Consider the following 41,749-nt stretch of genomic DNA (forward strand, 5'->3'; position numbering starts at 1 on the left):
AACCGCACTAAATCGATGAAATTCGGGCTCGATTTCCCGCATCACGAAACGCACTCAACTCAGACTTTAAGTCGGGCGCCAAAGCTGCATGATCAAGGCGGTTTTTCAGCAGCCTGCTAGCTCTGCGGGAGACTCCGCACGCACAGCCGGGTTCGCAGCCTCTGCCCGCTTGGCCCCTGGCGAAACGGGGCCAAGAACCTCACCGGGTGTATTGCCGGGTTTGGGTGTACCCATCTTTCAGCTCGCGTTCATCTCAAAGCCATCGCCGTGACGCACGAGATAGCACTTCTCAACACGCACCGTGGTGCTGGCCTCAGAGGGGTAGCACTTACCCCCAACCGTACCACTTTTGACCCCTTTGGCCAGTCCCGCCTGATCGCCTTGGGTGCTGGGAATCTCACTGCGACTCATGACCAGCACGGGGTGTCCATTGCTGCGCACCGAGAGCGCCACATCAGCTGCGGCACTGAGCTGGGCCGTCACGGGGTAGGGCACGGGAGGTGTGCTGGAGCCCATAGGTGTCTTGCAGACATCAGGGCTGGTGCAGACCACCAGCCAGCCACTTTGCTGCCGTGCCATGAAGTCTTTAGCCATGGGCAGCCTCTCCAGCGTCCCGCGCACGCTCTGCTTTCAGGCCTTCAGGTGTGGGGCCTTGGTAATCAGCCGAAGGCTCCAGCGTCAACAAGTCCCGGGTTGGGTCCACCTCGAAGCGAGCCTCCAACACACGCACACCCGCCTGCTTCAGCACCGCGCATCGAAAGCTGAGCAAGAGACGGACGTCCTCTTGGTTCTCGTTATCCAACTCAATGTGATCCACCTGCATGGGGCAAGGCAAAACCAGGCCATCGTCCATCCGCATCAAGGCATACGCGCGATGCTTGGGCAAGGCCACGGTCGCCCACCCCCCACCTGGCGTGAGGTTCTCGGTTTGCAGCACATAGCCCCGCAGCAAATCAGGGAAGTCGATCTGCTGATCGGCTGGCGCCGCGTTGTAGTACGCAAAGTCAAAGTCTTTGGGTAACTTCGGATGACGGGTGTCGCGCCAGGCTTGGTCATAGGTACCGGCCAGTGCCAAGCGAGGTGCCCAAGCACGCCCTAAGGCAGCCAATCCAACAGGCTTTGCCTTATAGCTGGCGGCGACCTCTTTCATCCGCTCGGCAGACACCTCGCCTTCCGGATTCGAGGCCCACACAGGCGCCTCTAGGGGCGGTAGATCAGACGCTTCGATTTGAGGCGCAGGCAAGCTGCTCGGCAGGCGTCCAGTGGACTGTTTGACAGCGGCTTCCCAGCGCGCCTCCATCCATCCACAACCCACTGGATTGCTGAAGCAGACTTCGTTCAGCAAGGGCGGTGACACCTCGCCCGCAGAGCCAAGGCTCTTGGCCGCGGCAGGGACAATGCTGGCTCCTCCGAAGCTCTGCTCCCAGCGCAAGGGCACACTGAGGACGGCGGCGCTGCTACTGCGCTTCCAACCCAACAGGGGCGTTCGAAAGAACTCGCTCGGCCCACGCAAGGCAATGGTCTTATCGAGCACAACCCTGGAGCCTCGCGCCCGCACCGCCTCCAATCGCCGAGCGTAATCTCGCTGCGCATCCTCCCATTGCTGTTTCTGTCCCAGCGTCAAGCCCATCAAGGGATTCAATGCCACTGGCTTGCTGGGAGCAGGCACATGCTCCTTGAAGGTTTCGACCACTCTCAAGCGCGCTGTCCAGTGAGACGCGGGCTTGCCCTGCGGCGCAAAGCTCTGCCCGCGGACCAGCACATCGCATTTGGGCTTGTAAGGCGCCAAATCGCTTTCTTGCTTGATGCTGCTGTACCCCGGGGCGCCCCAATGCTCGTCGGCCAGACAGAGGCGGCAAGGGTCTTCGTCCATCAGGACGGCCGACCACTGCCCACCGTCTTGCACCAGGCGCAAGCCCACCTTGAGCACCACAACATGGTAGGCACGGTCCCGCGTATCAAGCGCGCTAAAGGCCAGCGCATCAAAGGGGGTCAGGTTGCGAAACTCCATGACAGTACCGAAGCTCAGTTCAAGTCAATGTCTTTGCCATTAATCTGCACCGGGCCACTCGCGTCAAAGAGGAACTCCGTGCCCTGAATCGTGACTTTGCCACTGCTGTCCATGCGTAGCACGCTGGCCCCACAACGCAGCTCGATCACGTCGCCTGCCGACAAGGTAAAACTCTGGCCCACGGTAACGCCGTGGTTGAGGGCTGTCGCATCTGAGCGCTGCGCACCTACCACTGTGGCCATCAGCCCACCGACATTGAGGTTGTACGCCGCGCCGACATTGACCATTTTGCCCAGCCCCACGTTCTGCATCGACGCCAGAGCAATCGTTTCCGTCTTGAACTTGCCCACATTGATGGACCAGTTCTTACCAATCTTGTCTCTCTCGTTTTTTTCAATGGTCTTGCTGCGGCTCGCCCCCACCGTGATCGTCTCATTCGCCCCGACCGTCTCCGTTCGGTTGATGCCAATGCTGATGGTCTCGTTCGCGCCCACATCCTCTTTGCGGTCGGCCCCGATGCTGATGGTTTCGTTGGTGCCCACCGTCTCGCTGCGGTTGTTGCCCACACTCACCGTCTCGTCATGGCCGATGGTCTTGCTGCGGTCCACGCCCACGCTGTGGCTTTCGCAGTTCTCCACCTCGATGCGCTGGTCTTTCTCGGCGTGCAGCCAGACTTCTTCTTGGCCTTTCTTGTCTTCAAAGCGCAGCGCGTTGGCGTTGTCATAGCCGCCGCCGGTGGTGGAGCGGCTGAGCATGCCGGTTTGGGTTTTGTTGGCCGGCAGCTCCCACGGCGGCATATTGTCTTGGTTGAAGACACGGCCGGTGACAAGAGGGCGGTCGGGGTTGCCGTCCAGCCATTGCACGATCACCTCTTGGCCGATGCGAGGCACCGCCATGAAGCCGAAGTTGCTACCCGCCCAGGTGCTGGCCACGCGCACCCAGGCGCTGGATTTTTCGTCGTACTGGCCTTCGCGGTCCCAGTGGAACTGCACCCGCACGCGGCCGTATTCGTCGGTGTGGATCTCCTCACCGGGTGGCCCGACCACGATGGCGGTTTGTAGGCCGTAGATCTTGGGCTCAGTGCTGTGGTGGCCGCGGCCGGGCCGCCAAGGGATTTTCTTGCGCAGGCTGTTGAAGCGGCAACGGTAGTCGGCCTCGGTGGTTTGTTGGGCTTCGTAGTTGTTGCTGGCTTCGTGGTGGATGTCGATGATCAAGAACTCCACGTCCTCGGGCTCGTCCATGCGCTTGAGCAGGTCTTGGTGGCCTTGCAACACAAAGCTTCGGCCACACTGGCCGTGGTCCTCGTCACCGGTCGCCTCAAAGTGTTTGGCGGCCGCCTCCATCTCTTCCATGCGGCGCAGCGCCAGGTCATCGCCTTCGGCTTGGCTGCCAAAGGCGTAGGCGCCGGCATAGTCGTAGACCTCCATGCGGGTGAGTTGGCCCTGCTGGTTCATGGAGGGCGCGCTGGCCTGCATGGGACGCGGCTGTTTGAAGTCGAACGACGATGCTGCATAGACCGTAGACGCCACGCTGCGCGCCCCACCGAAGGTCCACAGGCCACAACGGCGCACGCCGGTAGTGCCCTCCCAGCTCATGGCACCGCTGCCCTCGCAGGGCTCAGCCTGCGTGCTGTCGCCACACAGCACCAAGGTATGGCCGTCGGCACGGTGTTCGTACCAGTAGTGCCAGCCCAGGGCCTCCCAGCGGCGGTGCAGGTAGTTGTGGTCGGTTTCGTTGAACTGGCAGGCGTCTGTCATCTGCGGGTCTGGCCCTAGATGCCGGGGAGCCCAATCGGCCAGGTCGTAGTCAGCAAAGATCAGCTCGGTTTGCTCGCGAACGGTCTTGCGATGGAAGAGGTAGTTGTCTCGGCGGCGGCGCAGAAAGGCCATCCAAGGCAGGAGCAACATCTGGTAGTAGGCGAAGCCAGCGTCGTTTTTGACAAAGCGAAAGTCAAAGACATGGCCGTTGAAGTAGCGCAGGCTGCCGTCGTCGCGCACCAATTCGATGGTGACCAGCTTGCCCATCATGGACTTGAGGGGCACGTCCGGGTCGTCTGACAAGACTTCCACATGGAACTCGAAGTCGCGCGACAAGGACTCTTTGGCATCTAGCCGGTTGGCGACCAACAACGCCTCGGCAGGGCCGTCGTCATGCGGGAATTTCAATCGCAACAAGCGATTGGTTTGGCGCGGGGCGTTGAGTCGCGCGCGCAGCAGCGCAGCATCAGGCAGGGATCTCATGAGGTCTTCCACTCCAGCACCCCAGCCCAACACGCCCCAAACAGCAAGTGTGGCCGGCCCCAGGGGCGCATCAGCGGTGCACAAACGCACCGTTCTTATGACTGTGGCCAGCATGCGCCAGCGTTTTTCATGCTAGCACGGCTACTGCGTGGAAGAAGTCCCTAGTACAGCAGGACTGAGGAACTATGCCCTGCTATCCGGGTTCTGTGCACGCACTATGCGGCATACGCCTCGGGGTCTAGTCGCCGCATTTCGGCTTCGATCCACGTTTCGACTTCCCGCATCAACTCGTCAGGCTGACGGCCTTCCGACGAGATGGGGCGACCAATGGAGACATCGATGGTGCCAGGCTTCAGCAAAAAGCTCTTGCGGGGCCAGCAGACGGCGGAGGTCACGGCAATGGGCACGATGGGCTTGCCCGCCGCAATGGCCAAGCGCGAGGCGCCGGACTTATAGACGCCTTGCTCACCGCGCGCCGCACGCGTACCTTCTGGGAACATGATGACCCAGTTGCCTTCGGCCATGTAGCGCTTACCTTGCTCGGCCACTTTGCTCCAAGCCTCTGCGCGCTTGCTGCGGTCGATGTGGATCATGTCCATGCGGGCCATGGCCCAGCCAAAAAACGGAATCCATAGCAACTCGCGCTTAAACACGTAGCACAGCGGGTGCGGCATCAGGGCCGGAAAGGCAAAGGTCTCCCAGGTGCTTTGGTGTTTGGAGGCCAAGATCACGGCGTCGCGGGTATGGGCCGCATCGGGCACGTTCTCCATGCCGTGGATGCGGTAGTTCACACCGCAAATGGCACGTGCACCCCAGATCGAGAGCTTGAGCCAACCCGCACACATCCAGTAGATGCGAGTGCCATTCAGCACTGCTGAGGCCAAGACCACGACAGTAGCCCAAGGAATGACCGTGGCCGTTAAAAAAGCAATGTAGAACGCTGAACGCAGCGCCGAAAACAAACGTTGCATGGTCTTGTTATTGTCAATGTCCGGTGCGCGGGTTCGCGTCACGCTCAAGCAGGTGATGGGCAAAGGCCATCAAATCATCGTGCACCAAGGCGCCCGGCGCGGCAGCCAACCATTGGGCCACTTCCTCGGGCTGAACCCGGCCCGCACGGCCAGTGCGCACCAGGTGCGGCGGGCAGCCCGCAGCCAGGGCCGCCTCTAAGTCGCGCGGGGTGTCGCCCACCATGGGCACGTTCTTCAGGTCCACCCCATAGCGGCTGGCAATCTCGTGCATCAAGCCCGGGGCAGTCTTGCGGCACTCGCAATGCTCGTGCGCCGGATGCGGGCAGAAGAACACCGCATCAATGCGCCCACCTTTAGCCGCCAGCAGCTTCATCATGTGGACGTGCACGGCATTGAGCGCGCTCATGTCCACCAAGCCGCGGCCGATACCGCCTTGGTTGGTGGCGATGACCACGTGCCAGCCGGCATGGTTGAGCTTGGCCACGGCCTCCAGCGCGCCCGGCAGCGGCTCCCACTCAGACGGCTCTTTGACATGGTCCTCGCGAAAGCGATTGAGGATGCCGTCGCGGCCGATGATGATGAGCTTGGGGGCTTGCATGGTGAGGGCTCAGGCGCGGCGCTTCAGCTGGCCAAAGCAGCCAGGTCGGCCACGCGGTTCATGGCTTGGTGCAACTGGTTGAGCAAGGCCTGGCGGTTGGCGCGCAAGGCGGCGTCATCAGCATTGACCATCACGCCGTCAAAGAAGGCATCGACCGGCGCCTTGAGTGCCGCCAGCGCCGTCAGCGAACCGGCATAGTCATGCTGCTCGAACAGGCGGTCTGCTACCGGGCCGACTTGCACCAGCGCGGCTTGCAGGGCAGCTTCGGCGGGTTCTTTCAGCAGTTCAGTCGACACCGTCGTGGGCAGCGCGCCTTCAACCTTCTTCAGGATGTTGCCCACACGCTTGTTGGCGGCCGCCAGTGAGGCGGCCTCGGGCAGGGCCGCAAAGCTGCGCACCGCCGCCAAGCGCTTGGGCACATCGCCCAGGCGCGCTGGCTTGAGCGCCAGCACAGCTTCGACCTCTTGCGCGGTGTAGCCCTGGTCGCGCAGGGAGACGGCCAGGCGGTCGCTCATGAAGCTGGTTAAAGCCTCGCTGGGGTTGCTGATCAGCTCACCAAAGGCGGGCACCGCACCTGCCAACAACTCAGGCAGGTTCAGCGGCAGGTTCTTTTCGACCAAGATGCGGATCACGCCCAAGGCGTGGCGGCGCAGCGCGAAGGGGTCTTTGTCGCCGGTGGGCAGCTGGCCAATGCCAAACAAACCCACCAGGGTTTCGAGCTTGTCGGCCAGCGCCAGCACGGTGCCGGTGTGGTTGCGCGGCAGGGCGTCGCCGGCAAAGCGCGGCTTGTAGTGGTCTTCAATGGCGATGGCCACACCGTCGCGCAGGCCTTCGTGCCGAGCGTAGTAGCCGCCCATGATGCCTTGCAGCTCAGGGAACTCGCCCACCATGTCGGTCAGCAGGTCGGTCTTGGCCAGCAGCGCCGCTTGCTGCGCCTTGCTGTCCAGCACATCGAATTCGTCTTTGGCCTCGGCCGTGTAAGGCACGGTGGCCATGCGCAACTGCTTGACGATCTCATGCGCAATGGCGCGCACGCGCTCGGCGCGGTCACCCTGCGTGCCCAGCTTGCCGTGGTAAACCACCCGGGCCAGGCCAGGAACGCGGCTCTCCAGCGTCTTCTTGCGGTCTTGGTCGAAGAAGAACTTGGCATCAGCCAAGCGCGGGCGCACCACGCGCTCATTGCCTTGGATCACGGCGCTGGCATCGGCTGGTGCAATGTTGCTGACGATCAGGAACTTGTTCGTCAGCTTGCCTTGGGCGTCCAGCAGCGGGAAGTACTTTTGGTTGGCCTTCATGGTCAGGATCAGGCACTCTTGGGGCACGCCCAAGAATTCCTTCTCGAACTGACAGGTCAGCACATTGGGGCGCTCCACCAAGCCGGTGACTTCGTCCAGCAAGGCCTCGTCGTCAATCGGCGTGAGGCCTTCTTTGGCGGCGGCGGCGGCCAACTGGCGCACGATCTCGGCGCGGCGCTCATCAAAGCTGGCGATCACCGCGCCTTGTTCACGCAAAGCTTGCGCGTAGTGGTCGGCGTGCGTGATCTCAACCACGGCTTGTGCGGCTTCAAAGCGATGGCCTATGGTGCTGCGGCCAGCCTGTAGGCCCAGGGTCTGCAGCGGCACCACGTCGGCGCCATGCAGGGCCAGCAGCTTGTGGGCGGGGCGCACAAACTTCACGTCGCTCCAGCCATCGGCCAATTGGTAGGTCATGACCTTAGGGATAGGCAGCTTGGCCAGGGCTTCGTCCAGCGCCTTTTGCAGGCCCTCGGCCAAGCTGGCGCCGGGCACCACGCTGTCCAAGAACAGGGCTTCGGCCTTGCCATCGGGCAGACGCTTGAGTTGCGGGACCACAGCCGCATCGGCGCCCACCGAGGCCAGCTTCTTCAGCAAGGCGGGGGTCGCTTGGCCGTCAGCCGTCAAGGCCACAGCCACAGGCATGAGCTTGAGCTGCTGGGCTTTGTCGGCGGCCTTGGGTGCAACCGCCGCCACATGCACGCCCAGGCGGCGCGGTGAAGCAAACGAGGTCACGGCGGCGCCTGCAGCCGCCAGGCCTTGGGCCTTCAGGCTGGCCGCCAGCGTGGCCGCGAAGGACTCGCCCAGCTTTTTGAGGGCCTTGGGGGGCAGCTCTTCGACAAACAGTTCAAGGAGGAGGTTTTGCGTGCTCATGATGGGTCTCAGGCCTGCGCTTTGGTGCTGTCTTTTTGGGCGGCCTTCTCAGCCTTGGCGGCGAGTTGGGCGATGACTTCTTCACCCCAGGCCTTGGGCGCCATGGGGAAGCCCAGACGGGCACGGCTGTCGAGGTAGCTTTGGGCCACGGCGCGGGCCAAGTTGCGGATGCGGCCGATGTAGGCAGCGCGCTCGGTGACGCTGATGGCACCACGAGCGTCCAGCAGGTTGAAGGTGTGGGCTGCCTTCAGCACTTGCTCATAGGCAGGCAGCGCCAGTTGCTGGGCCATCAGGTGCTGGGCATTGCCCTCGTGCGCGCCGAAGGCCTGCAACAAGAACTCAACATTGCTGTGCTCGAAGTTGTAGGTCGACTGCTCAACCTCGTTCTGCAAAAACACATCGCCGTAGCTGATACCGGGTGCATAGACCAGGTCGTAGACGTTTTCCACGCCTTGCAGATACATGGCCAGACGCTCCAGGCCATAGGTGATCTCGCCGGTGATGGGCTTGCAGTCGATGCCGCCGACCTGCTGGAAGTAGGTGAACTGGGTCACCTCCATGCCGTTGAGCCAGACCTCCCAGCCCAGGCCCCAGGCGCCCAGCGTGGGGTTCTCCCAGTCGTCCTCCACAAAGCGCACATCGTTCTTCTTGAGGTCGAAGCCCAGGGCTTCCAGCGAGCCCAGATACAGCTCCAAGATATTGGCCGGCGCGGGCTTGAGCACCACCTGGTATTGGTAGTAGTGCTGCAAGCGGTTGGGGTTTTGGCCATAACGGCCGTCTTTGGGGCGGCGGCTGGGCTGCACATAAGCGGCCTTCCAAGGCTCCGGGCCCAAGGCGCGCAAGAAGGTGGCGGTGTGGCTGGTGCCCGCACCCACCTCCATGTCATAGGGCTGCAGCAGGGCGCAACCCTGGGCATCCCAATAGGCTTGGAGCTTCAGAATGATTTGCTGGAAGGTGAGCATCGTGCGGCCAGGGTTCTTGTTTGGCAGGGGCGAAGGGGCTGGCAGCCCCCGTCGCGCAGGGAGGGTCGATTCTAAGTTCAGCGGACTCGGCGCTGCCTCGACCAAGCAGGGAGTATGAGCATCAATGCCAAGGCCCACAGCGGCCACAGCCCCGCCTGGGCCAGCCACCGAGCATAAGGCGTCTCGCCCAAGCGGCCTTCGACCTGGGCCTCTAGGATGCCGGTGGTCCAGGCCGGGAGGCTGGCCGTCACTTCGCCACGGTGGTTGATGACGCCGGTGGCGCCCGTGTTGGTGGCGCGGATGAACGGGCGTTGGAACTCCAAGGCCCGCATGCGGGAAAACTGCTGGTGCTGCTCTTGCACCATGTGGCGGCCAAACCAGGCCAGGTTGGTGGCATTGGCAAACACCGTGGCGGCATCTGGCCCCAACACGCTGGCGGCAAAGTCCTCGCCAAACAAATCTTCATAGCAGATCAAGGGCCGCACGCGCTGGCCTGCGATGGCAAACGCCGCCTCTTGCTGGCCACTGGCTTGGTCCCCCAGCGGGATGCGCATCAAGTCGACAAACCAGCGAAAGCCCGGCGGCACAAACTCACCAAAGGGCAGCAAGTGGCGTTTTCCGTAGGCATAGTCTTCGGCCGAGCCGGGGGTGACGCCCACCATGGAATTGACCCAGCCTTGTTCGTCGCTGCCCAAGAAGGTGCCCAGCAGTGCGCCACGGCCTTCTGAGCGACGAATGGGCGCCGTCAACTCGGCCCAATAACTGGGGTCGAGCAGGTCACGAGGCACGGGCAAGACAGACTCTGGTGTCACGACCAACTGCCCTCTGGCGGCCCGCACTTGGTCTGCCAGCGCCTGCATATTGCCTGCCAGGCGGTCGGGGTCGAACTTGAGGTTCTGCGGCACATTGGGCTGCAGCAGGCTGACGCTCATCACCCCGCTAGACGTGGTGAACTCGGACACCCCCGCCCAGCGCGGCACCGCAGCCAACAGCAGGGGCAATAGCAGCCCCGCGAACACCCCGGCCGAGCGGTGGCGCAGCAGTTGCGCCAAGCAGGCCGCACTCAGCGCCGCCAGCGCCCCCATGGCATAGACGCCCACCCAGGGGGCCCAGCCCGCCAGCGGGCCGTCGGTATGCACATAGCCGGAGGCGATCCAGGGAAAACCGGTGAACCACTGTGCGCGGGCCAACTCGGCCGCGAGCCAGGCACCCGCAAAGAGCAAGGCGTCCGCCACCGGCGAGCCACTGCGCCAGCGCGCCACCGCCGCCATGGCCAAGGCCAGATACAGCGAGAGCGCGGCGGCCAGCAGCAGCACCGCTGTGATGGACAGGGCCGAGGGCATGCCGCCGAACTCGTGCATGCTGATGTGCAGCCACCACAGCCCGGCCGACAGCCAGCCCACGCCAAAGCACCAGCCCCACCACGCCGCACGCTGTGGGGTGGCGCGCAGCACCAGCGCGGCCAGCAGCGCCAGCAAAGGCCATTGCAAGGCCCACCAACCCCAAGGCGCAAAGGCGAGGTTGTGCGCTGCACCTGCGGCCCACAGGGCCAAGCCGCCCCCCCAGAAGGTGGCGCGCGAGGTGGGCGCCACCATCATGAAGCGGTGGACGAGCCAGCGTCCAAGCGGCGCACGCGGAACCAGCGCACGGCACCACCCCGGGTCAGCATCACCGTGAAGGACAGGCCGCCGCACTCCACCGTCTCGCCACGGCGGGGCACATGGCCCAGCTCATGGGCAATCAGCCCGCCAATGGTGTCAAAGTCATCGCTCGAAAACGCCAGGCCAAACGTCGAGGCCACGACCGCAATGTCGGCATCACCGGCCACCCGATGGCTGCCATCGGCCAGGGTGTAGATGCCGCTTTCTGCGTCGGCGTCGTCAAACTCGTCTTCGATCTCGCCGACGATTTCTTCGAGCACGTCTTCAATGGTGATCAGGCCCGCCGTGGTGCCAAACTCGTCGATCACGATGGCCAGGTGGTTGCGGTTGGAGCGGAAGTCGCGCAGCAGCTCGTTCAAGCCCTTGGACTCCGGCACAAAGACGGCCGGGCGCAAGAGCGTGCGCAGGTTCAGCTCCGGCGCGCGCTGCAACTTGAGCAAATCCTTGGCCATCAAGATGCCAATGATGTTGTCGCGGCCGTCTTCGGTCACCGGGAAACGGGAGTGGCCGGTCTCAATGACGGTGGCCAGCAACTCGTCGTACGGGGCGTCAATGTCCAGCACGTCCATACGGGGTGCGGCCACCATCACATCGCCCGCCACCATGTCGGCCATGCGCAGCACGCCTTCCAACATGGCTCGGCTTTGGGGCTCGATCAGGTCTCGCTGCTCGGCCTCGGCCAAGGTTTCGATGAGCTCGTCCTTGGAGTCCGGGCCTGGCGAGATGAACTCAACCAGACGCTCAAAGAAGGTGCGTTTATCGGAATGAGGCCCCTCACCTTGGCGGTGCTGCGGGCTGTGGCCGCCTCGTGGCGGCCTAGAAGACTGAGGTTCGGACACAAACGGGTGCCGGGAGTTGAGTTCCAGCAAGAATACTCCATCTGCTTGACAATCACGCCCTTGGCCGCCCGGCGTGGCCCGCCGCCAACGCAGCGACCGGCCCCCCTTGATTCCTCTAGAGAACCCACCATGCCCCTCATTCCAGCCACCATCCTCACCGGCTTTCTAGGTGCCGGCAAAACCACGCTGCTCAAGCGCGTGCTGTCGGAGAGCCACGGGCAAAAGATCGCCGTGATCGAGAACGAGTTCGGTGAAGAGAACATCGACACCGACATCTTGGTCACCGAAACCCAAGAGCAGATCATCCAGATGAGCAATGGCTGCGTCTGCTGCACCATCCGCGAAGACCTGCGCACCACTCTGGCTGAGTTGGCCGCCAAGCGCCGCAAGGGCGAGCTGGACTTTGAGCGCGTGGTGATCGAGACCACCGGCTTGGCCGACCCCGGCCCCGTGGCCCAGACCTTCTTCATGGACGATGAAGTGGCCGAGAGCTATGTGCTGGACTCCATCTTGACCCTGGTGGACGCCAAGCACGCCCAAACCCAGTTGGACGAGCGCCAAGAGGCGCGCCGCCAAGTGGGCTTTGCCGATCAAATCTTCATCAGCAAAACAGATTTGGTGGACGCCGCCAGCGTGGACGCCCTGAAGCACCGCCTTAAGCACATGAACCCGCGTGCGCCCCAGCACCAGGTTCATTTTGGTGAAGTGCCGATTGCCAGCGTGTTTGACCTGCGCGGCTTCAACCTGAATGCCAAGCTGGACATCGACCCCGATTTCCTGACAGAAGGCCACGGGCACGGCCACCATGATCATCATGATCATGAGCACGATGAGCACTGCGACCACCCGCACCACCATCATCATGATGACGATGTGAAGTCCTTTGTGTTCCGCTCGGACAAAGCGCTCTCGCCCACCAAGCTCGAAGACTTCTTGGGCGCCATCGTGCAGGTCTACGGCCCCAAGATGCTGCGCTACAAGGGCGTGTTGTGGCTCAAAGGCTCCGAGCGCAAGGTCATCTTCCAGGGTGTGCACCAGCTGATGGGCAGCGACTTGGGCCCCAAGTGGGCGCCTGGCGAAGCCAAAGTGAGCAAGATGGTGTTTATTGGCATCGATTTGCCCAAAGATATTCTTTTGCAGGGCTTGGAGGGTTGTTTGGCATGACAAATGCCAGGGTCTGTGCGCAGAATGTCCGCTCCCGGCTGGTGCTGGCGGGGCAAATGGTCGCCCGCTGCATCGGACTGGTGGCTACAATCCGCGCGCCCATCGTGGTGTCTTAACCACAGTCACCCGGGGGTGCGGGGGTATAACCACCGCTTCACGTGCGACCTGGGTGAGGAGACGGACTGTGAGCAAGACCCCGGCTAAAGCTGACGCCACGGCAAAAGGTGCTGAGAAAAAGCCTGCCGCTGCGGCGAAAACGCCTGCCAAGAAAGCTGCCCCGGCAGCCAGCAAAACATCGACTGCAGCGCCCGCTGCGGCCAAAGCCCCGGCTGCTTCTGCGGCCAAAACCAAACCTGCGGCCGCGCCAAAGGCGGCCGCTAAGCCCTCCCCTGTGGCTGCAGCGCCTGTACGCGCAGCAGCCCCCACCGGCTCGACGTCGAGTTTCAATGACCGATTCTCGCCCGCTAAGCCACAGACCAAGACCTATCCGGAACCCATGACAGCAGTTAAGCCCACCGCCAAGGTGGACCCCAAGTTGGCCAACGCCTGGAAGACCAAGGCCGGCAAAGAATTGACCCAGGATGAGCTGCTGGCCATGCCTGAGTCGGAGTACATGAACGACAAGCAGTTGGAGTACTTCCGCAACGAATTGCAGTCGCAAAAAGACGCCCTGCTGTCGAACGCGGGGGAGACCACCGAGCATTTGCGTGAAGACACCTCCATCGTGCCCGACCCAGCAGACCGGGCCACGATTGAAGAAGAGCATGCGTTGGAGCTGCGCACGCGCGACCGCGAGCGCAAGCTGCTGAAGAAGATCTCGCAAGCCATTGCCAGCATCGACTCCGGTGACTATGGCTACTGCGATGAGACGGGCGAGCCCATCGGCCTGCGCCGCTTGCTGGCCCGCCCGACCGCGACGCTGTCGCTGGAAGCCCAGCAGCGCCGCGAAATGAAGCAGAAGATGTTTGGGGACTGATCTAAGGGGCCTCAAAGCGGCCTAGCGCCACTTTCTAGACCTGGACTCGCGCTCGATGCAGACCTGATGCAGGGCCAGAGAAACGGGCGCCACCCTACCTGCGCGAGACAAGATGAAACTCAGCGGCGAATCCTCAGCGCGCGATGCGGCGGCCGAGGCCGAAAAGGCCGAACTCAAGGCCATGATCGAGCGCAAGCGGCGCAACGACTTCGTGCGCAAGCGCGAACTCGACATGCTGCGCCGCATTCGCCGAGAAGGCCTGTCGCCCGAACAGGCGGCCGCCCTGGATGCCACCTCGCGCATTGACGAGTCCGAAGTCCGGCTCACCCAGCCGCCAGGCAGCACGGCTGTCAAAGACAAAATCGACGCCATCGAAAAGCAGATGGTGGGCAGTGCCTCTTCGCTGGCACGTACCGCCGTGGCCCCCAGGCCTGGCGTGCGTCCGCCCATCAGCAACCTGCCCACCTTAACGGCGCAAATTGACGCCGAGCCCACCGTGCCCATGGGCTTGGTGGCCTCCGGGTTTGACACCCCCACCGAGCCCATGACGCTGGGTTCGGCGCCGCCCGCTGCAGCAGCGGCCCCCAACCCCATCGCGGCCAACCCTTTGGGGGCCCTGGCCGCGCCGGTGGCTGCGGCTCCCAAGGCGCCGCAGGCCCCTGCAGGGGGCTTGCTCTTGGCTCAGCGGGCACTGCACGACCTCGAAGTCAGCGACATTGCGCACGACCCCGAGTTGGACGAGGCCGTCATCGCCTTTGCCAATGCTGACTTTGCCCATGCCGAAAAACTGCTGCTCAACCTGATCAGTCACAAGGGCAGTCGGCGTACGCACTTGGACACTTGGCTGACCGTGTTCGACCTGTTCCGCGCCACGGGTCAACACAACCCCTTTGACAATCTGTCATTGGATTTCGCCCAGCACTTCCAGCGCTCGGCGCCGCAATGGTTCTCCTTGCCCCGCTTGGTGGCGGATACCACGACCTCCACTGCGGCGCGCCAACGTGATGGCGGCCCGGTGGCCGTGGGCTGGGTCTGCCCCAGCACCTTGGACGCGGAAGCGGTGGTGCAGCTCAGCTCGCAGACCATGCAATTGCCCAAGCCCTGGGTGCTCGATTGGTCGGTGCTGCAGGTCATTGATGCCGATGGCGCCTCGCGCCTGCGCGCCCTGTTCCGCCAGTGGGCCGGCATGGACGTGGAGATGCGCTGGATTGGCGGCGACCACCTCTTTGCCATCTTGCAAGACTCGGCCCCGGTGGGCGTTCGCGACGCCGACCCTGCCATTTGGCTGGCCCGCTTAGAGGCCATGCGCTTGGTCAACCGGCCGGATCAGTTTGACGATGTCGCCATCGACTATTGCGTGACCTACGAGGTCTCGCCGCCGAGTTGGGAGCCCGCCGAGTGCGTGGCTCGCCTCAGCGGCAGCACCACGGGTGCCGTCAGCACACGGTCGGCCTCCATGTCCTTGGTGGGCGAGCCCGTCACCACTTTGCTGGATGAGCAGTCGGGGGGGCGCTCGCAGCCCGTCACCACCTTGGAGTTGTCGGGCCAACTCTCGGGTGACATCAACCCCACTCTAGAGAGCCTGAACGCCAAGCTGGGCGCGGCCGAGATTGTGCGCATTTCCTGCGCGCTGCTGATTCGGGTGGATTTTGTCGCTGCCGGTGATCTGCTGAACTGGGTGGTGGCCAAGCGCTCAGAAGGCCGCCACATCAGCTTCGTCGATGTGCATCGCTTGGTGGCCTTGATGTTCAGCGCCATGGGTGTGGGCGAGCACGCCCAAGTGCAGTTGCGCCACGCCTGAAGCCGCAGCGGCGGTTCCGCACTGCGGGGCCGCTCATTCCATTTCCAAATCATTCGTGTCTAGAAGACAGTGCTGTCGCACGGCGAGGCGAAGCAACAACGACACGGATGATTTAGAAATGGAATCACTCCCCTTGAACCCGGGCCGCTTGGCCCCAGATTGATCCGTCATGGAACCCTATCACGGCACCACCATTCTCAGCGTGCGTCGTCGCACCCCCACCGGTTGGCAAGTGGCCTTGGGCGGCGACGGCCAGGTCACGCTGGGCCATATCGTCATCAAGGCCAGCGCCCGCAAGGTCCGCCGCCTGCACCACGACAAGGTGCTGGCCGGTTTTGCCGGGGCCACGGCCGATGCCTTCACCCTGTTTGAGCGATTTGAGGCCAAGCTCGACAAGCACCAGGGCCACCTTGTGCGCGCTGCCATTGAGCTGACCCGTGACTGGCGCACAGACAAAGTGCTGCGCAATCTAGAGGCCATGCTGGCCGTGGCCGACCTCGAGAACTCGCTGATCATCACCGGCAATGGCGATGTGCTGGAGCCTGAGCACGGCATCGTCGCCATCGGCTCGGGCGGCGCCTATGCCCAGGCTGCTGCTCGCGCCCTGCTGGCCCACACCGAGATGCCCGCCCAGGACATCGTCAAGCGCTCGCTGGAGATTGCGGGCGACTTGTGCATCTACACCAACCAGAACCACACGATCGAGGTGTTGGAATCATGAGCATGACCCCGCAAGAGATCGTCTCTGAGCTGGACAGCCACATCGTGGGCCAGAAGGCTGCCAAGCGCGCGGTGGCCATTGCCCTGCGTAACCGCTGGCGCCGCCAGCAGGTGGATGAGAAGCTGCGCCCCGAGATCACGCCCAAGAACATCCTGATGATCGGCCCCACGGGCGTGGGCAAGACCGAGATCGCGCGCCGCCTGGCCAAGCTGGCTGATGCGCCCTTCATCAAGGTGGAGGCCACCAAGTTCACCGAAGTGGGCTATGTGGGCAAAGACGTAGACACCATCGTGCGCGACCTGATCGAAGTCTCGGTCAAGCAAGAGCGCGAAGCGGCGCTGAAGCGCGCCCGACTCAAGGCCGAAGACGCCGCCGAAGACCGCATCTTGGACATCTTGGTGCCCCCACCGCGCCACGGTGCTGCAGAGGCCGACAACACCGCCCGCCAAGTCATGCGCAAGCGCCTGCGCGAGGGCAGCCTGAATGACCGCGAGATCGAGCTGGAGCTGGCCGAGCCGCGCGCCAATGTCGACATCATGACGCCGCCGGGCATGGAAGAAATGGCCGAGCAGCTCAAGGGCCTGTTCAGCCAAATGGGCTCAGGCAAAACCAGCACCCGCAAGCTGCGCATCGACCAAGCCCTGCGCCAACTGGCCGATGAAGAAGCGGCCAAGCTGGTCAACGAGGACGAGATCAAGAGCCGGGCAGTGCACAACGCAGAGCAAAACGGCATCGTCTTCATCGACGAGATCGATAAGGTCGCGGCCCGCAGCAACACCCAGGGAGCAGAGGTCTCGCGCCAGGGCGTGCAGCGCGACCTGCTGCCGCTGGTGGAAGGCACCACCGTGCAAACCAAGTACGGCATGGTGCGCACCGACCATGTGCTGTTCATTGCCTCAGGCGCCTTCCATCTGGCCAAGCCCAGCGACTTGATCCCCGAGCTGCAAGGCCGCTTCCCGATTCGGGTTGAATTGCAGGCCTTGAGCGTGGATGACTTTGAAGCCATCCTCAGCAGCACCCACGCCAATTTGATCCGCCAGTACCAAGCGCTGCTGGCCACCGAAGGCGTGACGCTGGTGATCGCGCCAGACGCCATCCGCCGCTTGGCTGAGATCGCTTGTGAGGTGAACGAGCGCACCGAGAACATCGGTGCACGGCGCCTCTCTACGGTGATGGAGCGCTTGCTGGAGGAGATCAGCTTTGACGCACCCAAGTTCTCGGGCCAGACCATCACCTTGGATGCCGCTGCCGTGACCGCGCGCTTGGGCGAGTTGGCCCGCAACGAAGATCTGTCGCGCTACATCCTCTGAGCCCACGCTCAGCGGCTCAGTGGCGCTAAGGGGCGCAGCACACGCGGTTGCGGCCTTCGTGCTTGGCCTGATACATGGCCTCGTCGGCCTGGCGCAGGCGCTGGTCCATGGTGGCCGCGTCGGTCACCAGGGCCAGGCCGATGCTGACGGTGATGGCCCGTGCGTGGCCGCCATAGGTGAAGGGGTCGTTCACCAAAGCCTGGCGGATGCGCTCTACCACCTGGCTGGCCTCGGCCAGGCCGGCGTGAGGCAACAGCAGCACAAACTCTTCGCCGCCCGTGCGCGCCACCAGGTCGTAGGCCCGCAGTTGGCCTTGCACCACATGGCCGACGTGAACCAAGGCTTGGTCACCCGCGTCATGGCCCCATTCGTCGTTGACGCGCTTGAAGTGGTCCAGGTCAAACACGCCCAGCACAAAGCTGCCGCCCTCACGCGCCATGCGGCTGCCTTCAGCCTCCAAGGCCTGACGAAACTGGCGCCGATTGGCCAGACCCGTCAGCGGGTCGGTTTCAGCCAGACGGATCAAGCGGTTCTCGTTATCGGCCGCCGCGATCTCGGTGAGCATGGTCATCAAGATCAAGATCAGCACACATGACACCACCATGGACTGAATCATTTGCTCGCGCGTCTGGGCGTCCAGCAAAGCAAATGACGGATGCGAGGGCCAATAGCCAAACTGAAAGACCAAGAAAATGAGCAAATTGGCCGTGACCAAGGCCATGGTGGAGGGCCACTCCTCCACCGTGAAAAAGGTGGGGGTCATCACGGCCAAGAGCAAGAAGTAAACGTGAACACTGGACGCCGTGCCTTGGCCTCCCACAATCGCCACGACGCAATCCGTCATGGCCATCAAGATCATCAGCCAGCGGCCCGTGCGCAAATGGCGCCGTGCATTGAGCCACCATACCGCAGGCACCAGCAGCATCAGGGGCAACTGCCACAGACCAGATCGAATCAATGCCTCATTGCCCACCAACCAGAACAAGGCGTTGAACACCAATATGGTCCCAATCATGAGCCAAGCACCGGCATTGACCTGCACAATTTTGCGCACCTGCGTGGCGGTGTCTTCGGCACGCACACCGAAGGACAGCCACCGCCAACGGGCGGTGAGCTGAGCGGTGCGATGCGGTGCCTTCTTCATGCGGTCAATAGTATCGAGTTTCAAGCATACGCCCGCTCACTGACGTCGGCAGCCCCAAAGTACCAGCCTGTCACGTGCCAAACTCTGGCTTCAGCCAGCTCCACTCATCTTCCATGAGCGCTGCTTCACATCATTCCCAGCCCAAAAGCACCAAACGCTGGGGCTTGGCCCCGCCACGCCCCAGCGAGACCCGTGCCTTGCGAGTCCAATCCCGTTGGCGTGTGCCGGTGATGTTGGCGCTGCTGGCCACCGTCCCGGCCTTCTATGTCGATTTGCTGCCGGCCCGTTGGAGCGGGGTTGACGTGGCCGTGTATGGCATGGCGGCATTGGTGTTGGCGGGCGCCTTGCTGCATGTCAGCTTGCGCAGCGCCCATCCTTGGCTGCATGTGTTTGCCAACCCCACGGAGTTGGTCCTGATCGTCGGCCTGGTGCTGGCCGCACTCTTGCCACCTAGCCATGCGTCCACCGAAGCATTGGGTTTGCGCCTGTTGGTGGCTTTCATCAGCTTGGCGCGCATGGTGTGGTCGGTCCAGCATCTGATCTCGCGCGGCAGCGTCACCTATTTGCTACTAGTGGCCGTGGTGGTGCTGGCCGGTTGCGGCCTGGGTTATTGGTGGATAGACCCCAGCATTCATAGCTTTGGTGAAGGCATATGGCTGGCCTTCACCACCGCAGCCACGGTGGGCTATGGCGACGTGGTGCCAACCACCCCAGCGGCCAAAGTGTTCTCGGTGTTTGTGGTGCTGCTGGGCTATGGCGTGCTCACCCTGGTGACGGCCGCCATAGCCACGCGCTGGGTTGAAACCGAAGAGCGCCGCATCGAGCACGACATCCTGCGCGACCTGCACCGCGAGCTGGGCAAGGTCAATGGTGAACTGTCGCAGTTGCGCAGCGAGGTGGCTGCGCTGCGCCAAGCCTCATCCCTGTCAACGCCCCCGGTGGGCCTGGATGTGGATCAGCCCGTCAAAGATCAGTGACTCGATCAACTCGTGCGGCATGTCCAGATAGGGCGCTACCTTCCAGCCCGCGCCGCCCGTCATGATGACTCGGGGCACCTCGCCGCCGCTCAGCTCGGCCAAATGCCGCCCCATGCGCTCAATGGCGCCGGTGATGGCATAGGTGCCGCCGCTGGTCAGGGCGTCGGAGGTGTTGGACGGAAAGCGCACCACCTCGCCCGTGGGCACGCGCAAGCCGGCTGTGCCGCTTTCCAGGGCGCGCAGCATGATGCCGTGGCCGGGCAGGATCAAGCCGCCCACAAACTTGCCTTCGCGGTCTATCGCATCCACCGTCACCGCCGTGCCGATCATCACCACCAAGGCCGGGCGCGGCGGGCCACCGGCCAGAACATGGCCGCGCGCGCCGATCAGCGCCACCCAACGGTCTGCGCCCAAGCGCATGGGGTGGTCGTAGCCGTTGCTGACCCCCGCCTCTTGCGCGGCGGGCACCACCCAGCGCGGCTGCAAATCCCACAGCTCCAACTGCTCTTCCACCCGGCGGCGCACCGCCTCGCCCGCCACCACGCAGCCCAGCATGCTGGTGGGTGCCGGCAGGTGCTTCCAGGCCTTTTCAGCCAACTCGTCAATGGTTTCCAGAAACACCGCCCCCTGGGCCTGAATCACCGCCCCAGGGCGGGGCGAGTCATACAGCGCCCACTTCAGGCGGGTGTTCCCAATATCGATGGCCAGAAAACTCAAACGTTCACCTTCAACAGGCAGGGCACGCCCCAACGCGGCATTCTTCCTCAGGGGGCCGCGCACAGCCGCCACTCAAGGCTCTTGGGCGCACAGCCTACCAGCGCCAAGGGCCTTTCCGAGGGCTTAGGGGAAAACACCCACCTCCAAGCGGCTTGAGCGTCAGGCAAGGCGAAGCGCTTGGTGGCATCATTCCGAGTTGACGTTTACGTTAACGTCAACTCCAACTTGCCTAGTCCCTGCCTTTGCCTGCGAGACCCGCGCCATGACCGATCTCTCCGCCGAATTCAAAGCCCTGGCCAACTACCGCCCCACGAACAAGGTGCGCTTTGTCACCGCCGCCAGCCTGTTCGACGGCCATGACGCCGCCATCAACATCATGCGGCGCATCCTGCAAGGCATGGGCGCGGAGGTCATTCACCTGGGCCACAACCGCTCGGTGGACGAAGTGGTCACCGCAGCCCTGCAAGAAGATGTGCAAGGCATTGCGGTCAGCAGCTACCAAGGCGGCCACAACGAGTATTTCACCTACATGGTTGAGTTGCTCAAGGCCCGTGGCGGTGAACACATCCAGGTCTTTGGCGGCGGCGGCGGTGTGATCGTGCCCGACGAGATCAGCATGCTGGCCGGCCACGGCGTGCGCATCTTCAGCCCCGAAGATGGCCAGCGCATGGGCCTGGCCGGCATGATCGGCGAGATGGTGATGCGGGCCGACAAAGACTTGTCGCCTTACGCCCCCAAGACGGTGGAGGCCATCCAAGGCCAAACGCCCGAGGCGTGGCGCGCCTTGGCCCAACTGATCACGGCGCTAGAGAACGGCAAAGCCGACACGGCGCTGGTGGCACAGGTGCAAGCCGCAGCAGCCAGCAGCAGCACGCCGGTCATCGGCATCACCGGCACGGGCGGCGCAGGCAAGTCCAGCCTGACCGATGAGCTGATCCGCCGCATCCGCCTGGACCAAGACGACGCGCTGCGCATTGCCGTCATCAGCATTGACCCCAGCCGCCGCAAGAGTGGTGGCGCGCTCTTGGGTGACCGCATTCGCATGAACGCCACAGGCCCCTGGCAGCAAGGCGCCCGCGTCTTCATGCGCTCTCTGGCCACCCGCGACACCGGCAGCGAGATCTCCGCCGCCCTGCCCGATGTGCTGGCCGCCACCAAGGCCGCCGGGTTCGACCTGATCATCGTCGAGACCTCGGGCATTGGCCAAGGCGATGCGGCCATCGTGCCGCTGGTCCACATCCCGATGTATGTGATGACCCCCGAGTTTGGCGCCGCCAGCCAGCTTGAAAAAATCGACATGCTGGACTTTGCCGAGTTTGTGGCCATCAACAAATTCGACCGCAAGGGCGCAGCCGACGCGCTGCGTGACGTGGCCAAGCAGGTGCAGCGCAACCGCGAAGCCTTCACCGTGATGCCCGATGCCATGCCGGTTTTCGGCACCATGGCCAGCCGCTTCAACGATGACGGCGTGACCGCGCTCTACCAAGCGCTCAAAGCCCGCCTGATCGAGTTGGGCCTCCAGATGACCGAAGGCAAGCTGCCCCGCGTCAGCACCCGCCACAGCACCCACCAAACGCCCATCGTGCCCCCGGCCCGCGTGCGCTACCTGGCCGAGATTGCCGACACCGTGCGCGGCTACAAGGCCCGTGCCCGAGCCCAGGCCCGCCTGGCCCGCGAGGTGCAGCAATTGCGCGCCAGCGCCCAGATGCTTAAGGTGGACAAACCCGAGCGCAGCCGTGCCGCTGAAGCCGTGGAAGACTTGGCCGTGGACCGCGAAGCCTGCCTGGATGCCGACGCCAAGAAGCTGCTCACGATGTGGCCGCAGATGCAACAAGCCTACGCCGGAGATGAGTATGTGGTGAAGATCCGCGACAAGGAAATTCGCACCAAGCTGACCCACACCACGCTCAGCGGCAACACCATCCGCAAAGTGGCCCTGCCGCAGTACGAAGACCACGGCGAAATCCTCAAGTGGCTGATGCTGGACAACGTGCCCGGCAGCTACCCCTACACCGCCGGCACCTTTGCCTTCAAGCGCGAAGGTGAAGATCCGACCCGCATGTTCGCGGGCGAAGGCGATGCCTTCCGCACCAACCGCCGCTTCAAGCTGGTGTCTGAGGGCATGCCGGCCAAGCGCCTGTCCACCGCTTTTGACTCGGTCACCCTGTACGGCAACGACCCGGACCCGCGCCCGGACATCTACGGCAAGGTGGGCAACTCGGGCGTGAGCATCGCCACGCTGGACGACCTCAAGGTGCTGTACTCGGGCTTTGACTTGTGCAACCCCACCACCTCGGTCTCCATGACCATCAATGGCCCAGCACCCACCATGCTGGCCATGTTCATGAACGTGGCCATCGACCAGCAACTCGACAAGTTCAAGGCAGACAACGGCCGCGAGCCCACCGATACTGAAAGCCTCAAGATCAAGGAATGGGTGCTGGCCAATGTGCGCGGCACCATCCAGGCCGACATCCTCAAAGAAGACCAAGGCCAAAACACCTGCATCTTCTCCACCGAGTTTTCATTGAAGGTGATGGGCGACATCGCCCAGTACTTTGTGCACCATGACGTTCGCAACTTCTACTCGGTGTCCATCTCCGGCTATCACATTGCCGAAGCCGGGGCCAACCCCATCAGCCAGTTGGCCTTCACCCTCAGCAATGGCTTTACCTTTGTCGAAGCGTACTTGGCGCGCGGCATGCACATCGACGACTTTGCGCCCAACCTGAGCTACTTCTTCAGCAATGGCATGGACCCGGAGTACACCGTGATGGGCCGCGTGGCTCGCCGCCTCTGGGCCGTCGCCATGAAGGAAAAATACGGTGCGAATGAGCGAAGCCAAAAGCTCAAGTACCACATCCAAACCAGTGGCCGCAGCCTGCACGCGCAGGAGATCCAGTTCAACGACATCCGCACCACGCTGCAGGCGCTGATCGCCATCTACGACAACTGCAACAGCCTGCACACCAACGCCTTTGACGAAGCCATCACCACGCCGACAGAAGACTCGGTGCGCCGCGCGATGGCGATTCAGTTGATCATCAACTGCGAATGGGGTTTAGCCAAAAACGAAAACCCCAACCAGGGTGCCTTCATCATCGACGAGCTGACCGAGCTGGTCGAAGAAGCGGTGCTCGCCGAGTTTGAAAAGATCGCCGAGCGCGGCGGTGTGTTGGGTGCGATGGAGACGGGCTACCAGCGCAGCAAGATCCAAGAAGAGAGCATGCACTACGAGATGCTCAAGCACACCGGCGAGTACCCCATCATCGGTGTCAACACCTTCCGCAACCCCAAGGGCGACGCCGCCCAAGGCCCCATCGAGCTGGCCCGCTCGACCGAAGACGAAAAGCAATCCCAGCTCAGCCGCCTGGCCGACTTCCACAGCCGCCATGCGGCCCAGGCTCCCGCCATGCTGGAGCGCCTGAAGCAAGCCGTGATGGCCAACCAGAACGTGTTTGAGGTGCTGGTCGACGCCGTGCGCGTCTGCTCCATGGGCCAGATCACCTCGGCGCTGTTTGAGGTGGGCGGGCAGTATCGGCGCTCGATGTAAGCGCGGCTACACCACCGCCGCCACCACGCAATTGCGCCCGCGCCGCTTGGCCTCGTAGAGCGCGCGGTCGGCGGCGTGCAGGGCTTGTTCGCCGTCCATGCCGGGCGGCACGGTGGCCACGCCCACACTGGTGGTCACAGGCTCACCGCCGGCCTGGGCGCTTAAAGGCTGGGCCATGATAGCGCGGCGCATGCGCTCGGCCACTTCCAGGGCCTGCTCGGCTGCGGTCTCGGGCATCAGCAGGGCAAACTCTTCGCCGCCGATGCGGGCCACCATGTCTTCGCAGCGGGCTTGGCCGCGCAGGATCTTGGCCGTGTGTTGCAGGGCTTCGTCGCCCGCCGAATGGCCGTGGTTGTCATTGATGCGTTTGAAGTGGTCCAGGTCCATCACCGCCAGCGACAAGGGGTGGCCGTGGCGCACACTGCGGGCCAGTTCATTCACCAGCGCTTGGCTGAAGGCACGGCGGTTGGGCAAGGCGGTCAGCAGGTCGGTCATGGCCAACTCGCGTAATTGATGTTCATTGCGCTCGGCCACGGACTCGCTGAGCAGCACTACGCCCACCACGACCAGCACGCAGCCGCCTTGCAAGGCCACCTTCAACGCAGCCAAAGTTTGCGGCTCGAGCGCATAAACCGTGTGGTGGGCCGGCCAGCCGTAGATTTGCAGGGCTGCAAATATCTGCAGATTGAGTGCTGAGAAGACCAAGGCAGAGCGCCACTCTTGCATGGGGAAGAAGCAGGCGGCCATCACCGCATAAAGCAAGAAGTAGCTGTGGGCCATACCCTCGGTGCCTTGGCCGCCCACGATCACGGCCACGCAGCCGCCCATGGCCAAGGCAAACAAAAGCCAGCGCGCCCACTCTCGGCGGCCTTGGGCGTTGAGCCACCAGATCACCGGGGTGAGTGCCGCAAACGGCAGTTGCGCCCAGCCTGATCGCATCAGGCCCACATTGCCAATGCTGGTGTAGACCAGATTGAAGACCACGATGATGAAAATCATCATGCCGGCCGCCACATTGGTCTGCATCAGCTTGCGCCGCTGGGTGGCAGTGTCGTCGGCGCACGCCCCCGCCCACACCCACTGCAAAGCGCGTGGGGCGCCAACACCGGACAGCAGAGGAGAGACGTAGGTCGGCATGAAGAGGCGGGGGAGAGGACATCTGCTTATCGTCCGGCCCTCTCCCGGCTTGAGTGCTTGGGGAAGATGCGGTGGCGGGCGCGTGGCCAAAGTCGCACCATGGCCCATCTCATCAAACAATAGGAGCCTCCATGCCCAAGTCCCTTCCTGCGCTGGCTTTGTTGTGCAGCACAGCCGCCTTGCTTGGCGGCTGCGCCAGCACTGCCACGGCCCCACTGGCGGCCCGCAGCGCGGTGCTGGAGCGCACCACCCATGGCGTGGCTCACATCACCGCACCGGACATGGAAACCTTGGCCTACGGCGTGGCCTATGCTCACGCACAGGACAACGTCTGCCAAACCGCGCAGCAGTTGCTCACCGTGCGGGGCGAGCGCTCCAAATTCTTGGGCGGCAGCGCCCGCGGCCCGCTGGGCTTGCGAGCGCTGCCCAATGAGCAGATCGACTTCTTCATCGCCGCCCACATGGACGATGCCGCCCTTGAGCGTGCCTGGGCCCGCACCAGCGCCGACGCCCAAGCCATGCTGAAAGGCTATGTGGCCGGCTTCAACCGCTATCTGGCCGACCACGCTCAAAAGCTGCCCGCAGCCTGTGCAGGCCAGCCCTGGGTGCGCCCCATGACGGAAGCCGATATGCGCCGCCTGAGTGAGCTCAGCAGCGTGCAAGCCGGCATTGCCGCCTTGGCCGATGGCCTGCTGGGCGCCCAGCCCCCGGCGGCCAAAGCCGCCCAAGCTGCTGAACTGCCGCCGCTGGCCTTGGCCGCCGCCGAGATGCGCGAGCGTGGCTTGCTGGATTCGCCCTACGGCTCCAATGCCTGGGCCTTTGGCAAGGACAGCAGCGCCAATGGTCGCGGCCTGCTGCTAGGCAACCCGCACTTCCCCTGGGTGGGCGTGAACCGCTTTTGGCAGATGCATCTGACCATTCCCGGCCAGTTGGATGTGATGGGCGCCGCCATCGGCCACGGTGCGGTGGTGCAGATCGGCTTTAACAAAGACGTGGCCTGGTCACACACCGTCTCCACCGGCAAGCGCTTCACCTTGCATGAGCTGAGCTTGGTGGAGGGCCAGCCCACGCACTACCTGCTGGACGGCAAGCCCGAGGCCATGCGCCCGCGCACCCTCAGCATTCAGGTCAAACAGGCCGATGGCAGCCTGGCCACCAAGACCCACACCCTGTGGGACACACGCTGGGGGCCGGTGGTGGTGGTGCCCAATGCGCGGCTGGGCTGGACGGCGCAGACCGCCTATGCCCTGCAAGACGCCAACAGCGGCAATGCGCGGTCTGTGGACACCTGGCTGGCCCTGAACCGTGCCACCAGCGTGGCCGACATGCGCCAAGGCTTGGCCAACCTGGGCACGCCCTGGGTCAACACCATTGCCGCCGACCGCCACGGCCAAGCCCTGTACGCAGACGCCAGCGTGGTGCCCGATGTAGACGCGGCCCAACTGCAGCGCTGCGCGCCCAGCGCGGGGGCCGCGGCGCTGTTCAAGGCTGCCGGGCTGGTGGTGCTCAATGGCAGCCGCAGCGACTGCGACTGGAAGCGCGACAGCGCCTCCGCCGTGCCCGGCCTCACCCCCATCGGCCGCCTGCCCGTGGCCGTGCGCACAGACTGGGTGCACAACAGCAACGACAGCTTTTTCTACAGCCACCCGGCCCAAAAGTTTGAGGGTATCCCGCCCCTGGTGGGTGACGCCAGCGTCAGCCGCCCCCGCACCCGCGCAGGCCTGACCGAGATCCCCCAAATGCTGGCGCGTGGCAAGGCCAGCCCGGCCAGCGTGCAGCAGCAGCTCTTTGGCAACCACAACTTCATCGGCGCCCAAGTGGTGCCCGACTTGCTGGCCGCCTGCCAAGCCACGCCACCCAGCAGCGCAGACGCCCGCGAAGGCTGTGCCGCCCTGAAGGGCTGGAACCTGACCAGCAATGGCGATGCCCGGGGTGCCCACCTGTTCAGAGAGTTCTGGCGCACCGCACGCGCCATCCCGCAGGTCTATCGCATCCCCTTTGATGCGACCCAGCCCGTGGCCACCCCCACCGGCCTGAAGATGGCCGACGACGCCGTGGCCACCAAGGTCTGGGAGGCCTTGGCAGCTGCCGTGAAGAAGGTCAAAGACGCCGGCTTTGCACTCGACGCCACCCTGGCCAGCGTGCAGCGCCCCGTCATCACCGAACAGGCCATTGGTCTGCATGGCGGCGATGAGATCGAAGGCGTGCTCAACAACCTGGGCGACCGCGCCGCACCGGGCATCGGCCCCAAAGGCCTGCGCATTGACTACGGCACCAGTTATGTGCAGACGGTCACCTTTGACGAGCGCGGGCCGCTGGCCCAGGCCATCCTGACTTACGGCCAAAGCAGCGACTCGGCCTCAGCCCATGCCACGGATCAACTCCAACGTTATGTGGCCAAGCAGTGGCCCGTGCTGCCCTTCCACCGGGCCGATGTTGAGCAGGCGCGCATCGCGCCGCCCCTGACACTGATCCGACCTTGAAGCAACTGGATACACGCATCAGCAACACCTAGGGTTGAAACCGCGAGCAGATTGAGAAGAGCGGTGCGACCAATGTCGAAGACGTGCTGCGCCGAGTCTCGGCCAGCTCGGGCATGGTGTCTGACAGCACCCAGGGTGTGGGCTATGCCACGTCCAACGCGAATATGCGGGGCTTGGGGCCTAACTCCACCTTGGTGCTACTGAATGGCCGGCGCTTGGCGGGCCACCCCTTTGGCTCCATTGGCGGTTCGGTGGCGGTGGACTTGAACAGCATTCCCTTCGCCGCCATTGACCGCATCGAGATCCTGCGCGACGGTGCTTCTGCCGTCTACGGCACGGACGCCGTGGGCGGGGTGATCAACTTCATCACCCGCAAGGACTACACCAACGGTGAGATCAAGCTGCGCTATGGCGACACTCAAGCCGGCGTGGGCGGCAAAGAGACCGGCGCCTCCTTGGCCTTTGGTACAGGTGACTTGAGCAAAGACGGCTATAACTTCCTCGTCACCGGCAACGTCAAGAAGCAAACCCGCATTCAAGCGGTTGATCAAGGCCTCTACCTGCGCCACGCCTCTGAGGTTCCTGGCTCTCTGCCCCCCACCTCGTTTCGGGCCTTCCCAGGCCGCTTGATGGACTTGGGCATCACCCCCGGCGCCTACACCAACCCTAGCGCCAACATGGCGGCCTGCGACCCCGTTAACAGCGTCGTTCAAACAGGCGCAGGCAAGACGCCCAGCGGTGACCCGGTGTTGCGTTGCCGTGCGATCTACGCCGCCATGTTGGACAACCTGCCTGACAGCACCAAGTCTGACCTTTTTGGCCGCGCCACCTTCAACCTCAACGCAGACCACCAGGTGTTTGTTGAAGCCTCGCTGGCCCGCAATGCCACCATCGGCCGGGTGGCCCCCACGCCCATCGACGGCTCGGCCATGAAGGTGCGTGCTGACGGCAACTACCCGAATGTGGTGATGCCCACCAACAGCAAGTACTTTCCCATCGCGCTGCTGACGCGCCTGGGCTATACCGCTGCCGACTGGGATGCCGATGGCGATGGCTTCGCTGAGATTGCCACCCGCTCCCTGGACGTGGGCAACCGCGTCAGCGACAACACCAACGAGCAGTACCGCATGGTTGTTGGCGCGACGGGTGTGCTGTCGGGTTGGGACTATGACATGGGCCTGAACTACGCCCAGTCCCGTGGCACCTTGGTTTACAGCGGCTATCTGCTGGAAGAGCCTTACCTGGCCGCGCTGCGCACTGGCAATGTCAACCCCTTTGGCCCGAACGACCAAACCGGCAAAGACCTGCTGGCGGGCGCCGCCCTCACCGGCAAAGTGCGCCAATCCACGGGCACCACTTTGGCGTTCGACGCCAAAGCCAGCCGCGAGCTGAGCAAGATGGCGGGTGGCTCGATGGCGATTGCGATTGGCACGGATCTGCGCCAAGAAAAGGCCAACGACAGACCGACCAATGCCGAGTATTCCAAAGGCTCTCACATTGGTGGCGAGGGCTCGGTGCCCGCCACCACGGCCAGCCGCAACATCTATGCGGTGTACTCCGAGCTGTCCATGCCGTTTGCCAAGGGCGTGGAGCTGACCGCGGCCGCGCGCTATGACAAATACAGCGACTTCGGCGGCAGCTTCAACCCCCGCCTGGCCTTGCGGGTGCAGCCGAACAAAGAGTTGCTGCTGCGAGCCAGCGTCGGCACCGGCTTCCGCGCCCCCACCCTGTGGGACGTGAACAGCCCCGTCTCCAACTCCAACACGGCGGATGCCCAGATCGACCCCGACTGCCCGGCCGGCAAAGCGGACGACCCCCGCTGTAACACCCAGTTCAACGTGCGCTACTCCAGCGACAAGAATCTAAAGCCCGAAACCAGCCGCCAGTTCGCCTTTGGTATGGTGCTGGAGCCGGTGCGCAATGTCAGCGTGGCCCTGGACTACTGGAACATCCAGAAAAAGGACCAGATCGGTGTGATCTCGGGCGACACCCTGATGACCGATGCGGCGCTCTACGCCAAGTACAAGAGCCGGGTCAAGCGCACCAGCGATGGCTTTATCTCCTACATCGAAACCCCTGTTGAAAACCTTGGCGGCCTGAAAACCTCTGGTTTGGACCTGGACGTGCGCACTGGCTTTGGCCTGGGCGACATGGGCAAGATGGGCGTGAGCCTGAACGGCACTTATGTCATCAAGTGGTCGCAGCAAAACGGCAAAGACTCGCCCTACACCGACTATGCTGGCCAGTCTGCGGGGGGCAACGCACCCGTGCCGCGTTGGCAGCACACCTTGGGTTTTGACTGGTCCTGGGGCGCATGGAACACCTCGCTGGAAAACGTCTTCACCAATGGCTGGACTGAATCCGCCGCTGTGGTGAACACCAATCTGGGCGTGGATGAGCCCTACCAAGTCAAGGACACCAGCCGTTGGAACTTGGCCGTGGGCTACAGCGGCTTCAAGAACCTGAAGCTGACACTGGGTGTGCGCAACTTGTTGGACACCGAGCCCCCATTTGTGGCCTCGTCCAGCTATGGCTCCCATGCGGCGGGCTTTGCCGGCTCCTTCGCCGACCCGCGTGGCCGCTTCTGGTACGCCTCGGCGGCCTATCAGTTCAAGTAAGCGTCATCCTCCGCCTGCGCCGCGAGCCGCCCTTCGGGGCGGCTTTTTCATGGGCCAGGCTCAGCGCAGGTTCTGCAAGCGCTGCTTGGCGTCCTCCACCAAGTTCTTGGCGGAAGAGCCTTTGGCCACAAAGCGTTGGAACGCCGCCTTGGCGGCCTCCAACTGGCCCAGGGCTTGTTGCGAGACACCTCGGCGATAGTCCACCGGCAGGCGGTCCGCACCCGGCAGGGGTGCCAGCTTGTCGAGCAATTGCAAGGCTTGGTCGTGAGCACCAGTTACTGCATGCAGGCGCGCCATGCCCCACAGGCCCAGGGCGTCTGCGCGCTCGCGCATCAGGCGCTCCAGCGTCGGGCGCACGCGCTCGGTGTGCCCGTCGTTCAGCAAAGACATGGCCGCCGACAACTGCCACTGGCGCACCTCCCGCGCCATGCTGGTGTTGGGGTCCAACTGCAAAGTCCCCAGCACCTTGAGCGCGTGGTCAAACTGCTTGTCGTGCAAGGCCAATCGCCCTTGCAGGGCCGTCACCTGCTCGGGCTTGGGCGCAGCCAAGGCCAGTTCTTTGGCCGTGCTGACACTGCCGCCCACCAAGCCTGGGGCTTGCAAGTAAAACTCCACCACCGCGCCCCGCGCCGGGAACCACGCGGGCTCCAGGGCTGAGGCCGTGCGCAGCTCATCCTTGATGCGGCCCACACTGCCCGCCATCTTCATCATGCCCTCAGACATGGCTTGCACGCCCAAGACAGCACCCCAGGCGTAATGACAGGCCGCCGCTTTGGGCACGCGCTCCACGCACTGCTGCGCCCGCTCCAAGGCCGCCTGCCGTTGCGCCGGTGCATTGCTGCGCAAGGCCGCCAAAGCCATGGCCAAGACGGCTTGGTCATCGCTGGCATCCGCCGCCGTACGGGCGGCGCCCAAGCGGGCCAACTCGGTGTAGTTGTCGTTCAGCAGCAGCGCCTCTAGCGCGGGCTCTTTGAAGACTTGGGCCTGCACGGCAGGCGCCGCGCATAGCGCTGTCAGCAACAAGCCCACACGGCTCAGGGCTTTGATCATCGCGTTCATCTCAGGCAGCCTCATGGGCGAGCATTGTGTCAGCCCTTCTTGGCCCTCTAGGAGAGGGCCTTCGAACCACGGTTACAGTTTTGTGGCCTAATGGAGGGTTCTGGATGACGCCACTGGGGCGCATTCCGCCTGATTTTCTCGTTCAACGGAGCCATTCATGGGCAACAAGATCGTTACCGAAGCTGACCGCAAAGCCACTCCCCGTCCTGCTGCCCCCACTGGCGTCGCTTTCACTGCTGGCCACGGCCAAAAGGTGAGCCTGGAGCGCGGCTCGCACACCCGCAGCAAGAAGAACCCTGGCAAGCGGGCCAAGAAGGGCGGTTAATTCCCCCGGGCGCTGCTCACACGGCGCCTCAGGGCTGGCATCCACCCAGCCCATCCCCGCCAGCGGCCCTGCCGTGTGAAGCCACCTGACGAGGTGGCGCCACCGACAAGGCCGCTTTGCCGTTTTCGGGCCACTGTCTTTCACGCACGCTCACCCTGCTGCTCATCATGCTTCGCATCACCGAACTGCGCCTGCCGCTGAACCACCCCGAGGACGCCTTGCGACCCGCCGTGGTGGCCCGGCTCGGCTTGGCCCGCGAAGCAGATTTGCTGGGTTTCACGGTCTTCAAGCGCGCCTATGACGCCCGCAAAAAGACCGCCATGGTGTTGATCTACACCGTGGACTGCGAGCTGGCCAACGAGGCCGCTGTGCTGGCGCGCCACCAGGGTGATGCCCACATCCGCCCCAGCCCCGACACCCGCTACCAATTCGTCGGCCATGCGCCCGCAGATTTCTACACATCGGGCGAACGCCCGCGGCCCGTGGTCATCGGCTTTGGCCCCTGCGGCATTTTTGCGGCCCTGATCCTGGCGCAAATGGGTTTGAAGCCCATCGTGCTGGAACGTGGCAAGGCCGTGCGTGAGCGCACCAAAGACACCTGGGGCCTGTGGCGCCAGGGCGTGCTGGATGCGGGCTCTAATGTGCAGTTCGGCGAGGGCGGCGCCGGTACGTTCTCTGATGGCAAGCTCTGGAGCCAAATCTCCGACCCGCGCCACCTGACGCGCAAGGTCTTAACGGAGTTTGTAAAGGCCGGCGCACCTGACGAGATCCTCTTCGTGAGCAAGCCGCACATCGGCACCTTCCGCCTGGTGAGCATGGTCGAGAAGATGCGCGCCGACATTGAGGCCCTGGGCGGCGAGATCCGCTTTAGCCAGCAGGTGGTGGATGTGCGCATCGAGAAAGGCCGGGGCGGCCAGCGCCATGTGCGCGGCGTGACGCTGGCCAGTGGCGAAGAGATCCGCACCGACCATGTGGTGCTGGCCCTGGGCCACAGCGCCCGGGACACCTTCACCATGCTGCATGAACGCGGCGTGCAGATGGAGGCCAAACCCTTCTCCATCGGCTATCGCATTGAGCACCCGCAAAGCCTGATCGACAAGGCCCGTTTCGGCCCCAATGCCGGCCACCCCATCTTGGGTGCGGCCGACTACAAGCTGGTGCACCACGCCAGCACCGGCCGCGCCGCCTACAGCTTTTGCATGTGCCCGGGCGGCACGGTGGTGGCGGCCACGTCTGAGCCCGAGCGCGTGGTCACCAATGGCATGAGCCAGTACTCCCGCAATGAGCGCAACGCCAACGCCGGCATCGTGGTGGGCATCTCGCCCGAAGACTATCGCCGCGACCCCGGCGGCAGCGGCCCGGTGAACCCACTGGACGGCATGGCCTTCCAGCGCATCTGGGAGTCCCGCGCTTATGAGCTGGGCGGCGGCGGCTATGTCGCCCCCGGCCAGTTGGTGGGCGACTTCCTCAAGAACCAACGCGGCCCCCGCTCGGGCCAAGCCTTTGGCAGCGTCATGCCTTCATACAAGCCCGGCGTGCACCTGACCGACTTGTCTGAACCCGGCCGCGAAAGCCTGCCGCCCTACGTCCTGCAAACCATCCGCGAAGCCCTACCCGCCTTCGGCCGCCAGATCCGCGGCTTCGACATGGCCGATGCGGTGTTGACCGGCGTCGAAACCCGCACTTCGTCGCCCTTGCGCATCAACCGCGGCCGCGACTACCAAAGCCTCAACACGCAAGGCCTCTACCCTGCCGGCGAAGGCGCGGGCTACGCCGGCGGCATCATGTCAGCGGGCGTTGATGGCATTGAAGTGGCAGAGGCGCTGGGGGCGGCGATGTTGGGCGTGGCTTCGCGGGCTTAAGTTTGTTGGTTTTGGTGCCTGCATGCTCGTGGCTTGTTGGGGCTTGATCGAGGCTTGCTAGGTTTGCTGCGGTTGTTTGACCTGCAGTGGTTGCTGGGCCTGCAGCGGTTGAGCATGCGCTGCCGCAGGCCATAGCCCGGGGCTCATGCATCGGCGGTCGGCCAAGGCCGACTGCCCTCGGTGCTCGGTCAAGGCCGTGCGCCGTCAAACTCCCTCCGCTCACCTGCGGTTCGCTGTGGTCAAACAATGACGGCGAGTATGTTCTTGAAGCGCGCGGGTACGCGCGCCACGCCCTTGCCCTGCGCGCCTCGGCGCCGAAGAAATCGCCCCGGGCTATGGCCTGCGCCAGCGCAATTCCGGCGTCATCCGCCTTCGGGTTGGGGGTTGCAAATGGTCTGACCGGGCAGCCAAAATGCACTCGCGAAAGGGTGCAGTTTCTGACGGCTGAGTGCGCTGAATAAAACCGACAAGGCACAAGCGAATGGCGCAGACGATGCCATCGATCAACAGCCTTCGGTATTCTGCAGACAGGCGCTATTGTTGTACGGTAGCTCTGTCACCCTACATCACGATAGATGCATTGCGAGGAGGAATGACCCCATGAGTTATGACCTGATGGTGTTCGCACTAGAGCAAGCACCGAAAGAACGAGAAGGCTTCCTGGAGTGGTACGACGAACAGTCCGAGTGGGAGGAGGAGCACTCATATGACAACCCGGAGGTTTCCACGCCTGCGCTTCGGGCCTGGTTCATGGAAATGATTCAGTCCTACCCTGCCATGAATGGGCCTTTTTCGTCGGTGAGCTTGCCTGCAGATGAGTCAACGGTCACAGACTACAGCGTCGGACAGTCTGTCATCTACGCAGCGTTTGCATGGTCCAAAGCCGAGCAAGCTTATGACGCAATGTTTAAGCTCGCAGCCAAGCACGGCGTCGGCTTCTTCAACGCCAGTTCAGACAATGCGGAAGTCTGGCTACCAGACGGTAAAGGCGGCTTATCTCTCGCTCATTCAGGTTGAATCTGAGTCCGCCCTGCCCTCACACAAGCGTTGAGCTCCTCTACAAGAATTGAATGCCTAACCGGATTGATCAGCTCGCAGTGCGGATTGAACCAGCAAGCAGGACGGGCATATGACAGCACTCAATAGCCTTTCGCCGGAGTTGGTCGACCAACTCTCCAAAGCAATGCAGCAAATTGGCCGTCACAGCCTCGCTCAGCAGCTAAGAAGGTCGACGGTCGCTCGCTGCACATTTTCGGGGCGTGACTTGGGCTATCTCTACCTCGTCCGTGAAAGCTTCAACCCACAGCATGCGGATCGCGCTCCGGTCAGAGAAACCATCTCTTTTCTCAAGGAGCATGGCCTCAACGTAGACCTTGACTACGATGGTCAATTGTTTGGGATCGAGTACCTGGACCGCCCCGACCTCAGCAGAATACTTCGCGCTGCGTATGCGCCGTGACGGCACCTTTCGGCGGGATGCCCCCACCCATTTGAAACGTGTGCACCCCAAGAAATCTCCGCCAGCGGCGCCCAACAAGTTCATTGGGTAACAGTGCCAACCGACCCCCCGCCCTGGCGCGGGGTAGGCCCCAGGGCGATTTGAGAGGCGCTGAGGCGCGCAGGGGAAGGGCGTGGCGCGTGTACTCACGCGCTTCAAGAACATACTCGCCGTCATTGTTTGACCATAGCGAGCCGCAGGCGAGCGGAGGGAGTTTGACGGCGCACGTGCTTGCCCGAGCACCGCAAGGCAGTCGGCTTTAGCCGACCGCCTCTCCATGAGCCCTGGGGACTACCCCGCGACAGGGCTCGCGAAGCACCAGCCCACCCCACGAAGGGCAGGCCGGCCCCGCGTCAGTACTTGTAGCCGAAGCCCACCGTCAACAGCGTGTCGGTCTTCTTCAGGCCAGCCGCGGGTTCGCTGTTGTAGCGCCAGGCCAGGCCGGTGTTCAGGGTCCAGCCGCCGGAGATGGCGGTGGCGACGCCGGCGTCGAAGGTGGCGCGGTTACCCAGGTCGCCGAGGCCTGGGTAGAACACCAAGCGTTGCTTGATGGTGGTGGAGGCGCTGAGCTTGTAGCTGCCCTCTTCGCCCAAGATCAGCTCGGCGCCGTCGGCGCTGGTGTTGTTGGTGTAGGTGCTATCAGAGTAGCCCACGCCACCGAACACATCGACTTGTGCGTCTTTGGTGCGCACCCATCGGTAGCCCAGGCCAGCATTCAGGCCGTAACGCGATTTCAAGCCACCGGCCTTGTTGGTTTCGTACTCGCCGCCACCAAAGGCAAACAGAGCATCGCTCAAGTTGTAGTCATAGCGGCCACCCAGACGGCCCAGGTTGGCGGTGGTGGTTTGATTGTTGCGGGCATAGTTGCCCACGGCGTACAGGCTGATTTTGTCGGCAGCGGTGGCGCGGGTGGCGTCGGCGCCGGCCGTCAGCACGCGCGAGCTGGTGTTGCCCGAGGCAAAGGCGCCGCCAGCGCTGAGGCTGCCGTGCCATTGGCCGTCATTGACGGTTTGGGCAGACACCGCAGAAGCGCCCAACAGAGCGGCGGTGGCCAAGGCTAAAGCAGACAGACGAATCGAGTTCATGAGCAAAGACACTCCACAGAGGTTGAAAAGAAGAAAACCAAAGCACCGCGATACGGCGCAGGGTTCAGCTCATTCATTCTGGTAGCGCCCCTTGCGCCACATAGATTTACAAGCGGCTTGCGCACAAGGGCATCACAACACTGAGGCGCGGATGCGACGGCACCTGCCACACACCTCTCATTCCAGATGAGGCCCTCATATTGGGCCTACGATCAAGCCTTCGCCCGCCCTGAACACACCATGACCAAAACACCTTCTCGCTCACGGCCTCGTCCTCGCCGCAGCACAACGGCTCAGACGGGCACCATCGACCTGGCCCTGCAAGGCGGTGGCTCGCATGGCGCCTTCACCTGGGGCGTGCTAGACGCGCTGCTGGAAGATGGCCGCTTAACACCCGATGGCGTCTCCGGCACCAGCGCAGGGGCCATGAATGCGGCCGTGCTGGCCACGGGCTGGGCCGACGGTGGCCGCGAGGGCGCGCGCCAAGCTCTGCATGACTTTTGGCATGCGGTGGGCGGCAGTGCGGGGTGCTGGGGCGGGGCGCACCTGCCAAGCACAGCCCTGCCCGCCTGGGCCTTCAACCGCGACCAGTGGCCGGGCATGGCGCTGTTCAACAGTTGGATGCAACTGTGGAGCCCCTACCAGCTCAACCCTTTGAATGTGGACCCACTGCGCAGCTTGATCCAGGCGCATGTGCGCATAGACGCCATTCGCCAAGGGCCGCTGAAGGTGTTCATCACCGCCACCTCGGTGCGCACCGGGCAGCCCCGGGTCTTTGACCAGCATGAAGTCTCCATCGAGGCGCTCTTGGCCTCGGCTTGCCTGCCGCAGATTGCGCAGACGGTGGAGATTGACGGCGAGCCCTATTGGGACGGCGGCTTCTCGGGCAACCCAGCGCTGTGGCCGCTGATCTACGGCACGCAGACGGACGACGTGCTCTTGGTGCAAATCAACCCGCGCGTTCGCGAGGGCATCCCCCGCAGCGCCACCGACATTGCCGACCGCGTCAACGAGATCACCTTCAATGCCTCCTTGGTGGCCGAGATGCGGGCCATTGCCTTTGTGCAAAAGCTGCTCAAAGAGGAACGGGTAGACCCGACCCATTACAAAAGCCTGCGCATGCACCGCATTGCCGATGAGGCGGGCCTGGCCCCTTTTGATGCATCCAGCAAGCTCAACACCGACCTGCGCCTGCTGCTGCAATTGTTTGGCTTGGGCCGCCAAGCCGCTACCGCCTGGCTGGCCGACCACGCTGGCGAGGTGGGCCAGCGCAGCAGCATGGACGTGGCCGAGGTCTACCTCAACGCAAAGCCTTGAGCAGCTTTTGGCCGGCGCGGCCGTCGGCATTCAGCCCCAAGCGCTGCTGTTCGGCCTTGATCGCTTGGCGCGAGGCCACACCCAACATGCCGTCGATCTCGCCAATCGCATGGCCTTTGGCCGCCAGCAAGGTTTGCAGCTCGCGCCGCTCGGCTCGGCTCAGGCCCGCATCATCCGTGGGCCACGGCGTGGCAAACACGCTGCCGCCGCGCAGGCGATCCGCCAAGTGGGCAATGGCCAGGGCATAACTTTCAGCGGCGTTGTAGCCGTAGATCGCATCAAAGTTGCGGAACACCAAGAAGGCAGGGCCTTTGGGGCCCGCAGGCAGCAGCAGCCCCGCCGCGCCACCCTCGCCCAGCGGCTTGCCGTCCACCCGTTTCACACCGGCTTGCGCCCAATCGGCCAAGGGCTTTTTGACCCTGCGGCCTTGGCCCTTGGTGTCCAAGCCTTCGGGCAGCTTCACCTCAAAACCCCAAGGCTCGCCAGTGCGCCAACCGGCTTTGTCCAAGAAATTGGCGGTAGAGGCCAAAGCATCGGGGATGCTGGCCACCAGGTCACGGCGGCCATCGGCGTCAAAGTCCACGGCCAAGCGTTGATAGGTGCTGGGCATGAACTGGGTGTGGCCAAAGGCCCCGGCCCAAGAGCCCACCAAACCGGCCGTGCCTTGGGGGCCGTCGATGCGCAAGTCGCCTTGGTCGATCAAGCGCATCAAGGCAAACCACTCGCCCCGAAAGTAGGCCTGGCGCCGCCCGAAGCAGCCCAAGGTGCCCAGCGATTGCAGCAAGGGGCGCTTGCCAAAAGAGCGGCCATAGTCGCTCTCCACGCCCCAGACGGCCACCACGGTGGCGGCATCCACGCCAAAGCGCGGGGCCACTCTGTCGAGCAGCTCTTTGTGCTGGGCCAGCAAGGCGCGGCCATCGGCCACGCGTTGCTCGTCCACCAAGGCAGCCAGGTAATCCCAGATCGGGGTTTTGAACTCGGGCTGGCTGTCCAACAGTTGGAGCACCGAGAAGTCGGCCTGCAGGCCGTCGGTGAACTTGTCATAGCCGGCCGCAGAGACCCCCGCGCGGCGGGCGTCGTCCTTGAGGGACTTCAGGCAGCTTTGAAACTCTTCGGCGCTTTGGGCGCGCAGGCCCGGTGCGGCGAAAAGGCCGACGGCGGCCAGCGCCGCCCAAAGGATTGATGGCTTGTGCATGGGCGGGATTGTGCCGCCCTTGCGCCTACCCCCAGCGCGTCGTGTCGGTGACTTCGAGATGATCCGGGTCGGCCTGCTGGCGGCGGGTGTTGCGCAGCACCTGCTCCATCATCTCGCCCCAGGCGCCTTGGCCGGTGCGCTTGAGTTCGTCTTCGCGGGCCCGCATCAGGTCGGCCAGCTCGGCACCACGCACGCGGTCTGTGGCGCGAGCAGGTTGCGGTGCAGGGCCATTGCCAAAGTGCGCGGCCACCCGTTTGACCACGGAGTGATAGATCTGCGAGACGCGCGAAGGCGTCACATTCAACGAACGCGCCACTTCCACCGGGCTCAGGCCCACACCCAGATAGGCGTCGATGACCATGCGCTCGCGCTCAGGCAGTTCTGAGAAGAATGCCTCCAGCCTCCGCATCACAATGGCGGTGTCCACGCGGGCTTCTACCTCTTCTTGCGGCGTGGCCGGGTGGAAGCGGTGGGCGTGTTCGTCTTCTTCGTCGTCCACGCTCTGCTGATAGCGGCCGAGCTGGTCGGCTTGCAACAGCGAGCTGATTTCTTCCGAAGGCATGCCCGTCAAACCCGCCAACTGGTTGGGGCTGGGGTCGCGGCCATGTTCAGAGCGGTAGCGCTCGCGGGCGATTTGCAAAACCTTGATCTTGCGGCGCTCGCCGCGCGTTAAATAGTCCATGTGGCGCAGCTCATCCAGCATGGCGCCTTTGACCCGCATTCGGGCATAGCGCACAAACGCTTCTTGCGCCTCCTCGGTTTCTCGGTCGCCTTCCCATTCGAAGCTGACCGCCGCCTGCGCCACGGCGATCAGGCCCACTTGAATCAGGTCCGCACGTTCAACGTTGGCAGGCAGATGGCGCACCAGCGCCTGAGCCTGTTTGCGGACCCAGGATTGGTTCTTAGCGATAAGAACCGACGGCACACCTTGCATCGAGATCATGCGAACGATGTTAGGCAGACCACCGATTTCGAATCGATGGAGCAAGGCCGGTTTCGCCCCAGATATCGCTTACACCTCGGTCACCGTTCTGCTAGCCGCCAAAAAACCGTGACAAATGTCGCGCAGCGCCCGCCGCACCACCCAGAAAAAAGCCCGGCGTGGTGCCGGGCTTGAAGAAGAGCGGACAAATCTTTGATTTGTTTAGCCTTGTTGGATCTTGGTGATCTGCGTCGGCGTGGGCGCAGGCCAGCCTGCTTCTTGGCAGACACGCACAATCGCCTCATTGGTGTCGAAATAGACCTGCCAGTAGTGCTGGTTGTTGGTGTAAGGGCGCACGGCAATCACCGGGCCGTTCAGGTTCATGTCCAGCAGCGCCACTTCCACGCCAGGGTCAGCCACCACATTGGGGATCTTGGCCACGGCTTCACGCAGGCGGCGAATGGCGTCAATCGGGTCCACGCTGCCGGCCAACTGCGCGGTGCGGTCCACCCGGCGTGCGGGCAACACCGAGAAGTTCTGCATGGTGTCAGCAAAGATCTTGCCGTTGCCCACCATGGTCAGCACGTTGTCAGGGGTGACGATGGTGGTGGCAAACAAGCCCAGCTCACGCACCGTGCCCACCACGCCGGCCACGCTGACGAAGTCGCCGACCTTGAAGGGCCGCAACACCAACATGAAGGCACCGGCGGCAAAGTTGCCCAGCATGCCGCTCCAGGCGGCGCCAATCGCCACACCCGCACCGGCCAGCAAGGCGGCGAAGGAGGTGGTCTGAATCCCGGCATAGCCCAGAATGCCCATCACCAAGGCAATATTGAGCGCCGGGGGTGCGGACGATTTCTTGGACTACCAGGAGGTAGTTCATGTTTTCATACGAGGATCGGCTTCGAGCCGTGCAGCTGTACATCAAGCTGGGTAAGCGCGTCGGCTTGACCATTCGCCAACTCGGGTATCCGACGAAGAACTCGCTCAGATCCTGGTATCGCGAGTACGAGCTGCGCCAAGACTTGCCAGCAGGCTACGTACGCCGTCCAAGGTACTCTCAGGCTGACAAGCACCGAGCTGTTGAACATTTCCTTGAACATGGCCGCTGCATCGCGGTGACGATCAAGGCGCTGGGCTATCCCTCACGGTCATTGCTGTCTGCCTGGCTTGAAGAGCGTCATCCGCGCGAGGGTGGCTGCGTCTTTGGTCGATCCCAAGAGCTGGCACCTGAAGCCAAGCAGTCTGCTGTGATTGCCTTGTGCACGCGCCAAACCAGCGCACAGGCTGTTGCCGACGAGGTTGGCGTGTCTCGGGGATCACTGTACCAATGGAAGAATCAATTGCTTGGCCACGACGTATCCGCATCCATGAAGCGCAAGCAAGACGCATCCGCAAGGTCCGATCAATCAACCCTGGAACACCAACTGGACGCGCTGCGACAGGACATCAGGCGGCTGCAGCTTGAGAAGGACCTGTTGAAGAAGGCGAACGAACTCCTAAAAAAAGAACTGGGCATCGATCAGCAACACCTGACGAATCGGGAGAAGACGCTGCTGGTTGATGCCCTGAAGTCGACCTACACGGTGACGGAACTGCTCTGCGAACTGGACCTGCCACGCAGCTCTTACTTCTACCATCGGGCCCGCCTCGAAGTGGCCGATAAGTACGCCAACGTGCGCAAAGCTATGACCGACATCTTTGAGCGCAACTACAACTGCTACGGTTCCCGGCGGATTCACGCCTCGCTGGCCGAGCGGTCGATGACCGTATCAGAGAAGGTGGTGCGGCGCCTGATGAAGGAAGAGCGCCTAGTCGCCGCAACAAGCAAGCGTCGTCGATACGGCTCATACATGGGTGAGATCAGTCCCGCACCGGACAACCTCCTCAACCGTGACTTCAACGCCAGTTCACCGAACGAGAAGTGGCTCACCGACATCACGGAATTCCAAATCCCGGCAGGCAAGGTCTACCTCTCGCCGATGATCGATTGCTTTGATGGCCTGGTCGTGAGTTGGTCGATCGGTACGCGACCAAATGCCGAGTTGGTCAACACGATGCTAGACGCGGCCATCGACAAGATCGCTGCCAGCGGCGCTCGGCCAGTGGTGCATTCGGACCGTGGCGGCCACTATCGTTGGCCCGGCTGGCTATCGCGGATCGCCGATGCCAAGCTGGTTCGCTCCATGTCGCGCAAGGGGTGCTCACCAGACAACGCCGCATGCGAGGGCTTCTTCGGCCGATTGAAGATCGAGATGTTCTACTCTCGTGATTGGCTGAACACGACCATCGGCGAATTCATTGCCTGCTTGGACACCTACATCCGGTGGTACAACGAGGCACGGATCAAAGTCTCACTTGGAGCCCGCAGCCCGATCGAACATCGCCGGACGCTGGGGATCGCTGTTTAACCAGTCCAAGTTTTCTGCCGCACCCCC

The 41,749-nt window shown here is 63.4% G+C and carries 31 protein-coding genes and 1 pseudogene; 15 read left to right on the plus strand and 17 right to left on the minus strand.

Translation table 11 applies throughout. The features are described from left to right. Positions 1–237: 237 nt before the first annotated feature. The 9 genes from ACIQ3Q_RS16440 to ACIQ3Q_RS16480 all read right to left on the minus strand — a co-directional run bounded on the left by ACIQ3Q_RS16440 (position 238) and on the right by ACIQ3Q_RS16480 (position 11,447). Complete coding sequence (locus ACIQ3Q_RS16440; protein WP_396270264.1) at positions 238–594, minus strand: DUF4150 domain-containing protein; 357 nt, start codon at positions 592–594, stop codon at positions 238–240. Then, a complete protein-coding gene (locus ACIQ3Q_RS16445; RefSeq protein WP_396270265.1) occupies positions 587–2,011 on the minus strand; it encodes a DUF2169 domain-containing protein in 1,425 nt (474 codons plus the stop codon). Before ACIQ3Q_RS16445 ends, ACIQ3Q_RS16440 begins: the two co-directional genes overlap by 8 nt. A 14-nt stretch (positions 2,012–2,025) precedes the next feature. Beyond that, positions 2,026–4,251 (minus strand): type VI secretion system Vgr family protein, encoded by a 2,226-nt coding sequence (locus ACIQ3Q_RS16450; RefSeq protein WP_396270266.1) that lies wholly within the window; start codon positions 4,249–4,251, stop codon positions 2,026–2,028. A 215-nt stretch (positions 4,252–4,466) separates the two neighbouring features. Continuing rightward, a complete protein-coding gene (locus ACIQ3Q_RS16455) occupies positions 4,467–5,222 on the minus strand; it encodes a lysophospholipid acyltransferase family protein (RefSeq protein WP_396270267.1) in 756 nt (251 codons plus the stop codon). Between the two features lie 13 nt (positions 5,223–5,235). Further along, positions 5,236–5,820 carry a D-glycero-beta-D-manno-heptose 1,7-bisphosphate 7-phosphatase gene (gmhB, locus tag ACIQ3Q_RS16460; RefSeq protein ID WP_396270268.1) on the minus strand — a complete coding sequence of 195 codons (585 nt, stop codon included), beginning with the start codon at positions 5,818–5,820 and terminating at the stop codon, positions 5,236–5,238. A gap of 23 nt (positions 5,821–5,843) precedes the next feature. Beyond that, positions 5,844–7,985 carry a glycine--tRNA ligase subunit beta gene (gene glyS, locus ACIQ3Q_RS16465; protein ID WP_396270269.1) on the minus strand — a complete coding sequence of 714 codons (2,142 nt, stop codon included), beginning with the start codon at positions 7,983–7,985 and terminating at the stop codon, positions 5,844–5,846. Positions 7,986–7,993: 8 nt separating this feature from the next. Beyond that, entirely contained in the window at positions 7,994–8,947 is a 954-nt protein-coding gene (glyQ, locus tag ACIQ3Q_RS16470; protein WP_396270270.1) for a glycine--tRNA ligase subunit alpha, read from the minus strand. A gap of 77 nt (positions 8,948–9,024) precedes the next feature. Further along, on the minus strand, positions 9,025–10,545 hold the full coding sequence (lnt, locus tag ACIQ3Q_RS16475) for an apolipoprotein N-acyltransferase (RefSeq protein ID WP_396270271.1): 1,521 nt from the start codon (positions 10,543–10,545) through the stop codon (positions 9,025–9,027). Continuing rightward, a complete protein-coding gene (locus ACIQ3Q_RS16480; protein ID WP_396270292.1) occupies positions 10,542–11,447 on the minus strand; it encodes an HlyC/CorC family transporter in 906 nt (301 codons plus the stop codon). Before ACIQ3Q_RS16480 ends, lnt begins: the two co-directional genes overlap by 4 nt. Before the next feature lie 129 nt (positions 11,448–11,576). Here ACIQ3Q_RS16480 and ACIQ3Q_RS16485 point away from each other — a divergent pair, with 129 nt between their 5' ends. The 5 genes from ACIQ3Q_RS16485 (at position 11,577) to hslU (ending at position 17,419) form a co-directional block, all read left to right on the plus strand. Continuing rightward, on the plus strand, positions 11,577–12,611 hold the full coding sequence (locus ACIQ3Q_RS16485; protein ID WP_396270272.1) for a CobW family GTP-binding protein: 1,035 nt from the start codon (positions 11,577–11,579) through the stop codon (positions 12,609–12,611). 496 nt (positions 12,612–13,107) lie between these two features. Next, a complete protein-coding gene (dksA, locus tag ACIQ3Q_RS16490) occupies positions 13,108–13,587 on the plus strand; it encodes an RNA polymerase-binding protein DksA (RefSeq protein WP_396270273.1) in 480 nt (159 codons plus the stop codon). Between the two features lie 112 nt (positions 13,588–13,699). Continuing rightward, positions 13,700–15,388 (plus strand): STAS domain-containing protein, encoded by a 1,689-nt coding sequence (locus ACIQ3Q_RS16495; RefSeq protein ID WP_396270274.1) that lies wholly within the window; start codon positions 13,700–13,702, stop codon positions 15,386–15,388. 169 nt (positions 15,389–15,557) lie between these two features. Then, positions 15,558–16,109 carry an ATP-dependent protease subunit HslV gene (gene hslV / locus ACIQ3Q_RS16500; RefSeq protein ID WP_396270275.1) on the plus strand — a complete coding sequence of 184 codons (552 nt, stop codon included), beginning with the start codon at positions 15,558–15,560 and terminating at the stop codon, positions 16,107–16,109. Continuing rightward, entirely contained in the window at positions 16,103–17,419 is a 1,317-nt protein-coding gene (gene hslU / locus ACIQ3Q_RS16505; protein WP_396270293.1) for an ATP-dependent protease ATPase subunit HslU, read from the plus strand. The genes hslV and hslU overlap by 7 nt, the downstream gene beginning before the upstream one ends. Positions 17,420–17,444: 25 nt before the next feature. On the opposite strand, the gene ACIQ3Q_RS16510 is transcribed toward hslU, so the two are convergent. Next, on the minus strand, positions 17,445–18,587 hold the full coding sequence (locus ACIQ3Q_RS16510) for a GGDEF domain-containing protein (protein WP_396270276.1): 1,143 nt from the start codon (positions 18,585–18,587) through the stop codon (positions 17,445–17,447). 89 nt (positions 18,588–18,676) lie between these two features. On the opposite strand from ACIQ3Q_RS16510, the gene ACIQ3Q_RS16515 reads away from it, so the two are divergent. After that, on the plus strand, positions 18,677–19,540 hold the full coding sequence (locus ACIQ3Q_RS16515) for a potassium channel family protein (RefSeq protein ID WP_396270277.1): 864 nt from the start codon (positions 18,677–18,679) through the stop codon (positions 19,538–19,540). Here ACIQ3Q_RS16515 and ACIQ3Q_RS16520 read toward each other — a convergent pair. Then, on the minus strand, positions 19,490–20,257 hold the full coding sequence (locus ACIQ3Q_RS16520; RefSeq protein ID WP_396270294.1) for a type III pantothenate kinase: 768 nt from the start codon (positions 20,255–20,257) through the stop codon (positions 19,490–19,492). The genes ACIQ3Q_RS16515 and ACIQ3Q_RS16520 overlap by 51 nt on opposite strands. A gap of 262 nt (positions 20,258–20,519) precedes the next feature. On the opposite strand from ACIQ3Q_RS16520, the gene icmF reads away from it, so the two are divergent. Beyond that, positions 20,520–23,810: a fused isobutyryl-CoA mutase/GTPase IcmF gene (gene icmF, locus ACIQ3Q_RS16525; protein WP_396270278.1), complete on the plus strand. Its 3,291-nt coding sequence runs from the start codon at positions 20,520–20,522 to the stop codon at positions 23,808–23,810. Between the two features lie 6 nt (positions 23,811–23,816). Here the strand turns inward: icmF and ACIQ3Q_RS16530 are convergent, their stop codons facing one another. After that, on the minus strand, positions 23,817–24,947 hold the full coding sequence (locus tag ACIQ3Q_RS16530; protein WP_396270279.1) for a GGDEF domain-containing protein: 1,131 nt from the start codon (positions 24,945–24,947) through the stop codon (positions 23,817–23,819). Between the two features lie 131 nt (positions 24,948–25,078). On the opposite strand from ACIQ3Q_RS16530, the gene ACIQ3Q_RS16535 reads away from it, so the two are divergent. Both ACIQ3Q_RS16535 and ACIQ3Q_RS16540 read left to right on the plus strand, forming a co-directional pair. After that, on the plus strand, positions 25,079–27,430 hold the full coding sequence (locus ACIQ3Q_RS16535; RefSeq protein WP_396270280.1) for a penicillin acylase family protein: 2,352 nt from the start codon (positions 25,079–25,081) through the stop codon (positions 27,428–27,430). 50 nt (positions 27,431–27,480) lie between these two features. Then, positions 27,481–30,048, plus strand: coding sequence for a TonB-dependent receptor plug domain-containing protein (locus tag ACIQ3Q_RS16540; RefSeq protein WP_396270295.1), 2,568 nt, complete (start codon positions 27,481–27,483; stop codon positions 30,046–30,048). Positions 30,049–30,108: 60 nt separating this feature from the next. Here ACIQ3Q_RS16540 and ACIQ3Q_RS16545 read toward each other — a convergent pair whose 3' ends face one another. After that, on the minus strand, positions 30,109–31,107 hold the full coding sequence (locus ACIQ3Q_RS16545) for a tol-pal system YbgF family protein (RefSeq protein ID WP_396270281.1): 999 nt from the start codon (positions 31,105–31,107) through the stop codon (positions 30,109–30,111). A 157-nt stretch (positions 31,108–31,264) separates the two neighbouring features. Between ACIQ3Q_RS16545 and ACIQ3Q_RS16550 the strand changes: the two genes are divergently transcribed. The 4 genes from ACIQ3Q_RS16550 to ACIQ3Q_RS16565 all read left to right on the plus strand — a co-directional run bounded on the left by ACIQ3Q_RS16550 (position 31,265) and on the right by ACIQ3Q_RS16565 (position 34,753). Next, positions 31,265–31,432: a hypothetical protein gene (locus ACIQ3Q_RS16550; protein ID WP_210808071.1), complete on the plus strand. Its 168-nt coding sequence runs from the start codon at positions 31,265–31,267 to the stop codon at positions 31,430–31,432. A gap of 167 nt (positions 31,433–31,599) precedes the next feature. Beyond that, complete coding sequence (locus tag ACIQ3Q_RS16555; protein ID WP_396270284.1) at positions 31,600–33,294, plus strand: NAD(P)/FAD-dependent oxidoreductase; 1,695 nt, start codon at positions 31,600–31,602, stop codon at positions 33,292–33,294. Positions 33,295–33,894: 600 nt separating this feature from the next. Next, positions 33,895–34,311: a hypothetical protein gene (locus tag ACIQ3Q_RS16560; protein WP_396270285.1), complete on the plus strand. Its 417-nt coding sequence runs from the start codon at positions 33,895–33,897 to the stop codon at positions 34,309–34,311. Between the two features lie 112 nt (positions 34,312–34,423). After that, positions 34,424–34,753 (plus strand): hypothetical protein, encoded by a 330-nt coding sequence (locus ACIQ3Q_RS16565; protein ID WP_396270286.1) that lies wholly within the window; start codon positions 34,424–34,426, stop codon positions 34,751–34,753. Between the two features lie 392 nt (positions 34,754–35,145). Here the strand turns inward: ACIQ3Q_RS16565 and ACIQ3Q_RS16570 are convergent, their stop codons facing one another. After that, positions 35,146–35,877 (minus strand): YdiY family protein, encoded by a 732-nt coding sequence (locus ACIQ3Q_RS16570; RefSeq protein WP_396270287.1) that lies wholly within the window; start codon positions 35,875–35,877, stop codon positions 35,146–35,148. Positions 35,878–36,117: 240 nt separating this feature from the next. Here ACIQ3Q_RS16570 and ACIQ3Q_RS16575 point away from each other — a divergent pair, with 240 nt between their 5' ends. Continuing rightward, the gene (locus ACIQ3Q_RS16575; protein WP_396270288.1) at positions 36,118–37,194 is read left to right on the plus strand and encodes a patatin-like phospholipase family protein; all 1,077 of its coding nucleotides are present in this window, start codon (positions 36,118–36,120) and stop codon (positions 37,192–37,194) included. Here the strand turns inward: ACIQ3Q_RS16575 and ACIQ3Q_RS16580 are convergent. The 3 genes and pseudogenes from ACIQ3Q_RS16580 to ACIQ3Q_RS16590 all read right to left on the minus strand — a co-directional run. Next, on the minus strand, positions 37,178–38,389 hold the full coding sequence (locus tag ACIQ3Q_RS16580) for a lytic murein transglycosylase (RefSeq protein ID WP_396270289.1): 1,212 nt from the start codon (positions 38,387–38,389) through the stop codon (positions 37,178–37,180). The genes ACIQ3Q_RS16575 and ACIQ3Q_RS16580 overlap by 17 nt on opposite strands. Positions 38,390–38,414: 25 nt before the next feature. Next, positions 38,415–39,332: a sigma-70 family RNA polymerase sigma factor gene (locus tag ACIQ3Q_RS16585; RefSeq protein WP_396270290.1), complete on the minus strand. Its 918-nt coding sequence runs from the start codon at positions 39,330–39,332 to the stop codon at positions 38,415–38,417. 201 nt (positions 39,333–39,533) lie between these two features. Then, positions 39,534–40,148 (minus strand): annotated as a pseudogene (locus ACIQ3Q_RS16590) (mechanosensitive ion channel family protein); the annotation flags it as partial. A 44-nt stretch (positions 40,149–40,192) separates the two neighbouring features. Here ACIQ3Q_RS16590 and ACIQ3Q_RS16595 point away from each other — a divergent pair. Continuing rightward, positions 40,193–41,722, plus strand: coding sequence for an IS3 family transposase (locus ACIQ3Q_RS16595; RefSeq protein WP_396270291.1), 1,530 nt, complete (start codon positions 40,193–40,195; stop codon positions 41,720–41,722). Positions 41,723–41,749: the final 27 nt, after the last annotated feature.

This window comes from Ideonella sp. (assembly GCF_044358605.1).
Taxonomy (GTDB): Bacteria; Pseudomonadota; Gammaproteobacteria; order Burkholderiales; family Burkholderiaceae_C; genus Ideonella.

Coding starts and splice junctions, on each gene's coding strand:
- ACIQ3Q_RS16575 (WP_396270288.1), top strand. CDS start 36,118: ATGACCAAAACACCTTCTCGCTCACGGCCTCGTCCTCGCCGCAGCACA.
- ACIQ3Q_RS16485 (WP_396270272.1), top strand. CDS start 11,577: ATGCCCCTCATTCCAGCCACCATCCTCACCGGCTTTCTAGGTGCCGGC.
- glyS (WP_396270269.1), bottom strand. CDS start 7,985: ATGAGCACGCAAAACCTCCTCCTTGAACTGTTTGTCGAAGAGCTGCCC.
- dksA (WP_396270273.1), top strand. CDS start 13,108: ATGACAGCAGTTAAGCCCACCGCCAAGGTGGACCCCAAGTTGGCCAAC.
- ACIQ3Q_RS16565 (WP_396270286.1), top strand. CDS start 34,424: ATGACAGCACTCAATAGCCTTTCGCCGGAGTTGGTCGACCAACTCTCC.
- ACIQ3Q_RS16535 (WP_396270280.1), top strand. CDS start 25,079: ATGCCCAAGTCCCTTCCTGCGCTGGCTTTGTTGTGCAGCACAGCCGCC.
- ACIQ3Q_RS16545 (WP_396270281.1), bottom strand. CDS start 31,107: ATGAACGCGATGATCAAAGCCCTGAGCCGTGTGGGCTTGTTGCTGACA.
- ACIQ3Q_RS16580 (WP_396270289.1), bottom strand. CDS start 38,389: ATGCACAAGCCATCAATCCTTTGGGCGGCGCTGGCCGCCGTCGGCCTT.
- gmhB (WP_396270268.1), bottom strand. CDS start 5,820: ATGCAAGCCCCCAAGCTCATCATCATCGGCCGCGACGGCATCCTCAAT.
- ACIQ3Q_RS16595 (WP_396270291.1), top strand. CDS start 40,193: ATGTTTTCATACGAGGATCGGCTTCGAGCCGTGCAGCTGTACATCAAG.
- ACIQ3Q_RS16585 (WP_396270290.1), bottom strand. CDS start 39,332: ATGATCTCGATGCAAGGTGTGCCGTCGGTTCTTATCGCTAAGAACCAA.
- ACIQ3Q_RS16455 (WP_396270267.1), bottom strand. CDS start 5,222: ATGCAACGTTTGTTTTCGGCGCTGCGTTCAGCGTTCTACATTGCTTTT.
- icmF (WP_396270278.1), top strand. CDS start 20,520: ATGACCGATCTCTCCGCCGAATTCAAAGCCCTGGCCAACTACCGCCCC.
- glyQ (WP_396270270.1), bottom strand. CDS start 8,947: ATGCTCACCTTCCAGCAAATCATTCTGAAGCTCCAAGCCTATTGGGAT.
- lnt (WP_396270271.1), bottom strand. CDS start 10,545: ATGATGGTGGCGCCCACCTCGCGCGCCACCTTCTGGGGGGGCGGCTTG.
- ACIQ3Q_RS16495 (WP_396270274.1), top strand. CDS start 13,700: ATGAAACTCAGCGGCGAATCCTCAGCGCGCGATGCGGCGGCCGAGGCC.
- hslV (WP_396270275.1), top strand. CDS start 15,558: ATGGAACCCTATCACGGCACCACCATTCTCAGCGTGCGTCGTCGCACC.
- ACIQ3Q_RS16440 (WP_396270264.1), bottom strand. CDS start 594: ATGGCTAAAGACTTCATGGCACGGCAGCAAAGTGGCTGGCTGGTGGTC.
- ACIQ3Q_RS16445 (WP_396270265.1), bottom strand. CDS start 2,011: ATGGAGTTTCGCAACCTGACCCCCTTTGATGCGCTGGCCTTTAGCGCG.
- ACIQ3Q_RS16530 (WP_396270279.1), bottom strand. CDS start 24,947: ATGCCGACCTACGTCTCTCCTCTGCTGTCCGGTGTTGGCGCCCCACGC.
- ACIQ3Q_RS16570 (WP_396270287.1), bottom strand. CDS start 35,877: ATGAACTCGATTCGTCTGTCTGCTTTAGCCTTGGCCACCGCCGCTCTG.
- ACIQ3Q_RS16560 (WP_396270285.1), top strand. CDS start 33,895: ATGAGTTATGACCTGATGGTGTTCGCACTAGAGCAAGCACCGAAAGAA.
- ACIQ3Q_RS16550 (WP_210808071.1), top strand. CDS start 31,265: ATGGGCAACAAGATCGTTACCGAAGCTGACCGCAAAGCCACTCCCCGT.
- ACIQ3Q_RS16555 (WP_396270284.1), top strand. CDS start 31,600: ATGCTTCGCATCACCGAACTGCGCCTGCCGCTGAACCACCCCGAGGAC.
- ACIQ3Q_RS16515 (WP_396270277.1), top strand. CDS start 18,677: ATGAGCGCTGCTTCACATCATTCCCAGCCCAAAAGCACCAAACGCTGG.
- ACIQ3Q_RS16450 (WP_396270266.1), bottom strand. CDS start 4,251: ATGAGATCCCTGCCTGATGCTGCGCTGCTGCGCGCGCGACTCAACGCC.